Origin of the sequence: Bartonella harrusi, assembly GCF_024297065.1 — a bacterium.
Taxonomy (GTDB): Bacteria; Pseudomonadota; Alphaproteobacteria; order Rhizobiales; family Rhizobiaceae; genus Bartonella; species Bartonella harrusi.
Genome location: NZ_CP101114.1, coordinates 1,208,759 through 1,266,429 on the forward strand (window position 1 = coordinate 1,208,759; position 57,671 = coordinate 1,266,429).

The 57,671-nt window shown below is 37.1% G+C and carries 47 protein-coding genes and 5 pseudogenes (2 of these 52 running past the window's edge); 23 read left to right on the forward strand and 29 right to left on the reverse strand.

The window, feature by feature from the left end:
- Together NMK50_RS05690 and NMK50_RS05695 are read right to left on the reverse strand one after the other, a co-directional pair.
- Positions 1 to 160, reverse strand: the beginning of a protein-coding gene (locus NMK50_RS05690) for a DsbA family protein (RefSeq protein WP_254769659.1). Its footprint begins 497 nt before the window's first position; 160 of the gene's 657 nt are visible here — the first part of the coding sequence; the start codon lies at positions 158 to 160; its stop codon lies beyond the left edge, outside the window.
- 82 nt (positions 161 to 242) lie between these two features.
- Positions 243 to 743, reverse strand: coding sequence for a DUF721 domain-containing protein (locus tag NMK50_RS05695; RefSeq protein WP_254769660.1), 501 nt, complete (start codon positions 741 to 743; stop codon positions 243 to 245).
- 206 nt (positions 744 to 949) lie between these two features.
- On the opposite strand from NMK50_RS05695, the gene mutY reads away from it, so the two are divergent.
- Together mutY and NMK50_RS05705 are read left to right on the forward strand one after the other, a co-directional pair.
- Positions 950 to 2,008, forward strand: coding sequence for an A/G-specific adenine glycosylase (gene mutY / locus NMK50_RS05700; RefSeq protein WP_254769662.1), 1,059 nt, complete (start codon positions 950 to 952; stop codon positions 2,006 to 2,008).
- Between the two features lie 187 nt (positions 2,009 to 2,195).
- Positions 2,196 to 2,373 (forward strand): annotated as a pseudogene (locus tag NMK50_RS05705) (integrase); the annotation flags it as partial.
- A 323-nt stretch (positions 2,374 to 2,696) separates the two neighbouring features.
- Here NMK50_RS05705 and NMK50_RS05710 read toward each other — a convergent pair.
- Positions 2,697 to 3,833 carry a site-specific DNA-methyltransferase gene (locus NMK50_RS05710; protein ID WP_254769664.1) on the reverse strand — a complete coding sequence of 379 codons (1,137 nt, stop codon included), beginning with the start codon at positions 3,831 to 3,833 and terminating at the stop codon, positions 2,697 to 2,699.
- Between the two features lie 346 nt (positions 3,834 to 4,179).
- Here NMK50_RS05710 and NMK50_RS05715 point away from each other — a divergent pair, with 346 nt between their 5' ends.
- From NMK50_RS05715 to NMK50_RS05745, 7 genes are all read left to right on the forward strand, one after another.
- Positions 4,180 to 4,881: an HAD family hydrolase gene (locus tag NMK50_RS05715; RefSeq protein ID WP_254769666.1), complete on the forward strand. Its 702-nt coding sequence runs from the start codon at positions 4,180 to 4,182 to the stop codon at positions 4,879 to 4,881.
- Positions 4,882 to 5,781: 900 nt separating this feature from the next.
- Positions 5,782 to 6,135 (forward strand): hypothetical protein, encoded by a 354-nt coding sequence (locus tag NMK50_RS05720; protein WP_254769667.1) that lies wholly within the window; start codon positions 5,782 to 5,784, stop codon positions 6,133 to 6,135.
- Between the two features lie 177 nt (positions 6,136 to 6,312).
- Positions 6,313 to 6,666: a hypothetical protein gene (locus NMK50_RS05725; protein ID WP_254769668.1), complete on the forward strand. Its 354-nt coding sequence runs from the start codon at positions 6,313 to 6,315 to the stop codon at positions 6,664 to 6,666.
- 207 nt (positions 6,667 to 6,873) lie between these two features.
- Positions 6,874 to 7,230 carry a hypothetical protein gene (locus NMK50_RS05730; protein ID WP_254769669.1) on the forward strand — a complete coding sequence of 119 codons (357 nt, stop codon included), beginning with the start codon at positions 6,874 to 6,876 and terminating at the stop codon, positions 7,228 to 7,230.
- 969 nt (positions 7,231 to 8,199) lie between these two features.
- Positions 8,200 to 9,597, forward strand: a complete 1,398-nt coding sequence (gene thrC / locus NMK50_RS05735) for a threonine synthase (protein WP_254769670.1) — start codon at positions 8,200 to 8,202, stop codon at positions 9,595 to 9,597.
- A gap of 84 nt (positions 9,598 to 9,681) precedes the next feature.
- On the forward strand, positions 9,682 to 10,959 hold the full coding sequence (locus NMK50_RS05740; protein WP_254769671.1) for a M16 family metallopeptidase: 1,278 nt from the start codon (positions 9,682 to 9,684) through the stop codon (positions 10,957 to 10,959).
- A 440-nt stretch (positions 10,960 to 11,399) separates the two neighbouring features.
- Complete coding sequence (locus NMK50_RS05745; protein WP_254769672.1) at positions 11,400 to 14,288, forward strand: EAL domain-containing protein; 2,889 nt, start codon at positions 11,400 to 11,402, stop codon at positions 14,286 to 14,288.
- A 45-nt stretch (positions 14,289 to 14,333) separates the two neighbouring features.
- Here NMK50_RS05745 and NMK50_RS05750 read toward each other — a convergent pair whose 3' ends face one another.
- Positions 14,334 to 14,918, reverse strand: coding sequence for a YqgE/AlgH family protein (locus NMK50_RS05750; RefSeq protein WP_254769673.1), 585 nt, complete (start codon positions 14,916 to 14,918; stop codon positions 14,334 to 14,336).
- A gap of 71 nt (positions 14,919 to 14,989) precedes the next feature.
- Here NMK50_RS05750 and NMK50_RS05755 point away from each other — a divergent pair, with 71 nt between their 5' ends.
- On the forward strand, positions 14,990 to 15,844 hold the full coding sequence (locus NMK50_RS05755; protein ID WP_254769674.1) for a protein-disulfide reductase DsbD domain-containing protein: 855 nt from the start codon (positions 14,990 to 14,992) through the stop codon (positions 15,842 to 15,844).
- A 48-nt stretch (positions 15,845 to 15,892) separates the two neighbouring features.
- Here NMK50_RS05755 and rnhA read toward each other — a convergent pair whose 3' ends face one another.
- From rnhA to cyoE, 4 genes and pseudogenes are all read right to left on the reverse strand, one after another.
- Positions 15,893 to 16,360 carry a ribonuclease HI gene (gene rnhA / locus NMK50_RS05760; protein ID WP_254769675.1) on the reverse strand — a complete coding sequence of 156 codons (468 nt, stop codon included), beginning with the start codon at positions 16,358 to 16,360 and terminating at the stop codon, positions 15,893 to 15,895.
- Between the two features lie 4 nt (positions 16,361 to 16,364).
- Positions 16,365 to 17,323 (reverse strand): annotated as a pseudogene (locus NMK50_RS05765) (homoserine kinase).
- Positions 17,323 to 18,372, reverse strand: coding sequence for a 4-hydroxy-3-methylbut-2-enyl diphosphate reductase (ispH, locus tag NMK50_RS05770; protein ID WP_254769676.1), 1,050 nt, complete (start codon positions 18,370 to 18,372; stop codon positions 17,323 to 17,325). Before ispH ends, NMK50_RS05765 begins: the two are co-directional and overlap by 1 nt.
- 203 nt (positions 18,373 to 18,575) lie before the next feature.
- A complete protein-coding gene (cyoE, locus tag NMK50_RS05775; RefSeq protein ID WP_254771201.1) occupies positions 18,576 to 19,511 on the reverse strand; it encodes a heme o synthase in 936 nt (311 codons plus the stop codon).
- Between the two features lie 375 nt (positions 19,512 to 19,886).
- Here cyoE and NMK50_RS05780 point away from each other — a divergent pair, with 375 nt between their 5' ends.
- Positions 19,887 to 20,426, forward strand: a complete 540-nt coding sequence (locus NMK50_RS05780) for an invasion associated locus B family protein (protein ID WP_254769677.1) — start codon at positions 19,887 to 19,889, stop codon at positions 20,424 to 20,426.
- A 122-nt stretch (positions 20,427 to 20,548) separates the two neighbouring features.
- Positions 20,549 to 21,967 (forward strand): metalloprotease TldD, encoded by a 1,419-nt coding sequence (tldD, locus tag NMK50_RS05785; protein WP_254769678.1) that lies wholly within the window; start codon positions 20,549 to 20,551, stop codon positions 21,965 to 21,967.
- A 64-nt stretch (positions 21,968 to 22,031) separates the two neighbouring features.
- Here tldD and NMK50_RS05790 read toward each other — a convergent pair whose 3' ends face one another.
- The 8 genes from NMK50_RS05790 to NMK50_RS05825 all read right to left on the reverse strand — a co-directional run bounded on the left by NMK50_RS05790 (position 22,032) and on the right by NMK50_RS05825 (position 30,636).
- Positions 22,032 to 23,285 carry a class I SAM-dependent RNA methyltransferase gene (locus NMK50_RS05790; RefSeq protein ID WP_254769679.1) on the reverse strand — a complete coding sequence of 418 codons (1,254 nt, stop codon included), beginning with the start codon at positions 23,283 to 23,285 and terminating at the stop codon, positions 22,032 to 22,034.
- A complete protein-coding gene (locus tag NMK50_RS05795) occupies positions 23,282 to 24,028 on the reverse strand; it encodes a TlyA family RNA methyltransferase (RefSeq protein ID WP_254769681.1) in 747 nt (248 codons plus the stop codon). Before NMK50_RS05795 ends, NMK50_RS05790 begins: the two co-directional genes overlap by 4 nt.
- A gap of 7 nt (positions 24,029 to 24,035) precedes the next feature.
- The gene (dxs, locus tag NMK50_RS05800) at positions 24,036 to 25,952 is read right to left on the reverse strand and encodes a 1-deoxy-D-xylulose-5-phosphate synthase (protein ID WP_254769682.1); all 1,917 of its coding nucleotides are present in this window, start codon (positions 25,950 to 25,952) and stop codon (positions 24,036 to 24,038) included.
- Positions 25,953 to 26,176: 224 nt separating this feature from the next.
- Complete coding sequence (locus NMK50_RS05805) at positions 26,177 to 26,431, reverse strand: exodeoxyribonuclease VII small subunit (RefSeq protein WP_254769684.1); 255 nt, start codon at positions 26,429 to 26,431, stop codon at positions 26,177 to 26,179.
- A gap of 7 nt (positions 26,432 to 26,438) precedes the next feature.
- A complete protein-coding gene (gene ribB, locus NMK50_RS05810) occupies positions 26,439 to 27,545 on the reverse strand; it encodes a 3,4-dihydroxy-2-butanone-4-phosphate synthase (protein WP_254769685.1) in 1,107 nt (368 codons plus the stop codon).
- Between the two features lie 3 nt (positions 27,546 to 27,548).
- Complete coding sequence (gene aroC, locus NMK50_RS05815; RefSeq protein WP_254769686.1) at positions 27,549 to 28,649, reverse strand: chorismate synthase; 1,101 nt, start codon at positions 28,647 to 28,649, stop codon at positions 27,549 to 27,551.
- 143 nt (positions 28,650 to 28,792) lie between these two features.
- Positions 28,793 to 29,611 carry an enoyl-ACP reductase FabI gene (gene fabI / locus NMK50_RS05820; RefSeq protein ID WP_254769687.1) on the reverse strand — a complete coding sequence of 273 codons (819 nt, stop codon included), beginning with the start codon at positions 29,609 to 29,611 and terminating at the stop codon, positions 28,793 to 28,795.
- A gap of 122 nt (positions 29,612 to 29,733) precedes the next feature.
- Positions 29,734 to 30,636, reverse strand: coding sequence for a DnaJ C-terminal domain-containing protein (locus NMK50_RS05825; protein ID WP_254769688.1), 903 nt, complete (start codon positions 30,634 to 30,636; stop codon positions 29,734 to 29,736).
- A 317-nt stretch (positions 30,637 to 30,953) separates the two neighbouring features.
- Here NMK50_RS05825 and pdxH point away from each other — a divergent pair, with 317 nt between their 5' ends.
- Positions 30,954 to 31,577: a pyridoxamine 5'-phosphate oxidase gene (gene pdxH / locus NMK50_RS05830; RefSeq protein ID WP_254769689.1), complete on the forward strand. Its 624-nt coding sequence runs from the start codon at positions 30,954 to 30,956 to the stop codon at positions 31,575 to 31,577.
- A gap of 534 nt (positions 31,578 to 32,111) precedes the next feature.
- Here the strand turns inward: pdxH and ubiA are convergent.
- Entirely contained in the window at positions 32,112 to 33,116 is a 1,005-nt protein-coding gene (ubiA, locus tag NMK50_RS05835) for a 4-hydroxybenzoate octaprenyltransferase (RefSeq protein ID WP_254769690.1), read from the reverse strand.
- Between the two features lie 91 nt (positions 33,117 to 33,207).
- Between ubiA and purD the strand changes: the two genes are divergently transcribed.
- Complete coding sequence (gene purD, locus NMK50_RS05840) at positions 33,208 to 34,491, forward strand: phosphoribosylamine--glycine ligase (RefSeq protein WP_254769691.1); 1,284 nt, start codon at positions 33,208 to 33,210, stop codon at positions 34,489 to 34,491.
- A 526-nt stretch (positions 34,492 to 35,017) separates the two neighbouring features.
- Here the strand turns inward: purD and NMK50_RS05845 are convergent.
- The 7 genes from NMK50_RS05845 to NMK50_RS05875 all read right to left on the reverse strand — a co-directional run bounded on the left by NMK50_RS05845 (position 35,018) and on the right by NMK50_RS05875 (position 42,006).
- A complete protein-coding gene (locus tag NMK50_RS05845; protein ID WP_254769692.1) occupies positions 35,018 to 35,551 on the reverse strand; it encodes a DUF6101 family protein in 534 nt (177 codons plus the stop codon).
- A 149-nt stretch (positions 35,552 to 35,700) separates the two neighbouring features.
- Positions 35,701 to 37,110 carry an FAD-binding oxidoreductase gene (locus NMK50_RS05850; protein WP_254769693.1) on the reverse strand — a complete coding sequence of 470 codons (1,410 nt, stop codon included), beginning with the start codon at positions 37,108 to 37,110 and terminating at the stop codon, positions 35,701 to 35,703.
- Between the two features lie 2 nt (positions 37,111 to 37,112).
- A complete protein-coding gene (locus tag NMK50_RS05855; RefSeq protein ID WP_254769694.1) occupies positions 37,113 to 38,075 on the reverse strand; it encodes an L-threonylcarbamoyladenylate synthase in 963 nt (320 codons plus the stop codon).
- Positions 38,072 to 38,713 (reverse strand): ribonuclease HII, encoded by a 642-nt coding sequence (gene rnhB / locus NMK50_RS05860; RefSeq protein ID WP_254769695.1) that lies wholly within the window; start codon positions 38,711 to 38,713, stop codon positions 38,072 to 38,074. The genes NMK50_RS05855 and rnhB overlap by 4 nt, the downstream gene beginning before the upstream one ends.
- 303 nt (positions 38,714 to 39,016) lie before the next feature.
- Positions 39,017 to 39,925 (reverse strand): 4-(cytidine 5'-diphospho)-2-C-methyl-D-erythritol kinase, encoded by a 909-nt coding sequence (locus tag NMK50_RS05865; RefSeq protein WP_254769696.1) that lies wholly within the window; start codon positions 39,923 to 39,925, stop codon positions 39,017 to 39,019.
- Between the two features lie 250 nt (positions 39,926 to 40,175).
- Positions 40,176 to 41,024, reverse strand: a complete 849-nt coding sequence (locus tag NMK50_RS05870) for a S49 family peptidase (RefSeq protein WP_254769697.1) — start codon at positions 41,022 to 41,024, stop codon at positions 40,176 to 40,178.
- Between the two features lie 193 nt (positions 41,025 to 41,217).
- Positions 41,218 to 42,006, reverse strand: a complete 789-nt coding sequence (locus tag NMK50_RS05875; protein ID WP_254769698.1) for a tRNA1(Val) (adenine(37)-N6)-methyltransferase — start codon at positions 42,004 to 42,006, stop codon at positions 41,218 to 41,220.
- 196 nt (positions 42,007 to 42,202) lie between these two features.
- Between NMK50_RS05875 and NMK50_RS05880 the strand changes: the two genes are divergently transcribed.
- The 6 genes and pseudogenes from NMK50_RS05880 (at position 42,203) to NMK50_RS05900 (ending at position 50,124) form a co-directional block, all read left to right on the forward strand.
- On the forward strand, positions 42,203 to 43,279 hold the full coding sequence (locus NMK50_RS05880; RefSeq protein WP_254769699.1) for a polyprenyl synthetase family protein: 1,077 nt from the start codon (positions 42,203 to 42,205) through the stop codon (positions 43,277 to 43,279).
- Positions 43,280 to 43,373: 94 nt separating this feature from the next.
- Positions 43,374 to 45,068 (forward strand): tetratricopeptide repeat protein, encoded by a 1,695-nt coding sequence (locus tag NMK50_RS05885; protein ID WP_254769700.1) that lies wholly within the window; start codon positions 43,374 to 43,376, stop codon positions 45,066 to 45,068.
- Between the two features lie 102 nt (positions 45,069 to 45,170).
- Positions 45,171 to 46,115, forward strand: a complete 945-nt coding sequence (locus NMK50_RS05890) for a glycine--tRNA ligase subunit alpha (RefSeq protein ID WP_254769701.1) — start codon at positions 45,171 to 45,173, stop codon at positions 46,113 to 46,115.
- Positions 46,115 to 48,337: a glycine--tRNA ligase subunit beta gene (gene glyS / locus NMK50_RS05895; RefSeq protein ID WP_254769702.1), complete on the forward strand. Its 2,223-nt coding sequence runs from the start codon at positions 46,115 to 46,117 to the stop codon at positions 48,335 to 48,337. The genes NMK50_RS05890 and glyS overlap by 1 nt, the downstream gene beginning before the upstream one ends.
- A 486-nt stretch (positions 48,338 to 48,823) precedes the next feature.
- Positions 48,824 to 49,028: pseudogene (locus NMK50_RS10520) on the forward strand (hypothetical protein).
- 45 nt (positions 49,029 to 49,073) lie between these two features.
- Positions 49,074 to 50,124 (forward strand): annotated as a pseudogene (locus tag NMK50_RS05900) (tyrosine-type recombinase/integrase).
- 392 nt (positions 50,125 to 50,516) lie between these two features.
- On the opposite strand, the gene NMK50_RS05905 reads toward NMK50_RS05900, so the two are convergent.
- Both NMK50_RS05905 and xseA read right to left on the reverse strand, forming a co-directional pair.
- A complete protein-coding gene (locus NMK50_RS05905) occupies positions 50,517 to 51,143 on the reverse strand; it encodes a DNA-3-methyladenine glycosylase I (RefSeq protein WP_254769703.1) in 627 nt (208 codons plus the stop codon).
- Positions 51,121 to 52,551 (reverse strand): exodeoxyribonuclease VII large subunit, encoded by a 1,431-nt coding sequence (gene xseA / locus NMK50_RS05910; protein WP_254769704.1) that lies wholly within the window; start codon positions 52,549 to 52,551, stop codon positions 51,121 to 51,123. The genes NMK50_RS05905 and xseA overlap by 23 nt, the downstream gene beginning before the upstream one ends.
- 596 nt (positions 52,552 to 53,147) lie before the next feature.
- On the opposite strand from xseA, the pseudogene NMK50_RS05915 reads away from it, so the two are divergent.
- A pseudogene (locus NMK50_RS05915) lies at positions 53,148 to 53,494 on the forward strand (integrase arm-type DNA-binding domain-containing protein); the annotation flags it as partial.
- An 89-nt stretch (positions 53,495 to 53,583) separates the two neighbouring features.
- Here NMK50_RS05915 and NMK50_RS05920 read toward each other — a convergent pair.
- A complete protein-coding gene (locus NMK50_RS05920) occupies positions 53,584 to 55,215 on the reverse strand; it encodes an ABC transporter substrate-binding protein (protein WP_254769705.1) in 1,632 nt (543 codons plus the stop codon).
- A gap of 920 nt (positions 55,216 to 56,135) precedes the next feature.
- Here NMK50_RS05920 and NMK50_RS05925 point away from each other — a divergent pair.
- Together NMK50_RS05925 and NMK50_RS05930 are read left to right on the forward strand one after the other, a co-directional pair.
- The gene (locus NMK50_RS05925; protein WP_254769706.1) at positions 56,136 to 56,276 is read left to right on the forward strand and encodes a hypothetical protein; all 141 of its coding nucleotides are present in this window, start codon (positions 56,136 to 56,138) and stop codon (positions 56,274 to 56,276) included.
- A gap of 77 nt (positions 56,277 to 56,353) precedes the next feature.
- Positions 56,354 to 56,617, forward strand: coding sequence for a DUF6460 domain-containing protein (locus NMK50_RS05930; RefSeq protein ID WP_254769707.1), 264 nt, complete (start codon positions 56,354 to 56,356; stop codon positions 56,615 to 56,617).
- 22 nt (positions 56,618 to 56,639) lie between these two features.
- On the opposite strand, the gene NMK50_RS05935 is transcribed toward NMK50_RS05930, so the two are convergent.
- Both NMK50_RS05935 and NMK50_RS05940 read right to left on the reverse strand, forming a co-directional pair.
- Positions 56,640 to 57,449, reverse strand: a complete 810-nt coding sequence (locus NMK50_RS05935) for a TIGR02186 family protein (RefSeq protein ID WP_254769708.1) — start codon at positions 57,447 to 57,449, stop codon at positions 56,640 to 56,642.
- A 2-nt stretch (positions 57,450 to 57,451) separates the two neighbouring features.
- Positions 57,452 to 57,671 carry the 3' end of a sulfite exporter TauE/SafE family protein gene (locus NMK50_RS05940; protein ID WP_254769709.1) on the reverse strand. 701 nt of this gene lie beyond the right edge of the window, so the window shows 220 of its 921 coding nt (coding positions 702-921); the start codon falls outside the window, past its right edge — the gene reads right to left on this strand; it ends in the stop codon at positions 57,452 to 57,454.

A 57,671-nucleotide genomic window follows, 5' to 3' on the forward strand; every position in this document is an offset into this window, starting at 1 on the left:
CAAACCTATCCTTAACCTTACCCGATTGAAGAAGTTCAGCCATATCAACAGTCGCAACTGGCTTAATATCCCTAGCAGCTGTACTCGTTATACTGATTTGTATAACCGTCATTAAAAGAAAAATTATCCTGAAAGACAAAAAAGAACGAAATTTTATCATAAATAATACTTTTCTGCTGTTATTGAACAATAAAAAACTTAATATTTCCTACATACTAAAGGAAAAGATGTAAAATACCTTTCTATTTATTATTTTTTTCTGCAAAAATGCAACAGCCAAGTTCATAAAGCGATTGGCGTAAACCTTCATCTTCAATCTCTTTAAGCATCTTTTCTATACGCTTTTTGTCTTTTTCATTCGGATCAGACTTCATCGGTAAGTGATTCTTCAAAACAGATATACAACTTTGTTCAATCTTAATACGGTCAATAGCAATATATCCAAAAAAAACATTAATTCTACGAAGCAATTCATCTGTTTCATGCATTAATTTTAAGGCAGAAAATCCTTCACATGTGACAACAAGTGTTGCAGGTTGGAAAACTTCATCTTGATGAGCGCGACGTTTCCAAATAATTTTAAGCGGCATTGTATGCTGACCTATATCATAACCTACAATCTGTGGCCAATGCTCTATAAGTGCCATGTTAAACCCTGTCCGTTTGCATAAAATCGGATTAAGCATATAAGAGACCGTTTCAGAAAGAGAATAAAAATGGCGCTTTTTAAATGGTTTGCTCATTTATCAAATTTCTCAATCAACATCCCGTCATGAACTCAATTATTAAAATTTCTTTCCTCTAAAAAACTCTTCTTCCAAAGATCTCATTAAATATCAACAAAGTCCAATTTTTAGCTAAGAAAAATTTTTATCATAGATAAAAAACATGATTTGTAAAAAATGTTTTTTCTTTTGCATTTTATATCTCCCTATGCTTCAAAACTATCATGTATGAAATTTCTTCGCGCCTCCTTTCTTGGTACGATCAAAAGCACCGACATTTACCATGGCGGATTACCCCCGAAGAACAAAGACAGGGAATCCACCCTGATCCCTACCAAGTTTGGCTTTCTGAAATTATGCTTCAACAAACAACTGTCGAAGCCGTAAAACCTTATTTTCAAAAATTTTTAAAACTTTGGCCAGACCTTTCTTCTTTAGCAAAAGCCCCACAAGAGGATATTATGAAAGCATGGGCTGGACTTGGTTATTATTCACGCGCACGTAATCTGATAAATTGTGCTAAACAGCTTATTGAAAACTACGGAGGACAATTTCCACAATCCGTAAAAACATTGCAAACTCTTCCTGGTATTGGAGATTACACCGCTGCTGCTATTGCCGCAATTGTTTTTAACCACCCTGTAGCAGTGATTGATAGTAATGTTGAACGTGTTGTTACCCGCTTATTTGCTATTGCTTCAATCTTGCCAAAAGCAAAAGCGGAAATCAGAGAAAAAACACAAAAAATTACCTCTTTAAATCGCCCTGGAGACTTTGCTCAAGCAATGATGGATCTAGGAGCAACTCTTTGTACACCACGCAAACCATCTTGTTACCTCTGCCCTCTTCAAAAACTGTGTAAAGCAGAAAAGATGAAAAGACCAGAGTCTTTTCCAGTCAAAGCGCCTAAAAAAGAACGCCCTTCAAAAACTGGTGTTGCCTTTGTCGTTCTTAATGAAAAGGAACAAATTTATTTAGAAAAACGACAAGGTAAAAAACTTCTCGGTGGAATGACGCAAATTCCTAACAATATTGGAATAAACAACGAAAACAATCTTCAAAACGCACCCTTTATCGCCAATTGGCAATTCAAAGGGCAAGTTACACATGTTTTTACCCACTTCTCTCTCAAACTCGATGTTTATTGTACTAAAAGCGCTCACGAAATAAATCGTGAAAATGGTTGGTGGTGTGATATCCAAAATCTTGCTGAAGAAGCACTACCTACTGTTATGAAAAAAGCGATCTCTGTAGCTCTTCCCAATTCTTTTCGATTAAAATAACTCTTAATCTCAACAACATATTGATTTATAAATGTAATTTATCGTTTTGCCTATTGAATAAGACTCCCGAATATTGTATGATTCTCTTATTTTAAATCTTCTTATGTTGAATCAATAAATCCATGTGTCTGGACGTCATAAGCGAGACTGGCGTGTGGGTGAAAAAACTCTCAAGAAAGGAGTAAAAATGCCTGTTATGAATCGTGTAAATAACAAAGGTCGTCGCAACATTGGGAGCCGGTAAAGCGTATGATGGGGCAGGCTTGTATCTTCATAAGTGTAAAGATGGTGATGCTCAATGGCTTTATTGCCATACCATTCACGCACGCCGTCATGAAATGGGCTTGGGTGCTTTAAGAAATATCCTTTAAAAAACTCGTGAATGTGCAACACTGAGAAATATTTTTTAGTTTCATGAACAATATTTCATTCTTCATAAAAAATTTATTTATAATGATAATTCACATTGTACAGTTTGAATAGAAGCCAAGAATTACAGTGGATTTTCTCATTTTAAACCCTCTTAATTATACATTATAAATAAAACGTTTGCTTGCACATTACAAGCGGGGAATGCTATGTGAATAACAAACATTTAGGAAGGAAACAAATATATCAAATCGTCTCAATATTAAGAACGCAATATTGAAGCTTACCTAACAGATAATGATAGCGCCAGCTAAGTTTTTCATACAACACCGGTTTTTAACATTTGAGAACGTATTATCATTCTTAAGTCATCTATCGATTTCAATCGTCCATTTTCTTCATAATACCAGAAAGTCCAACCATTACAGCTTTGTGAATCTTGAGCCTTTCGCCCCATTGCATGAATAGAACCTGCTTCACCACCATGCATAACCGTACCATCAGCCCTTACAATAGCAGATACTTGCTTCTTGCTATCATAAAGAACTTCTCCAGGATGGAGTAAACCTGCTTCAAGTAAACTATTGAATGCTACACGCGGTTCTGCTTTTTTCTTATCCAAAATTGCCAATTCTGGTTTATCTAAAGCTTTAACCGCAGCAATCCTCTCACACGCTGCATCAATGTAGTCTTGCTCACGTTCAATACCTACAAAATCACGCCCTAGAAGTTTGGCAACAGCACCTGTCGTCCCCGAACCAAAAAATGGATCAAGAATAACATCACCAGGCTTACTAGAAGCCATAATAATACGAGCCAATAACGCTTGTGGCTTTTGTGTTGGATGTAATTTACGCCCTGCCTCATCTTTTAAACGCTCAGAACCTGTACACAGAGGGAAAAGCCAATCGGAACGCATTTGTAGATCTTCATTCGCAGCTTTTAAAGCATCATAATTAAATGTATATTTCTTATCCTTTCGATCTCGAACTGCCCAAATAAGCGTCTCATGAGCATTTTGAAAGCGACGCCCTCGAAAATTAGGCATAGGATTATTTTTACGCCAAACAATATCATTGAGCATCCAAAAACCTAAATCTTGCAGCGCCGTACCAATGCGAAAAATATTATGGTAAGATCCTATAACCCAAATTGTCCCGTTGGGTTTTAACACACGACGACAAGCAAGTAACCATGCACGTGTAAAAGCGTCATAAGCAGCAAAGCTCTCAAACTGATCCCATGCATCATCAACCGCATCAACAAGTGAATGATCTGGACGATATAAAGCTCCCTCCAATTGCAAATTATAAGGAGGATCAGCAAAAATCATATCAACTGAATGTTTTGGAAGTTTTTCCAGTACGGCAACACAATCCCCTTTGAAAATTTTATTGCGCCATGGTCCCCGTGAAAAAGTGTGAACAAAATCTTTTTGAAGCTGAATAACTGTCATGAAAAACCCAACAAAACGAACTGAATTTGCCCTATAATCAATCAAAATAGTTTATAGGCCCGCATTACCAATCCATATTTACAAAATAGAGTAAACGTATTGTTAAAATCCTGTAAAATTGATAGGTATTTTTGCTATTTCAAGAAAAATAAAGAATTTCATACGGATAAATCCTTACTTTCTTTCCTTCAACGCATGCTTCTCGTCTCTTCATTTCGTCAAATGAATAAGAATTCACTTTAAAAGCATATTTTACTTTAAAAGCATATTTTTATGAAATAAAATCGTCTCAATGACATTTCTATAAAATTTTTCAAGTTATAAATAATATGTAAAGGAATATTTCATGCCTCAAATAGATCTCATTATTTTTGATTGTGATGGAGTTTTAGTAGACTCTGAATATCTTGCAGCAAAAATTGGATCTCAATTACTTCAACAAACAGGATATGAAATATCACCTGAAGAATTGGCAGAACGTTATGCGGGACTGATTTTTCGAGATATTCTTAAACAAGTTGAACAAGAAACAGGAAAACCAGTCTCTGCTCATCTCATAAATCAAATGTCAAATCTCTTTCGTGCACAAATAACAACTGATTTACGTGCTCTTGATGGTATAAGAGAAGTCATAGAGGTTGTTCAAACACGCTATCCCTATTGTATCTGCTCTAATGCAAAAAGCGAAAATGTAAAAGAGATGCTCTCTGCTGTTAATCTTTATGATCTTTTTGGTGGTAAAAATAAAATATTTTCTGCACCTGAAGTTGGAACAAAAAAAACAAAACCAGCTCCTGATGTTTTTCTTTTTGCAACACAACAATTACACGCAGATCCCCAAAATACTATTGTTATAGAAGATTCAATTCACGGCGTACATGCAGCTACTGCTGCTGGTATGCGTGTTATCGGCTTTACGGGAGGATCACATAGCTACCCTGGTCACTCTAGTGCACTTGCAGAAGCTGGAGCTGAAACAGTTATCGCCAAACATGATTATTTACTAGAAGTTTTAGAGGCAATGGCAGTATGGCAAGAACTATCATAAAAAGCTGTCTTGGAGATCTATCAATCCATACCCTCCATTAAGAAAGACTCTTACCAAAAGACCTAAACCTTATTAAAGTATACCTACCAAGAGAAAAATATAACCGCATTGGCCAGATATTATAAACAACGCCTGTGGAGCAATTGTTATAATCCATGAAGCATCTATCTCTCTTCAACTTAGATTAAGTTATGATAAAACTCTACCTTCTCCTTCATATCATAATAAAATACAAAATTGATATAATTAGAAATGAAGCACGCTTTTCTCTTTAAGAGATAAAAATAATGTAAACATAAAAGTTGAATACAATGCTATGAGCTTTAGAGCATATAATTTCTAAAATTCATCACTATGAATAACAATCAAAAAATAATTATAATTTTATAAAAAACTTATAAAATACTTCTCTATAGATAATATTTTTTTTCATTATTCACTTCTGTATTGCTTGCACACAATAATTTATTCTTATACAACACGTTATGTATTTGAATTTATGAATTGAAAAAAATATTTTTTAATGTTGAGTATAAGAGAAACACAAAAAATTCTCTTTTTCTACTAACTTCTTCTCTCATAATAACACATCCAGATACCAATTTTAAAATAAGTATTTTTAGTAAATTATAATGTTTTTAATACATAAATATCTTTAGTAAAATTTCTAAAAAATATGTAGAAAATAAAATAAAATTTATAATCCCATTATATGTATTTAATTAAAATACATAATGTAAATATTCATTTATTGACTATAAATTCATATTGTAGTATATTTATACGTGTTATGTAATATGATATATAATTTGTATTTATTTTTGTTTGCTTACTAAGTATCTAAAAAGGTAATTATCTATTGCATATTAATAAAAGTTAATACTATTTGAGATAAAAATTATGGTTAAATTATTTAAAAAATATTCATTAAGTGTTTTTATAGCAACTGCTTTTTTTCTTTCACAAATTGCAAATGTTCATGCCAATCATTTAAAAAACAGTCCTCAAAAAAAGGATGTTAATTACGTGATAAAACAAGTAGCAAATGTAACATATACAACAGTTGGTACAACTTCTCTCTCTGTTCCCGTGGTAAATTATGGAACAATATATGAAGATGCCGAAGATGCCATTGAAGGAAAATTTGAAAAGGTAGTGGCCAATATGACGTTAGCATTGGGATTTTTTGCTTTTGGATCTGTAATAAGTTTTATCATAGGAATAATAAAGGATATCGTATTAATGTTTAAATAAACCGTTTATTAAAAAGTATATTATGTATTTTACTATTCTTATTTAAATAACATAATTAATCATTATCTATTCATAAAATAGCATTTATAGATAATACACCATATCCTCTATGTTCATTTATTATACGGATTCATCCATCTTCTTGTATTATGGATAGGAAGTCTTTGAGGTGAAATTATGACAAAATTATTTAAAATTTATGTATTAAATATTTTTATAGTGATTGTTTTTTTTCTTTCACAAATTGTAAATGTTTATGCAAATCATTTGAGCAATAACGCACAACGAGAAGAGATTTTTTTAATAGAGCAGATAAAAGAAAAGGTAACCCGCATTACGACTTTTGATATTCCAAGTTTAAATTATGAAGGAACAAATGTTACTACTTCTGAAGGAAGAGTTGAGAAAGTGGTTGGACCCATTATAGTTACAATAGGAACTTTTAGTGCTGCAGCGCTAGCTGGGTATGCAACAACTACAGTGAGCATGCTTTTAGGGTGGATAATAAAGAACTTAATACGATATTTCTAATTTCGCACTTAAATTTTTCAATGTTTATAATATAAAATTTTCAATATAGCATCTGAATATAACCGGATTATTTGTTCGTTACATTAACTAATAATACATAATGTGTTATTCAGACAATAAAAACTGATAAACCTCATATTTATCATGTTTATCGATAATATCAATATGTTGCTTTATTGAATTTAAAAAAATATTTGAGGTAAAATTATGATTAAAGTACTTAAAGGTCATATGTTAAATATTCTTATAGCAATTGCTTTCTCTCTTTCACAAGTTGCAAACACCCATGCAAATCATTTGAGCAACAACGCACAACAAAAAGATATTTTTGTAATGGAGTCGGTAAAAAAGAAAGCAATTAATATCGCTACTCTTTATGTTCCAATTTTAAAACATAGAGTTAGAAATGAAGATACAATTGAAGGAGAATTTCAGAAAGTATTTGAACCTATTACAATAGGAACTTTTACTACATTAGGAGCTATAATTTTTGGTTATTTCACTGGGTTTTTTATGTCTCTATTTAGTGGAATAGTGGGTATAGGAATAGGAAAAACAAAGTAATTTCAATTATCTGTTTTTTTTCTAAAAGCAATCTTTAAATTGCAACCTGCCTCAAATAATTGAGGCAGGCTCTTTATGTTTTCCATGGATGACTTTTTCATTACCTATCATACCGTGTAGTATCAGGCCGGCCCTATCATACTATTTACTGGCCCCCAATGTTGGAACAGCCCTTGCTATTTAGACAATTCATAAGAGGCATTTTTGCTCCTTTCTTTAGAGTTTTTTACCCACACATCAGCCCCGCTTATGACATGCAGAAACATAGTTTTGATGATTGATTGAGCATGAGATGAGATGAGATGAGATGAGATGAGATGAGATGAGATGAGATGAGATGAGATGAGATGAGATGAGATGAGATGAGATGAGATGAGATGAGATGAGAGAATATTACAATATTCGGGTGTCTCATTCAACATGCAAAACGATAAATTATCCGTTATAAATCAATGCGTTGTCGTATCAATATAGCAACTTATTAGCATAAAAACTGATCATTTAAACGTAATAAAGGTCTTTTCCAATGCACAGTTTTACGTATAAATGTTATAAATTATTTCGTAAACACCTCAGGGAAAATCATAATATACGATTTTATAAAGATTCATTATCGTACACGTTATTGATTATACGAGGTTAAGAAAAAATAGCACCAGTCATTAAGTTTCATGAAAAAATTATTCGATAAATGTTCTTTTGTATAACAATCGTGATAGGCAAAAAACAATTCAAATATAACATAATCAAGAAAAGAATTGTTTCTTGTAATATAAAAAATCTTTAATATTCAATATATTATATAAAATATCCTCAAGTGCTCATGTTTTTGTTTCTTTTGTCACTGATTTTTCATTATTTATAAGCATAAACAAACAAACTTTTATTCATTTAATAATTTGAATATTATTAAAAACATGAAATATATAATTGCATCATTTTACTGCAAATAAATGAAAGAAAAGATTCATGAAATATATTAGCACAAGAGGTGAAGCCCCTGTTCTAGGCTTTACTGAAACGATCATGACTGGTCTCGCACATGATGGAGGGCTTTATCTACCAGAAAAATTTCCTCAATTATCACCCAATGCATTACGAGCACTGCGCGGTCAATCCTATACAACAATTGCCAAAAAAGTTCTCTGGCCTTTTGTGAATGAGGAAATCGAATATACCTCTTTTGAAAAAATGATTGCTGAAACTTATGCCACTTTCCATCATCCAGCAATCTGCCCATTACTCCAAACTGGAACAAACGAGTTTATCCTTGAACTTTTTCATGGCCCCACTTTGGCGTTTAAAGATGTCGCAATGCAATTTCTTTCAAGGTTGATGGATCACGTTCTCACTAAAAAAAATAAACGGGCAACGATTATTGCTGCTACATCAGGTGATACTGGTGGTGCCGCAATACAAGCCTTTGCTGAAAGAAAACATTCAGATATTTTCATTTTGTTTCCTAAAGGACGCGTTTCACCTCTTCAACAACGACAAATAACGACTAACCAAAGCAGTAATGTTCATGCCATTGCTATTGATGGAAACTTTGATGATTGCCAAGCGCTTGTCAAAGGAATGTTTAACGATCATACCTTTCGACAAAAAACAGCTCTTTCTGGTGTTAACTCTATAAACTGGGCACGCATTATGGCGCAAATCGTTTACTATTTTTCATCTGCACTTTCCCTCGGTGCTCCTGATAGAGCTGTTTCATTTACTGTTCCTACTGGAAATTTCGGTGATATTTTTGCAGGTTATGTTGCTGCCCGTATGGGGTTACCGATCGCACAGCTCATCATTGCAACAAATGATAATGACATCCTCGTACGTACATTAACCAGCGGTACTTATGAAACACAACCGATAACCCATACAACATCACCGTCCATGGACATTCAAGTCTCTTCTAATTTTGAACGCTTACTCTTTGAAAGTAATGATCGTGATTCAGTATGGATTCGCAATGCAATGGAAAACTTGAGAAAATCAGGATCCTTTCATCTTAATGAAAAACAACTTAAGAATATTCGTTCTTTATTTTCTGCTGGGAAAAGCAACATAGCTGAAACAGCACAAACGATTGACCATGTTTATAAAGAAAGCGGTTATCTTGCTGATCCACACACAGCTGTTGCTCTTAAAGTAGCGCGTGAAAACAAACAGCCATATATTCCAATGATAGTCCTTGCCACCGCTCATCCTGCAAAATTTCCTGATGCTATCAAAAATGCCTGTGGAATTCATGCGCCCTGTCCATCTAGTTTGAACAATTTAATGGAATCCGAAGAACGTTTTATAAGTCTTGCTAATAATGAAAAAATAGTAAAAGATTATATTTCTTTAAAATCATGCGCATCTTATTGAAGTTAGCTGCATTGAGTCAAATCAACAATCTTCCAATTGCCCTTAATAATAAGGTATTTGGCTTATTAATGGAGTCATAAAGACATGCGTGTAGATATTAGTCGCCTTAGTAATGGTATGACGATCGCCACACATACAATGCAACAGATTGAAAGTGTAGCGCTTGGAATATGGGTTAAAGTTGGTTCACGCAATGAGACCTGTGCACAACACGGTATCGCCCATCTTCTCGAACATATGGCTTTCAAAGGAACGCAAAACCGTACAGCCTTTCAGATTGCAACCGATATTGAAGATGTTGGCGGTGAAATTAATGCTACGACCAGTACTGAAACAACTGCATATTTTGCACGCGTACTTAAAAAAGATGTACCGCTTGCCATTGATATTCTCGCTGATATTTTGATGTGTTCAAAATTTGATGAAAATGAATTGGAACGAGAAAAACAAGTGGTATTTCAAGAAATTGGTGCCACTCATGATGTCCCTGATGATATTGTTTTTGATCACTTTACTGAAACAGCGTTTCGTCACCAAGCTCTTGGTCGCTCTATTTTAGGGACTCCCAAAACAATTCAATCCTTTACATCTGCTGATCTCCATAATTTTATGAATCAGCAATATAGTGCAGACCGTATGATCATCGTTGCAGCAGGAGCGGTACAACATAAAAATTTTTTGCAAGAGGTTGAAAGCCGCCTTAGCACTTTTCGTTCCCATGCAACAGCACCACTCACCAATCTTGCTAATTATGTTGGTGGAGATTTTCGTGAATATCGTGATTTAATGGACACACAAGTTGTTCTAGGATTTGAAGGACGTGCTTATCATGCACGTGACTTTTATACTGCGCAAATTCTTTCAATTATACTTGGTGGTGGTATGTCATCACGCCTCTTCCAAGAAGTAAGGGAAAAGCGTGGATTATGCTATTCTATTTATGCTTTTCATTGGGGTTTCTCAGATACTGGACTTTTTGGAATTCATGCTGCCACCGGACAAGAAGGGTTAAAGGAACTTCTTCCAGTGATTCTTAATGAGCTCTCTAAAGCTAGCAAAAATATTCATGCCAATGAACTTCAACGAGCACAAGCACAATATCGTGCGAACCTTATAATGTCACAGGAAAATCCATCTAGTCAAGCACATCTCATTGCCCGTCAAATGCTTCTTTACGGTCGCCCCATTCCCATATCCGAAACAATGAAACGCTTAGATCTCATTACTCCTGCAAGATTAACTGATTTAGCACATCGCCTTTGTATCAATTCTACTCCAACATTAGCCGCTATCGGACCTGTTGGTCCTCTCATGAATTTTGATGATTTAACATCAATCCTTTCATACAAAAAGTCAGATTAAATGAAAATCTTCTCAAAATGCTTTCGTGCGTATAGAGACATATTTTTATAAAGTAGCTCCATCATAATATGCACAGATTTTATAATAAAATTTACCACAAAAGTTCTTTTTACTAAATAAGTTTGGGAAATATTTATCAAAGAGCTGTACAAAACTACCAAATGCCTCCTTCATGTGATAAAGTCATTGCCAAGCGAAGTTGTCTCTATGAAATGTGAAAGCTCATGGTTTGATTTTGCCCTACAAAAATATAAAACTCTATCAGCTTCAAACTTCACTAAAGTAAATGAGGGGTTGATCTGTTTTTGTATAAAATCTTATGACTTTTCAAAAGAAAACAATAACCGCTTGTTATGTAGATCAAATGATAAAAGGTGGACGTTTTTTCTCGAAAATCTAAATTAAAATTAAATATCCTATAATATTGAGAGTGGGACATTGTGAAGAGTTTGCGTAAAGTCATTGACATCATTTTTATTATTATTGTCAGTTCTTTTATCCATCTTACGCCAGTACAGGCAATTGAACCAGTTAAAATTTCTTCTCAAGATGCTGCTCTTGATCTTTCAAAAGCAATAGAAATTCATCATACAAATAACTCTATCTTTCAAACAAGTACAGCTCCAGGACCAGATGGTATTGTATGGCGCATTGAGGTCCAAGCAAAAAGTGAAAACTTTTCTGGAAATTGGGCCGTGTTTTCTCTTGCAAATCCTACAGACGAACAAATCGATCGTCTTATCGTTGCTCCACATTATCGTATGGCTCATTCAGGATTTCTTTGGCCAGATCTCGGATCAGCAAGGATTCAATCCATTACTCCAAGTGAAGGCTTTTCTCTCGATCGTCAAGCGAGTGCGAACTCTGATATCTTTCGTATTACACTGAACCCTGGCGCTGTCGTTACATTTGTTGCTGAACTCAATTCTGCAAACCTACCGCAAATCTATTTATGGCAACCTGAAGCCTATAAGGATGCCATCAATTCTTATACACTTTATCATGGTATTCTTCTTGGTATATCAGGTCTTTTAGCACTCTTGCTAACCGTTCTTTTTGTCGTTCGTGGAACAGGACTCTTTCCTGCAACAGCTGCTATCGCTTGGGCAGTACTCTTCTATATCGGTATTGACTTTAACTTTTTAAATAAATTTTTTGCAATTACTTTAACAACACAACCAATCTGGCGTGCTGGGACAGAAGTAGCACTTGCTGCTACACTCTTCATTTTCCTTTTTACTTATCTACGCCTTAATCGTTGGCATTATCACTTCAGTTATGGTGCAATCATATGGACCATCGCTCTTTGTGGTCTTGGAACATTTGCTGTTTATGATCCAACCAGAGCAGCTGGAATTGCTCGTCTGTCTTTTGGACTTACTGCCATACTTGGTATAATTCTCATCAGCTATTTTTCCATTCGCAACTATGACCGAGCCATCATGATTATCCCAACATGGCTGCTCATTAGCTTCTGGTGCGTTGGAGCCTATGCATGCATAGCAGGGTCTTTAAATAATGACATTATTCAGCCCGCATTAGCAGGGGGATTAGTCCTTATCATTCTTCTTGTTAGCTTTACTGTTATGCAGCAAACTTTTTCCAATGATGCTTTCCATGAAGGAATTTTTTCCGACCTTGAACAACAAGTGCTTGCTGCAAAGGGCGCCGGAAATATTATTTGGGACTGGGATATTGAACGTGACCGCATCGTTGTGCACCCAAACATGGCAACCCTTTTTGGTACTGAACCCCACAAACTCAATGGTTCTATGCGTAACTGGATTTCAGCCTTGCACTACGATGATCGTGAGCGCTTTCAAGCCATATTAGATATTATTCTTAAAAACAAAAAAGGGCGTATTGATCAAGTTTTTCGGTTGTCTTCTGGTGGTGGTTATTATCATTGGTTCTCTCTTCGTGCACGACCAGCTATGCAAAAAGATGGCAAAATTACGCGTGTTATTGGAACCATTGTCAATATTACCAACCATAAAAAAGCTGAAGAACGTTTATTGCACGATGCTATTCACGATAGCTTAACAGGACTTCCTAACCAACAAATTTTCTTCGACAGACTACAGAATTATACTTCTTTGGCTAAAGCGAATATCAAAATTAAACCCACTGTCTTTATGATTGACTTTGATAATTTCCGTCAAATTAATCGCAAATTAGGAATAGCTGTTGGTGATACTGTATTGCTCATCATAGCACGTCGATTAAGCCGCCTTATTAACTTTCAAGATACCTTATCACGTCTTTCCGCAGACCGTTTTGCAATTATTTTACTCAGTGAAACTGAACCACAGAAAATTGCAGCATTTGCTGATCATCTGCACAAAACAATTTCAGCGCCTATTTCACTTACAGAAAAAAAAATAACACTCTCAACATCAATTGGACTCGTCACATGGAGTGAAAGTAGATCCACCGCTAAAGATATTTTAAATGATAGTGAACTAGCAATGATCCGCGCCAAACAAATGGGAGGTAACCATATTGAACCTTTTCGCCCCAATTTTCGTACCTTAGGCATTGAACATAACACTATGGGAAAAGATATTCATTACGCTATAAAACGTAATGAAATAAAAATCCTCTACCATCCTATCCTTAATTTATCAGATGGACACATTATTGGTTTTGAAACAATTGTAGAATGGCATCATCCAAATTATGGAAATTTAAATGTCTCTGATTTTATCAAGATCGTAGAAAATGAACAAATGGTTATGAATTTATCCCAATTCATCATCGATAATGCCGTCCTTGATCTTACAAATGTACAAGAAAAATTCTCCCAACAATCTTTCTTTATTTCCATTAATTTACCAAGCACAGAAATGGTTCATCCGCGCTTCATCAGTCAATTGCGCTCTACTTTACTGCGACACCCGCTCAATAAAGGGGGGTTGATGATAGAAATATCTGAGTTTGTCTTAAGAAAAAATCCTGAACAATCAGCTCATTTTCTTGAACAAATTAAAGCCCTTGGCATGAATCTTGCTCTTGATAACTTCGGAACAGGTTATTCGTCACTGGCTTATCTTGTGCGTTATCCATTCGACATGGTTAAATTGGATCGTTCACTTATTTCAATAGACTCTCTCAAAAAAAGAATTGTTCTCAAGTCCATTATTAATATGGCAACCGATCTTAATTTGCAAATTATCGCAGAGGGCGTTGAAAATGAAAAAGAAGCAATTTTTCTCCGTCAAGAAGGTTGTAAATATGTTCAAAGTATACTTGTTACGAAGCCAATTGCTATCGAAGAATTAATCACTCTTGTTCAAAATCATTTTCCTTATATAAGAAAAACATCATGAATAAAATATTGTATGAAATCAAAAAACTTGAAAAAGAATGAAAATCTAAGCGTGTCCCATTTCAGAAGCGAGATAGGTTGGGTTGATTCCCATGCGAATTAAACTTTCATCATATTTGCGACTTAAATCACTTTCAAAAATAAAACTAGGTGATGTGGAGCTAATTAACCAACCATTCGTAGAAATTTCTGCCTCAAGCTGCCCCGCTTTCCATCCAGCATAACCTAATGCAATCAACGCATATTGTGGACCTTGTTCACAACTCATCGCTTTCAAGATATCAATCGTTGCAGTAAAACAGATTTTATCCGCAATAAAAACAGTTTCTTTACAAGCATAATCATCTGAATGCAGTACAAAACCCCTTGAAGGATCTACAGGTCCACCATAGCGTACTGGAAACTTTTTTATCGGTTCAGAAAGGCATTTTTTTTGGCCACTGTCTATGACACCAAGGTGAAGCAAAAGCTCTGGAAAATCAATATGGTGCAATTGATTAAGAATAATCCCCATAGCACCAGCATCAGAATGCGCACAAATATAAATAACAGAACGCATAAAGCGTTTGTCATCCATTCCTGGCATTGCTATGAGTAACTGTCCCCCCAAAAAACCATTACACTGCTTCATCAATCTGTTATTCTCCATAATTTACATGATAAAATTCACTTTAGTTAGTACAACAGGAAAATAAAGTTCCAATGAAAAAAATCCAAACATTTACAAATTTACAAAATAGCGTAATTGCTCTTTATAAAAGATTTTTAGTTACTTTAAGTTTAACATTCATCATTTTAGAATTACTTAATTTCTCTGTCAGCGCTCAAACAAAACCAAACACAGATCTTTTTGCAACATCTTGGTATGAAGCAGATGGTGGACGTATCAGATTGGCTCTTACTGAACCATCTCCCTCTGGAATAAGAGATGGTATTATTGAAATTGTTCTTAAACCAAACTGGAAAACCTACTGGCGCAATCCAGGCAATTCAGGCATAGCAGCATTTTTTCACTTCAATCAACAGGTTTCTTATGAAATCTTTTATCCTACACCACAACTCTATGAGACAGAAAATGATTGGTCTTTTGGCTACAAAGATAAAGTCGTATTACCTTTTACTCTTTCCGGTTTGAGTAACAATTTAAGTGGCACTTTAACTGTTGGATTGTGTTACAAAATCTGTCTTCCACTTACTGTTAATTTTGATTTTTCTCCATCTCTTCAAAAGAATAAACGTCTTCCTTTGTCCTTGTTAAAGGAAGCTCAAGATGCCTTACCCCGTCCGACGCAGCATGAAATGAAAATAAGCGCTGAAAAAAAGATAAATACCCTCTTCATCAAAATACAAAAGAATGATGACATTCCCCCTCACTCCCTCTTTTTAGATGGAGGAGACATGCAAATTGGACCAGCAAAAAAAGTACGTGAGAACGCCAACAACACACTCTTTAGTGCTCCAATTTATTTCATAGCAGATAAAGAAAACCACACTGTTTTTTATACAGTTTCTTTTAAAAGCCATGCTTTAAGTGGTACATTTACACTTTATGAATAACCATCTCTTCTGCCCCCCGTAGCAAAAGAGAAAGACTTATAAAAAGGATTATTTTTCAAAACATCCGTTTTGGCGATATTGAGTAATTGCTTTCCGAGCAAGAGCATCTGCCCGTTCATTATCGGGGTGTCCGGCGTGCCCTTTTACCCAATGCCATCTGACAGTATGACGAGAACAAGCCTCTTCAAGAGCTTGCCATAACTCTCTATTTTTTACAGGGCTTTTTGACGCAGTACACCAATTATTCTTCTTCCATCTTGCAAGCCACACAGAGATCCCGTTGCGTACATAACTTGAGTCCGTATAAAGATCGACAAAACACGATTCTTTTAGTGCCTGCAATGCCTGAATGGCTGCCATCAGTTCCATTTGATTGTTGGTTGTTTGCACTTCTCCACCATAAAGTTCACGTTCATGACCATTCCAGCGTAAAATTGCTCCCCATCCTCCAACTCCAGGATTACCGGAACAAGCGCCATCTGTATAAATTTCAACGATTTTTTGTTGATTTAGCATACACTCACAAACCTAGTTCACTCAGAGAACCCACATTACTGAAAAAACAAAGCTTATGCCAATACTCCCATGGATTTTTTTTACGACAAAGCTCTCTAACGGTGTATTAAACCAATCATAAAGGCGTGTAAGTAAAAAACGTAAGGAAGCACCACGTGCAAACAAAATCATAGCCTTCATTTCTAAAGGAACTAATGGTCTTATTTTTTGATAATTTTCCAACAAGCTCCGTGCTTTGAGAATATTATAGGAATGGTCCTGTTCAAAGCACCAAGCATTCAAACAGATAGCTAAGTCATAAGCCAAAAAATCATTACACGCAAAATAAAAATCTATAATACCAGAAAGACGATGATTCAAAAAAAATACATTATCATTAAATAAATCAGCGTGAATAATCCCTGTTGGTAAATTTGATGGCCAATTTTCTTGTAAAAAAGACAATTCCTTATTAATTTTTTGCTCAAATTTTTCTAACAACTTGTCTTTACTCTTTTTGCACTGCTCCCATAATAATTTCCAATCCATGATAGAAAGAGTATTTTTACGGCTCCGTGTGAAACTCTGTCCTGCTAAATGCATTTGTGCTAAACTCGTTCCTACCTCACCACAATGACATATATCGGGCTGACGAATCCATTTTCCTTCCAAAAAGGTAATAATGGCAGCAGGACGCCCTGCTAATTCATCAATCATTGTTCCATCATTTTGCACCACGGGTTGAGGGCACGCAATTCCACACTTCCTTAAATGCTGCATCAGACTGCAAAAAAAAGGCAAATCATCTTTTGAAATGCGTTTTTCATAAAGTGTTAGAACAAATTTCCCTTTTGTCGTATACAGCATGAAATTAGAATTTTCGATCCCTTCGGCTATACCTTGATAAGATAAAAGCGAACCTATCGGATAGCGTGATAAAAATACCTTCAAATCATTCGGACGAATATTTGTATAAACTGCCATTATTTTACTTTCGTTACAGGCGTATTTTGATTTCCATTTTTCAGTATCTCAGCTCGACCATTAACAAAAGCCAGATCTTGAGGTGTTAAAGTGATATCACGTAATTCGCGACTCACCAAAAACGTTTCTGTTTCTACCACTGTTTCAGCCAATTCTATTGTAACATCATAGTGCGCACGAAAAGCTGAAATGATTTCATCAATAATAATTTCAGGAGCAGAAGCTCCCGCTGAAAGACTTACCACAGAAAGGGGGCTCAAATGATCAAAATCAATTTCATCAACCCGCTGAACTAAAACAGCCTTCTGCGCACCAAACCTTTCAGCAACCTCCACCAAACGTCGTGAATTAGAGGAATTTGGCGCTCCAACAATCAAAAATAAATCACTTCCCATTGCTGCTGCCTTAACAGCGTCTTGCCGATTCGTTGTCGCATAACAAATTGATTCAGCCGCTGGAGATTCTAATGCCGGAAAACGCCGTTGTAAGACATCAAGAATCTCTGCTGTATCTCCAACAGAAAGTGTTGTTTGTGTCACAAATCCTAATTTATCCGGATCATTTGGTTGATAATATAAAGCATCTTCAATCGTTTCGATTAATGTTACAGCCCCTTTTTCAAGCTGTCCCATTGTTCCTATCACCTCAGGATGACCCGAATGACCAATTAATATAACATGACGCCCCTGCCGTTGATGCCGTATCGCCTGTTTATGAACCTTAGAAACCAACGGACATGTTGCATCGAGATAAAACAAATTATAGCGTCGCGCCTCTTCTGATACAGATTTTGGTACACCATGAGCAGAAAATACAACGGGTTGATGCCGATGTTTTTCTGGAATCTCATCAAGCTCTTCAACGAAAACAGCCCCACGTTGCTGCAATCCTTCAACGACATAGCGGTTGTGGACAATTTCATGACGAACATACACTGGAGCGCCATATTTTTTTAATGCAAGAAGAACAATTTGAATAGCACGATCAACCCCTGCGCAAAATCCACGTGGACCACAAAGACGTATTGTTAAAGGAGGAAGTAAAGACATAAACCACCCTTAATATCTATAATTTTTACCTCAGTTTCAAACAGGCTACTGTATAGACTATTGTTATACACGATATAAACGGTATAAAGAAAAAAAAGGAGAAAGGCTACCTTCCTTCAGGAGAGCATCCATATCTGGCTCTCTTTTATCATATATTTTTCAAGCAAAGTTGTCTTTTCACTCGCTTTTTTCATTTTGCTCTTCTAGAAGGCAATAAAATGCCAAACTAAGGTTTCAATTAAAAGAATTCCGAATATAGCGGCCAAATAAAATAACGAAAAGAAAAATGTCTTTTTTGCCATCAAAATCGTTGCATCATGTGTCTCGGCTTTCCACAAATGATAAGAAAAATAAATAAAAATAATGCTCAAAATTGTTGAAATAATACCATAGAAAATCCCTGCAAAACCAATAATAAAAGGTCCCGCTGTACATATCGCCATAAGAATAGTATAAAACAAGATCTGTTTTTTTGTTGCATACGCACCCCGTACATTAGGCATCATAGGAATGCCCGCTGCGTCATAATCAAGAGATGAAAATAAAGAAAGAGACCAAAAATGTGGTGGGGTCCACATAAAAATGATTAAAAATAAGATAAAACTCTCAATACTCACGGTACCCGTTGTTACAGCCCATCCAATCATTGGTGGAAAAGCGCCAGATGCTCCACCAATCACAATATTTTGTGGTGTTATCCGCTTTAGCCAAATTGTATAGATAACAACATAAAAGAAAATTGTGAACGCAAGAAAAAGTGCTGAAAACCAATTAATGAAAATTCCCATAATCACTACAGAAAGCACTGAAAGGGTCATACCAAAAATAAATGCCTTCTTAGCGCTGATTTTACCGGTAGGAATAGGACGATTTTTGGTACGTTCCATCACTGCATCAATATCAGCATCATACCACATATTAAGTGCTCCCGCACCTCCTCCCCCGACAGCAATACACAAAATTGCTAAAAAACCATAAAATGGACTAATCGAAACTGGCGATACAACGAGTCCAACGAGAGCAGTGAATACGACAAGTAACATAACCCGTGGTTTTAATAACGTAATATAATCACCAATACTGGGTTTGGGCGGGATTGCTTTACCACTTGCCGCCGATAATTCTCCTGAAACAGACATTCCAATCAAAGACCTTTTCCATTTTTGTCATCCACAAACGAATATTGTCTTGTATAAGGGAAAAGCCAACAAATAGCACAACATTTTTGAAAACATATAAAATACCTCTCCTCTTCCCCAAAAATAGCGTGCAATATTTGCAATATTTTTTTAAAACACATTATTTCTCACACGATTAATACACTATATACATATACAAAATATCATAAAGCAACGCTAAAAGCATTGTCCTCTAGGATACACTCTTTTTTCTAATTTTATTTTGTTTCTGTGAATTAATCTGTTTAGGAAAATAATGGTTTGTGTTATAATTTTGGCTTGAGAATTCTTTTTTATACAGGTCTACACATATTAATGAGATAGTTAGGGTTTTCTGTGATACTTTATAAATTGATAAAAAAAACTCTCTTTGTTCGTATTATTCTCTATACACTCTGCAATATTTCTGCCCATTACGCACTTGCACAAACGCCTCATGTGCAAAATGTCCCTGCTCCACAAACTTATGGTGCATGGACAAAAGTTTGCTCTTTACCGCTAGGCACACCTAATATACAGTGTGAAGTTGTACAAAATGTACATACACAAAGTCGCCATGATATTACTCTGCGTGTTACGTTTTATAAACTCCCTAAAAATCAAGGCGCTTTAATGCGCGTTTTTGTTCCAATCCGCGTTGAGTTACCCCCAGGTGTTGGGCTTAAAATTGATGATAAAAATATGGGAAGAGTAGAATATCGCCGTTGTCTTGGTGATAGTTGTGTTGCTGAAGCGGTTCTTAAAGAAGACACATTACAGCTCTTTTTAAAAGGTAAAATGGCGACCTACTTTATTTTTACAACTCCTGAACAAGCTGTTGGAGGTACCTTTGATCTCCAAGGTCTTCACGAAGCCTACGTGGCTTTACCAACATAATAGAATTGACGTATATTGCATAATCGGAACCTCGTAATTGAAACCTCGTAGCGGACTTTATAGATTCTAAGAAAAGGCCAAACAGAAATCTTCCAAGTATTCGTGAAAATAGGATAATCACTATGAAATCGCTGATTGACAATTTTGATATCTCTGCCTCTAAAGTGCAAACACTCGTACAAGAAACGCTTCATCATGCTGATGATGGTGAACTTTACCTTGAATATACAGAAAGTGAAAGTCTTTTGTTTGATAATGGGCAGCTTAAAAATGGTTCATTTCATCAGGATATGGGATTTGGTCTGCGTGTTGTTGCTGGGGAAGCTACTGGATATGCACACTCTAGTGAATTATCAGCTGTTGCGCTCAAGCGTGCCAGTGAAGCAGCAAAAGCCGTTATCTATCATAACCAGGCAGGACCTTATAGTGCTGCGCCTCAACAAACAAATAAAAAACTTTATCAACCACATAATCCTCTTGATACGCCATCATTTGAAGAAAAAAGCGTGCTTTTACAGAAAATTGATACCTATTTACGTGCAAAAAATGATAAATTGCATCAAGTCACAGTTTCTCTTTCTGGATCACTCCAGCATGTTGAAATTTTACGCGCAGATGGTCATCTGATTCGTGATACACGTCCTCTTGTCCGGCTTTCTATATCTGTGGTTGCTGCTGAAGGTAATCGGCGTGAAAATGGCTTCTATGGATGTGGTGGACGACAAGCATTTAGCCAATTCATTCATGAAAAAAACTGGAAAAAAGCCGCTGATGAAGCTTTGCGTATGGCTCTTATAAATTTAGAAGCAGACGCAGCACCAGCAGGAACATTTGATGTTGTCTTAGCCAATGGATGGCCAGGTGTTATGCTTCATGAAGCTATAGGCCATGGTTTGGAAGGTGACTTTAACCGTAAAAAAACCTCTGCTTTTGCCGGACTTTTGGGTCAACAAGTTGCTGCGAAAGGTATTACAGTTGTTGATGATGGTACAATTCCCCAATGCCGTGGTTCACTTACTGTCGATGATGAAGGAACCCCATCAGGATATAACGTACTTATTGAAGATGGAAAACTTATTGGTTTTATGCAAGATAGGCTAAACGCCAGACTTATGGGGGTTCATCCAACTGGAAATGGACGGCGTGAATCCTATGCACATGCACCAATGCCGCGGATGACCAATACGATCATGCTAGGAGGTGATAAAACACCTGAAGAAATTCTATCCTCATTAAAAAACGGTATTTACGCTGTTTCATTTGGTGGAGGACAAGTTGATATCACTTCTGGAAAGTTCGTCTTTGAATGCACAGAAGCGTACAGAGTAGAAAATGGTAAAATTGTAGCACCTATTAAAGGAGCAACCCTTATCGGAAATGGACCAGATGCCATGAAACGTATCACAATGATTGGCAATGATAGCAAGCTTGATAATGGTATTGGTATGTGCGGAAAAGCTGGGCAAAATGTTCCTGTTGGTGTTGGACAGCCTCATCTGCGTATTAACAATATGACAATTGGTGGAACAGCACTTTCATAAAATATGCCAAATCAGCTTAATTGAAAAAATCTCGAAAAAATAGAGAAGAGCTTTTCGATTTCGTTTAAAGTTTCCAATTTGCTTTTGCTTTACGTTTACTCAAAACAGCAATAATTTCAACATGTGGTGACCATAAAAATTGATCAATCGGTACAATTCGTTCAACTGTATAACCACCTGCAATAAGGAGAGATAAATCGCGAGCAAATGTGATAGGATTGCATGAAATAGCCACTACGCGAGGGACTGTTGCCCTCGCCAATTCACGTACTTGTTGCTCGGCACCAGCACGTGGAGGATCGAAAACAACATAGTCAAAACACTCAAGTTCCCTCACTGAAAGTGGACAGCGGAAAAGATCGCGCTTTTCACAAGTTACGGGTTTTAAACCAATTGCAAAACGTACTGCCCGCTCTAAATTCGCTAATGCTTGCTCATCATTTTCTACCGCATGAACATTTGTCTTTTTGGCCATGCGGAATGTAAATGTTCCTATCCCAGAAAACAAATCAAGAGCATTCTTAGCTTTTTTTACATCAGGCAAAATAATATTGCCCATTATATTTTCTGCTTCAAAAGTTGCTTGAAGAAATCCACCAGGAGGGAACTCAACACAAATATCATCAAAGCAAATTAATGGTTTTTCTCGTTCAACCAACACTTCACCTTCAACAGATAACCGTGTAATCCCGCATGAAAGAGCTACATATACCATTTTCTGACGAAGAGACTCTTGGCGCATAAAAAAACCGTTTAAAGCAACATCTAAACCATTTTCAACGTGTGTTATCGTGATCTGAAACCGCTTTACATGGTGACTTAAAAGAGCACAAAGTCTTCTAATATCATCTAGTTTAGACATAATCTCTGGACGGCTTACGGGACATTCCTCAATAGCCACAATCTCATGAGAGAGATGACGATTAAAACCGACTCTGTAACCTTGTGGCGTCATAGATGCTGTGAGAGTCATGCGCCGGCGACTATAAGGCTGACATTCTATTAAAGGTGAAACAACAACATCAAGCCCATATTTTTGAATTGCGTCAACAACCAATTGTCGTTTCCATACACGATAAACATCAGACTGCCAATGCTGAAGCGCACATCCACCACATTCTCCAAAATGCTGGCAAAGAGCATCAATGCGCTCTGGCGATTTTTCCTTTAATGTTAAAAGTTTAGCATATTTTCCATGAACTTCGATCTCAACACGCTCTCTTGGTAAAGTAAAAGGAACATAAAGCACGCCATGTAATGATTTTATCACACCGTTACCATTCGCCCCAATATGGTCGATTATGGCATTATCATTCATGCATGTTTTTCTCCAAATAACAAATATTCTAAATTACCATCACTCCCTGTAATGGGTGAGAGAAGCAAACCTTTTGCATTCCATCCTCTTTGCTTGTTTAACCAATCAAAGAGCTCTTCAGCAATTTTTTTAGCCATTGATGAATCTTTCAATACCCCACCCTTACTAAGATTGTTACGACCAACCTCAAACTGAGGTTTTACCAATAAAACGGCTTGAGCCCCCTTCTTGGCTAAAGACAAAACAGGGGGTAATGCCAATTTAAGAGAAATAAAGCTAACATCTGAAACGATCAGATCAATTTCCAATCCGCCTAAATGTTCTCGTTGCAAATCTCTCACATTTAAACCTTCTAATAAAGTTATCGCATGATTGCCCAATAAACGGGCATCCAATTGATGATGACCAACATCAATAGCAATGACATGAGCCACCCCACGTTCTAAAAGAACTTGTGTAAAACCACCTGTCGATGCACCAATATCAATGGCAATCACCTTATTTGTTACAATCGGAAATGCATCGAGTGCACTCGTCAATTTTAATGCAGCACGTGAAACATAATTCTGTGCTGGATCACAAACGATAATCTCTGCGTTATCAGAAACGATTTGCCCAACCTTTAAAACGACTTTACCATTCACTTTAACAGTTTTGCGCACAATAGCATCCCGTGCTCGTGAGCGCGTCGTAAAAAATTTTTTTTCAACTAAAAGAACATCAAGCCTTTTCTTAACATTCATTTCATACTCAAAATTTCTGCACTGTCTGAATTTTGCGTCCTAAAGCATTAAAAACCGTATTAACAATACCAACAGTATCAAGCCCTATACGCGACAGAACTTTCTCTGGTGAACCATGGTTTAAATATTCATCAGGAAATTTTAATGTGCGTACTTTCAAACCATGTTCTAACAACCCCTCTTGGGCTAAAAACTGTAATAAGTGTGCTCCAAATCCACCTATTGCACCTTCTTCAATTGTTATTAATACTTCATGCTCACGCGCCAAACGACGCATCAAATCCTTATCTAAAGGCTTTGCAAACCGTGCATCTGCAACCGTCGTAGATAACCCCTCTGCAACCAACGCATCAGCAGCAACCAACACTTCTGACATTCGCGTTCCAAAACAAACCAAAGCTATTCTGCTTCCTTCACGCAAAATACGTCCTTTTCCAATTTCTAGTAATTCACCGCGCCGTGGTAAATCTATTCCAATCCCCTCACCGCGCGGATAACGAAAAGAAATGGGCCCCTGATCATAAGCTGCGGCGGTACGAACCATATGCATCAGTTCGACTTCATCAGAAGGTGCCATAACCACAAATTCAGGAAGCGTAGCCAAAAAAACAATATCAAAACTGCCAGCATGCGTTGCACCATCTGCTCCCACGAAACCGGCTCGATCAATCGCAAAGCGCACGGGTAACTTTTGAATGGATACATCATGGATAATCTGATCATAGGCGCGCTGTAAAAAAGTAGAATAAATAGCAACAAAAGGCTTATATCCCTCACAAGCAATGCCAGCAGCAAAGGTTACCGCATGCTGCTCAGCAATACCAACATCAAACATTCTTTCAGGAAAATTTTCAGCAAAAGCATCGAGACCTGTCCCCGTTGGCATAGCCGCTGTTATACTAACAATCTTATCATCATGATGAGCTTCTTCTATTAAAGCATTAGAAAAGACCTTCGTATAAGGAAGAATATTGCTTGGTGCTTTAACCTGTTTTCCTGTTGTAATATCAAAACGATTCACACCATGATATTTATCCGATGACGCTTCCGCAGGTGCATACCCTTTGCCCTTATGTGTGACGACATGTACTAAAACAGGACCATTGGGATATTCACAAACATTTTTTAAAACAGGCAATAAATACTTTAAATTGTGGCCATCTATTGGTCCGACATAGTAGAAACCAAGCTCTTCAAACAAAGTTCCCCCAACCAAAAAACCACGAGCAAATTCTTCTGAGAGACGTGCTTTATCTAAAAAGAATTTGGGTAATTTTTCCCCTAGCACTTTTATCCGTTCACGCAAACTACGATAAGCAGGACGGGAAACCAATCGTGCAAGATGCGCGCTCATAGCACCTGTCGGTGGTGCAATAGACATATCGTTATCATTTAGAATAACAATCAAACGTGCATCTAAAGCACCAGCATTATTCATTGCTTCATAAGCCATACCAGCAGACATAGCACCATCACCAATTACAGCTATGATATTGCGCCTTTCCTCTGCTTTTAAAGCACTCGCTACTGCCATACCAAGACCAGCAGAAATGGAAGTAGAAGAATGACCGGCACCAAATGGATCATACACACTTTCTGAGCGTTTGGTAAAACCTGATAATCCTCCCTCCTGACGCAATGTACGAATTCTATCTCTACGACCCGTTAAAATTTTATGCGGATAGGCTTGGTGGCCAACATCCCAAATAATTCTATCCTCTGGAGTATTAAAAACATAATGCAACGCAACGGTGAGCTCAACAACACCAAGACCTGCACCAAGATGCCCCCCTGTTACAGAAACCGCATCAATTGTTTCTGTGCGCAACTCATCAGCTAACCTTACCAAATCAGATTCTGGCAGTGCCCGCAAATCATGTGGTAGATGAATACGATCAAGTAATGGTGTCAATGCCCGTGACAAAAAAAACTCCTTATTATCACATCATCAAGAAAGAAAAATGTTAAAAACAGATCTTATCCCCTCTTTCATTTATCGTTTTGATATTTTTACTGAAAAATATTCTCTCCTGGTGACAATTTATGATTTTATCCATTTACTCCACTTATTTCATAAAAAACGATAAAACACGCTAAGCTTAATTACGACATCTCACCTTACAGTAAATATCCCAAGACTTTTCCAGATTATTCAGAATCAAGGGGTTGCACACCTTTTGGAGAACCTTCCTCTGAAAGCTGAATTTTTTCAACTTTAGCTTCAGCTGCTTTCAAGAGTTTTTCACAATGTTTTTTAAGCGCTTCACCACGCTCATAAATATCAATTGATTGTTCTAAAGGGATATTCCCACGTTCTAGATTTTCAACAATAACTTCAAGTTGCTTCAGCGCTTCCTCAAAACTTAAAGCTGTAATATCCTCTTTGTTTACCTCTTGTTTCATACATTCCTCACAAGATATCTGTTCTAGATATACGAATTCCAAAACCTTCTAAACCTATATAATGGCGCTCTTTAGAAGCATAAACAATAACAGAACGAATCCCCAAATGTTTTAAAATTTGTGATCCTAAACCAATTTGTCGCCATTCTTCTTCGCGTTTAATTGCCTGCATGTGATTTTCTGCACCTTTTTTCACTCTCGCTTCAATACCCGCAGCTGACGGTATCCCAACAGATTCTTCACGCAAATAAACAAAAACACCACACTTTTCTTTTTCCATCATGCGTCGCATGATAGCTGGTATATCTGAAGATTGACAAAAAATATCGTTTATAACATTTTCACGATGCAAACACACGGGAATATCTTCACCCTCACAGATATCACCATAAACGAGTGCAATATGTTGAACTGTTTCCCAAGGAAGTTGGTAACTTTGAACAACAGCTGGACCTCCTGATATTTCGATATGCCTTTCTCCAACATGCCTAATCAACATTTCCTTACGTTGACGATACGCAATGAGATCTGCAACAGTTATTATATGCAATCGATTTTCTTGTGCAAATTTTGTAATCTCATCTCCGTGTTTAACGCTTCCATCATCATTGACCAGCTCACCAATGACACCAACAGGTGGTAAACCAACTAATTTACATAAATCAACGGCTGCCTCCGTGTGTCCTGAACGCATCAGCACACCTCCCTCATGCGCGATCAGGGGAAAAACATGGCCTGGACGGACGAAATCATCTGGACCAGCATTTGAATTAGCAAGGTTACGCACCGCTAATGTACGGTCATGCGCTGAAATTCCCGTCGTTATTCCATGTTTAAAATCAACAGTAACAGTAAACTGAGTACGATGTGCAGAATCATTATCTGAAACCATAGGGACAAGATTAAACCGCTGCGCTTCTTGTTTTGGCAGAGGAGCACAAATAATACCTGTTGTATGACGAATGATAAATGCCATTTTTTCTTCTGTGCAATGGGCTGCAGCAAGTGTTAAATCACCTTCATTTTCACGGTCACTATCATCGGTAACCACAACAATTTCACCGCGTTCAAAAGCACGAAGTGCATCTCCAATTTTTTTTTCGTCATACGCCATTCTTCACCTTTCAAATGATCCAACTTGACCGCGATGCCTTAAATAATGGTCAGCAAGAACACAAGCAACCATAGCTTCACCAACAGGAACAGCGCGAATCCCAACACAGGGATCATGACGTCCTTTCGTTACAACATTTACCTCATTACCACGAACATCAATAGAACGACGGGGTGTTAAAATCGATGACGTAGGTTTTACAGCAAAACGTGCAACTATCGGCTGTCCACTCGATATTCCACCTAAAATACCGCCAGCGTGATTAGATAAAAAAAGTGGTTTTCCGTCACTTCCCATCCGCATTTCATCTGCATTTTCTTCCCCCGTTAAATGAGCTGCTGCAAAACCATCACCTATTTCTACCCCCTTTACCGCATTAATCGACATGAGTAATGAAGCAATGTCCTGATCAAGTTTTGCATAAATAGGCGCTCCTAAACCGGCAGGAACATTTTCTGCAACAATCTCAATAACAGCACCAATAGATGAACCATTTTTACGTATTTTATCTATATAATCACTAAAAACCTGTACCATCTCTGCATCAGGCGTAAAAAAAGGATTGTTATCAACCTCTAACCAATTCCAACGATCACGATTAATTGTATGGGGACCAATTGCTATCACTGCTCCTCGTATAATCAAACGAGGAATAATTTTACGAGCAATAGCACCCGCTGCAACACGTGCTGCCGTTTCACGCGCTGAAGCACGTCCGCCGCCGCGAAAATCACGAATACCATATTTAACATCATAAGTATAATCCGCATGACCAGGACGATATTGATGCGCAATCGCGCCATAATCCTTAGATCGATGATCCATATTGTGAATCAACAGAGAAATTGGTGTCCCCGTTGTTACCAATGTTGTGCCATCATCCTGAATAACAATCCCTGAAAGAACCTCTATTTGATCTAATTCTCTCCGCTGAGTTGTATATTTGGATTGTCCTGGCCTGCGTTTATCAAGATAGGATTGAATTTCTCCAACAGTAAAAGTAACCCCTGGGGGACATCCATCAATGACACAACCAAGAGCAGCACCATGGCTTTCACCCCATGTCGTGACACGAAATAAATGACCAAACGTATTATGTGACATGAAAGATGACCCGTTTCTTCATCAAATATATGTAACTAAAGCCCATGCAGAGTTGTGCAAAAACAACGTCTCTTCAAAAATACCATTGGCCATTTAAACCCAGTCAAATCGTTGCTGTCAAATGAAGCCTTGTAAACCGAATCCTATTCTTTAACGACAGAAATGTCTGGTGCATCAACAGCTTTCATACCTATGATATTATAACCTGAATCCACATGATGCACTTCACCCGTAACAGAACGAGACAAATCGGAAAGAAAATAAAGAGCAGAATCACCCACTTCTTCAATTGTCACCGTACGGCGTAAAGGAGCATTATATTCGTTCCACTTTAAAATATAACGGAAATCACCAATGCCTGAAGCCGCTAATGTTTTGATCGGCCCAGCGGATATAGTATTAACGCGAATATGCTTAGGGCCTAAATCCACTGCTAGATATTTCACGCTCGTCTCAAGCGCTGCTTTTGCAACCCCCATCACGTTATAATTGGGAACAACCTTTTCTGCACCATAATAACTCAATGTTAAAATCGAACCACCATCTAACATCAACTTCTCGGCACGTTTAGCGAGAGCCGTTAAAGAATAAACGGAAATATTCATGGTCATCATAAAGTTTGATTCGCTAACATCAATATAACGACCGCTTAATTCATCTTTATCAGAAAAACCAATAGCGTGGACTAAAAAATCGAGTTTACCCCATTTCTTCTCTATGACTTCAAAGATCGCATCAATAGACGCACTATCAGAAACATCACAATGACCGCAAACAAACCCTTTTACTTCCTCAGCCAAAGGCTCTACACGCTTTTTCATAGCTTCACCCTGATAGGTAAAAGCAAGCTCTGCGCCTGCGCTGCTCGCCGCTTTAGCTATTCCCCAAGCGATAGAACGATTATTGGCCAATCCCAAAATTAAACCACGCTTGCCGTACAACAAACCATTACCTTTAGCCATTAGCACTGCCCCATTGTTACTTAAAATTAAATATTCTTTACCTGCCTATGACATAGGTTAACTTTTTCTTCAAGCAATTGGTTTAAAATCAAACGAAAACTATACTTTTATAGATTCAAAAATTAATCTTTTTGCATTTGCAAAAATTGCTCTAACGCCACATCTCTACCTTCCGGTAGCATGATGCGAATATGTACATAAAGATCGTCTCTTGTGCCATTTTTTAAATGAAGCCCTTTTCCTTTCAATCGTAAAACACGATCAGAACTTGACCAAACGGGAATCGTTAAAACCACACGGCCTTCCAAAGTCTCAACTTCTTGTTTTGCTCCCAAAACAGCATGTTTAAGGGGAACAGGTAAATCAAGATGAAGCGCCCTTCCTTCAACCCGAAAACGAGGATGCTTCTGTATCTGGACAGTTATCAAAGCATCCCCTGCTTGCCCAAAAGAAACCTCTTCTCCTTGACCTTTTAATCGAATAGTTTGACCATCTTCAACATAATCTGGAAGTTTAATTTTTAATTTTTTTCCATTAGGAAAAACAGCTTCTACCTTTTCTGCCCCTACCATCTGCTCTAATGTTATTGTAAGATTGGCACGAATATGAGCTCCTTGCTGAGGATGCGTATATTGTGCAGAATTTGAAAAGTTCTCTCCTCTACCAAATAAATCGCGGAAAATATTACTCGCATCAAAACCTGCTCCACCGGAAGAACCAAAATCAAAACCTCTTGCTCCTCCTGAAAAAGGATTGTGACTCTTGCTAAAATTTTCACCAGCACCAAAGGCTTGATAAAGGGGTTTTCCTTCCATATCAATTTCACCGCGGTCAAATTGTGCTTTTTTGTCTTTATCACCTATAATTTCATAAGCTTGATTAATCTCAGCAAACTTCTCTTTGGCTTTTACATCATCCTTATTGTGATCTGGATGATACTTCTTTGCTAACTTTCTAAAGGCTGATTTAATCTCTTGCGGTTTTGCGGTACGTGCCACACCCAAAATCGCGTACGGATCACGCATATTGTCCTCTTTTCAATTTTTCTGTTTTTAAAATATCAACGGATATGTTGTTTAACATCCCTTACAATTTCATCAAACTCCTCTTAAGAATGACTTTTCCTCTCTTTATATGTCTATAAAGAACCCAAAATACCAGATAAAAGAGATATTTTATTTTAATATAGCTCATTCTTCATGCTAAAAATAAAAATGGTTAAATACTCTAACAGTACGTGACGGTATTGGCTTTTTAAAAATAAAAAAACAGCACTTTACTTCTTAATAAAAAAATAAACTACAAAGATTCTCACTCATATTCGTTGATATTCGGAGTTACTATGAACAATAAAGGACAAACAGATGATAGTTTCATGCACATGCAAAAACCTTTTGCACTTTTTGCAAAGTGGCTTGAAGAAGCAACCGTAACCGAAGTCAATGATCCTAATGCTATGGCCTTAGCAACAGTTGATGAAACGGGTTTGCCTAATGTTCGTATGGTTCTTCTCAAAGATTACAGTCCTCAAGGCTTTGTCTTCTATACCAACTATGAAAGCCAAAAAGGACAAGAAATTTTAAAATCTATGAAAGCATCCTTAGGTTTTCATTGGAAATCATTGCGCCGTCAAGTTAGAATTCGAGGAATTGTTGAAAAAGTCAGTGCTCAAGAAGCAGATGCATATTTCCAATCGCGACCGCGTGGTAGTAGAATTGGTGCATGGGCGTCTCAACAATCCAGTCCATTAGAAAGCCGTTTTGTCCTCGAAAAAGCAATTGCTCAATATACTACACGCTATGCTATAGGGAAGATTCCTCGCCCACCTTATTGGTCTGGATTTCGTGTTAAACCACTTTCCATCGAATTCTGGTGTGATCGCCCATTTCGTTTACATGATCGCTTGCTCTTTACACGGGATTCTGTTGAAAATGACGATTGGCAAAGGCTAAAACTTTATCCCTAATTCTTCAAAATTTAAAATATGAAGAATTTGCATTCATAATGAATAAACACACTTTGCGAAATAACGAGGAAATGATCAAGTTTAGTTTAAAATAAAAAACTAACCTTCTTCACTATGAAACTTTATTGATAACAATCCTTTGCCTCGGCATTATTTAAAAACAAATTATAGTTACGCGTCCTTTGGAAGAAAACATATTGATTTATAAAGATAAATCATGCTTTTGCAACTTGTATCATAACCCCAAATATTGTAAGATTTTCTCATCTCAAATCATTTCATTTTGAATCAATTAAAATCACTTGCTTGCATGTCATAAACGGAGCTGGCAAATATAATGATGAGGCCGGTTTGCACCTTCGTAAGCGTAATACAAAGCTTCTCAGTAGTTCTTTAATAAAGTGATCATTGATGTAAAAAAGAGCACAAAAAAGGTGAGCTGATCTTGCATATTTCAATCTTGACAACACAAATAGAAATGCAGAACTGGAATTCAAGCAAGAGTCATTGATGAGGGTATCCTTACTCCCATTGTTAAACGACAGGATAAACTATTGTCCATATACCACTGCATACTAAACCAGCAAAAATCACAAACCCAATAAATGAATTGGACTTGAAAAGCTTTAAGCATTGTGAATTGTTATCGATATCAAGGATCTTAATTTGAACGAACATATGGATACTTGCAACAAAAACACCCAAAAAACTAAGAACAGGAACCTGTGCTAAATAAAATGCTAAGCTAATGAAAACCACAAAACCACTATACAAAAGGACCAAAGCACGCTTAGTTGCTTTACCAAAAAGAAGTGCCGTAGAACCTACACCAACAGTAGCATCATCCTCTTTATCTTGATGCGCGTAAATTGTATCATACCCTATCGTCCATAAGATAGATCCTACATAAAGTGAAACTGGTGCCCAATTCAAGCTTCCATAAACAACCGCCCACCCCATTAATGCACCCCAATTAAATGCAATACCTAAAAAAAATTGCGGCCAATATGTTACGCGTTTCATAAAAGGATACACCGCAACTGCTATCAATGATGAAATACCGAGAAAAAAACTGTATCTATTAAATTGTGATAAGACACCCAAACCAACCAAACATTGCACCAATATAAAAATTTTTGCCTGAAAACGACTTACATGGCCTGTGGGTAATGGACGAGAACGCGTTCTCTCTACTTGAGAATCAATTTTATGATCGATAAGATCATTCCAAGTACACCCTGCCCCTCTCATCGCTATAGATCCTAGGAAAAAAAGAAAAAGATACCACAACCAATGAAAGAGCATTGATAAAAGAGGCAGTTGGTGCCTTTCATAAGAGAGAAAAGCCATTGTTGTTGACCAAAAACAAGGCCACATCAATAATTGCCATCCAATAGGTCGATCCCAACGTGCCAATTGCGCATAAAACCACAAAGAAGATGGTAAAAAATGGTAAACCCATTGTTTGGAAGATGCATCCATCACCCGCCCCTGACTCTCATAAGATTGAATATGTGCAATATTTTTACTTTTTTTCATCAAATAACTCTATCTTTCGTCTTGCGATATAGATATTTCATTCTTATGACAAGAAAACCTCTTTAATCATCTTCTATGATAGGAACAAGCAATGAACATCCTTCTTATCGGCTCTGGTGGACGAGAACACGCTTTAGCATGGAAATTAGCAGCATCACCACTGCTAACGAAATTATATTGTGCTCCTGGAAATCCTGCAACAATGAAACTGGGTGAAAATATTGATTTGAACATTGATGATCATCTTCTCGTCATTGATTTTTGTAAAATGCATTCTATTGACTTTGTGATTGTTGGACCAGAAGTTCCTCTCGTTGCTGGTATAACAGACTCTCTTAATAATGCTAATATATGTGTCTTTGGGCCTACTCAAAAAGCTGCTCAACTAGAGGGCTCAAAAGCTTTTACAAAGGATCTATGCCATCAAAATAACATTCCTACAGCATCATACCAATGTTTTAATGATGCTGTAAAAGCCAAAGCCTATATCCGTCAACAAGGCGTCCCCATTGTTATTAAAGCCGATAACTTAGCTGCTGGTAAAGGTGTTGTTGTTGCAACAACTATGGAAGAAGCGTTTAACGCTGTTGATCGCTGCTTCAAAAGTGCTTTTGGTAATGTAGAAAAAAAAATTGTTATAGAATCTTTTCTTGAAGGTGAAGAAGCAAGCTTCTTTTGTCTTTGTGATGGTAAAATTGCTCTTCCCTTTGGATCTGCACAAGATCATAAACGCGTGGGAGATGGTGATACTGGCCCAAATACCGGTGGAATGGGAGCCTATTCACCAGCGCCCATTATGACTCAAGAAATGGTGGACCGTACCCTCAAAGAAATTGTCGAACCAACTCTCCATAGTATGAACGCTATGGGAGCACCCTTTAAAGGTATTCTCTTTGTCGGATTAATGATAACGCAAAAAGGACCTCAATTAATTGAATTTAACGTACGATTTGGTGATCCTGAATGTCAAGTTTTAATGATACGCCTTGAAGAGGATCTTCTTCCGCTTCTTCTTGCCGCAGCGCAAGGAAAGCTTGAAAAGAAGCCTCTTCAATGGTCTGAAAAAGCTGCTTTAACTGTTGTCATGGCTGCTAAAGGTTATCCAGATTCCCCTCAAAAAGGCACTGTTATCCGCAACCTTGATAAGGTAAACGCTCTGCCTGATGTAAAAGTTTTTCAAGCTGGCACTCTATTGTACAATGGAGAACTCATTGCGAATGCGGGACGCGTTTTAAACATAACGGCAACAGGAGAAACCGTTACACAAGCCCAAAAACGTGCTTATGAAGCTGTTGATTCTATTGATTGGCCAGAAGGTTTTGTTCGTCGCGATATTGGATGGCGAGCCATTGCGCGAGAAAGCGAAATCCTTTGAGAAGTCTTTTTTGTCATTTGACACGATAATACAATACATAAATTTGCTCATTGTTTTATGTTTCTTGTTATCTTGGATAACAAGAGCGGATTTTCTTTTGAAAATACAATTTATCAAATGAGCTCTTCACGCCTAGCAGGTAAAACAAGATTGAACAGACCTTGTAGTGGGAATATAGCGTTTGTGATATATCCCTTTATAAATAATTTTTTCTTACTCAGGATTTAAAATAAGCATCCTGTTCTATTATTCCTTTTGCGTAAAAAAACACAAATTTTTTCTCTCATAGAGGTCAATGCTTTGATGATGTAGCAAAATCAAAATTTACATTTGTTAAAAGTATTCCCATTATTATTGGAGCCAATAACTTAACTGCCTTGGGAAAAAGATATTGTTGTGAAAATCACAAAGAAAGAAATATCCAACGCAGGTGCTTACTGCAAACTTATCTTGTCAAACAAAGTCCTCACTAAGGCCAATAGAATACAATAATGGATATAGCAGATAATAAAAAAATGAATGCGTATCAATATGGCTGTAGGACAACCCGATTACCGATTACCAACCGTAAACCAAATGGGCTTTTGTAACGGAGTAAAAAGCGCTTTTGTTTAGAATGCAATGACGTACAAAGAAAACGGCGTAAATCAAAACGATCTTTGACAACCATAATGTGATTGCCTTCATTAATCATAAGCATCGGAAGATCATAAGTATCTGCCCATAACCGCCAATCTAAAAGAACATTATTTAAATCTCTAGAAACTAAAAGTGGTATGCAAATTTTCTTATCTGTATGAAGCAGCTCTAATGCAACAGCTCTCTCACCTGAATGCGTTTTTACAGTGCGTGCTGCAATGCCTTTGAAATGATAAGATGGTACTAAATGTGATAAGCTTGCAGGAGTATCGGTTTTAAAAAAAACACCGCGTTCACTTAATGAACAAATGATTTTATGACCCGTTTTTGATGAAAAATAGGTTGTTGTTTGTGGCAAATGGCACGGATCTAACCGAAATTCAAGCACCGCTTTTGCCTGATTAAAGCATTGATTAGCCATATATAGTGTCCCAATTTATCTTAACAATATACACTCTTTACCAGCTTTTTCTCATTGGATTATTAAAAGATTGAATAAAAAACAACAGGTTTCTTTTTTGGTTATTAAAATCTAAACAAAAAACATGATAAAATTCAACTCTCTTTAAATTACAATATTTTTCCGGGATTCATAATTCCTAAAGGATCAAGCATTTTTTTAATCCCCTGCATAACATCTATTGCAACAGGTGATTTGAAAGAACGCAGTTCCTCACGCTTCAGTTGACCAATTCCATGTTCAGCAGAAAAAGCGCCCCGATAACGCATCACTAAGTTATGAATATGATGATTCATTTTTGACCATAATTTTAAAAACACGGTAGGATCAGCTCCCTCAGGTTGGATTACATTATAATGCAAATTTCCATCACCCATGTGGCCAAAACAAACCACCCGCGCACCTGGCGAAATCTCTTCAACAATATGTGCTGCCTCAGTGATAAAATCAGAAATAGAAGCAAGAGGCACCGCAATATCATGCTTAATAGATCCTCCTGCTAACTTCTGTGCAGATGATATACTTTCACGCAATTGCCAAAAAAAATCTTGCTGCTTTAATGATTGTGCAACCACCGCATCCTCTATTACAGCATCCTTTAAAGATTCTTCTAAAATAACACTGAGCACTGATAATGCCTCCCCATCACTCTGCAATGATGAAATATTGATTAACACATACCATTCATGCTCATGCTCAAGAGGGGACCTCTCACACATCTTATAATCCAAGGCCATTTTTAAACTGAGTTTGCCCATAAGTTCAAAACCCGTCAACATTCCTCCTCCATGACGTTGAGCTAGGGAAAAAAACTTGAGAGCTCTTGCTGGATTATGCAAACCAACCAAAGCAACTGCGTTTCCTTTAGGTCTTGGAAAAAGCTTTAAAACAGCTGCTGTTATAATACCTAAAGTGCCTTCAGCACCAATAAAAAGGTTTTTCAAATCATAACCGCTGTTGTCTTTCTTTACAAAACGCAAATCATCCAAAACACGGCCATCAGGTAAAACAACTTCTAAACCAAGACAAAGCGCACGCATATTTCCATAAGCTAAAACAGCTGTTCCTCCAGCATTAGAGGAAAGATTTCCCCCTATCTGGCAAGAACCTTCTGAAGCTAACGAGAGAGGAAAAAAACAATCTGTTTCATCGAGTTTTTTATGTAAATCTTGTAAAACAACACCCGCCTCCACCACAGCAAAATTACCCTCAAGATTGATACATCTCACCTTGTTTAATCTTTCCATGGATAAAAGAACGCTCTTTCCACTCTCATCTGGTTGTTGACCACCCACAAGACCTGTATTTCCTCCCTGAGGCACAATCGGTGTGCGTGTCTGGCTCGCTAGCCGCATAATGGATGATATTTCTGTGCTAGAAGAAGGACGTAAAAGTAGTGGTGCTTTTCCATGAAAGAGTCCGCGTTCTTCACGCAAATAGGGGGCAATCAACGTCTGATCTGTTATAGCGTGCGCCACACCAACAATGCTTCTAAATCTTTCAATTAATTCCTGCTCCATCTTCATTTCTCCCTTGGAGCCGCAGCACGCATGAGACGATCGTTAATAGCCTCCCCTAATCCATATGATGGAATAGATTCTACAGCAATTGATCTCACTTTCAATGAATCCAATTCCCTTAAATATTGAAATAAATGAGAGGCTGCTTCTTCTAATTGTCCACTCTCGCTAAGATTTAAAATAGAAACTGCATTTTCAAAACCCATCATACGTTTGGGACCAAATGCTAAAAGCGCTTCACCACTTTCTACCTTTTGCACATTCAAACGAATCATAGCATCAGGTGCATAATGCGAATTTAACATCCCTGGAGCCTCAATCGCAGCCCGTTGATCCATACGTTTCAAAGGTTTTTCCAAAATTTTTTCAATTTCTTCAGCGGCAAGCCCCCCTGGACGCAAAAGATAAATACTTTCACCACAAACCTTAATAATTGTTGATTCGAGTCCTATTTTAGAAGGTCCTCCATCAAGTATCAAAGGAACAGTCTCCCCTAAAGATGCCAAAACAGCTTCAACTGAAGTGGGACTAAGACGCCCGAATTCATTCGCACTAGGGGCAGCAAGAGGACGACCAAAATGGTGTACAACTTCTGCAAAACGACTATCTGGGCAACGAATAGCCAATGTCTGCAAACCAGAAGTGGTTAAAGGGTGGATATTATGCTGACTCTTTAAAGGTAGGACGAATGTCAATGGTCCTGGCCAAAATGCCTCCATCAATCGTCGTGAAAGAAAATCAATTTCAACGTAGCGCTCCGCCATGTCTATACTGCTTACATGAGCAATAAGAGGATTAAATTGTGGTCGCTTCTTTGTGGCAAAGATAGAAGAAACTGCTCTTCCATTGGTTGCATCACCGGCCAAACCATAAACAGTTTCTGTCGGCAAAGCAACCAACCTCCCCTGTTCAAGAAAGGCAACGGCATCCTTTATCGAAACACTGTTAAGAGGCAGAATTGTCATGATTTATCATCCCGATAGCGTCCTTTAAGGGGTGCAAAACTATAACGATGTAATCCCATAACAGGCCCATATTTATCAAGAGCTTCACGATGTGTTAGCGTTGCATAGCCTACATGCTTCTCTAAACCATAATCTTTATACACTTGCCCTGCACATTCCATCATCTGATCTCGCGTTACTTTAGCAAGAATAGATGCCGCTGCAATTGAAGCCGAACGTTGATCGCCTTTAACCAAGGCAGTTGCTGGACATGTTAGCTCAGAGGGAACATCACGGCCATCGACCAGCGCATAGTGGACTGGAATTGCTAATCCAGCAATACAACGACGCATCGCTTCTAAAGTTGCTTTTCTAATATTAGATTGATCGATCGTACGGGCACAAAGACTAGCGAGCGAAATCGCTAATGCATTTCGCAAAATGTCATTATACAATTTCTTTCGTTGTAGAGTGGAAAGTTTTTTTGAATCATTCAACCCTTCAGGAATACGGTCTTTATCCAAAATGACTGCTGCTGTTACCACAGGTCCAGCAAGCGGTCCACGTCCTACTTCATCAACACCGGCTATATGGAAAAAACCCTGTTTCTGCAAATCCAATTCATATGAAAAATTTGGCTGAAGTGGTAAATTAAACATCTTTGATAAATTACAAATATAATGAAAAACATATCCGTTTTTGCAGACGTCTTTTTTCCGCAAACTCTATAGTAGAGATTGCTCTCCAAACATCCTCATGAACCCTTGCATAAACAAAAAAATAAAAAAACGCAATCATGAAGCTTTCTGCACAGCTCTTTATTTTCTTTCGTAAAATATTACCCTAGCAAGTCCCTACCTTTAATCTAGAGAATAGAAAAACACTCATTCTCTTGCTTAATTGCTCCATTACACATAATAGAATCGTTACCAAGTAAAATTTTTTACCTGCATCTTTATTTCTCAAATCTTTCCCAAAGTTATGATTGGTTTCACAAACCAACTTGGATGTAACGATTTAATAAAAAGAGCTGCCTTTTGAGCGGCTTGCTGGTCTTTAAAAATACCAAAGCAAGTTGCCCCTGTTCCAGACATACGAGAAAAAAGAGAACCACACTCATTTAATAGAGATAACACTTGCGTTAATTGTGGTGCAATTTTTAATGCAGGAAGAAAAAGATCGTTACGCGTTTCCTGTAAAGCTTCAACTAATGAATAAACCGACTTTAGAGCTGCTGGATCAATCGTTAAGGAAGGATGATCATGCTTTTCCAAAGCCTTAAAAACAGCTTTCGTTGAAATTTGTTGTCCATGATTCACTAATACCATTGCAAGAGAACAAACTTCTGGAAGTGGTATAATATCTTGACCAATTCCCTGCACAAAAAGCGGCTGTTGATATTCTAATGCAAAAAGACACATCGGCACATCTGCACCAAGAACTAAGCTCATTTGTGCTAATTTTTCACAAGAACAATCAAGATTCCATTGTTGATGCAACATGCTTATAACACCGGCCGCATCACCTGAACCACCACCAATGCCTGAAGCAATAGGTAACGTTTTAATCAACCGAAAAAAAGAAGGCTTCGCATTTCTAGGAAATGTATTACGCATAAAATCGCGTGCACGAACAACTAAATTATTCGCATCAGAAACAAGCTTATTTGCAAACGGCCCCTCTAAAAAAAAGCGATCACTTTCACACGGAGCATAACCTAGACAATCACCGCTCAGACTAAAACAGACCAAACTTTCTATTAAATGATAACCATCAGCACGCTGCCCAACAACATGCAAAGTTAAATTCAACTTAATGGGTGTAAATATATAAGAAGACCTCTTAAATGAAGTTTGCGTACCCGACATCATCTGATGTAATATTCACCTGTACAGGAACTCTTTACCAATAGACCCATTTTCATCATGCTTGGTTTAGACTTTTTAGTCCTTTTCTCCCTGTAATGCCTTCTGTAATCCTTTTCTAAACAAACAATAGACACAGGAAACGCTATAAAAAATCAACTAAACGCCTCTCTTCATATCGTTTTAACGCTTTTTCACAACCGTTTCTCGATAAAATCACTCTCTTCCTTGATTCTCTATCGAATTGTACGTCCAGTTACAAACCATAACGTTGCCAAAGCGCACGTTCTTGTACTGCTACAAATGCACTATCAACTGCTGTATAAACTGTGTGCGCAGTTACCCCCGAAGGAACTTTAGGTCCTAAAAGACTCTTTGGAGGCGTAATTAATCGCAACCTAGTATTATAGCCAAACCGCTCTTTAATAACAGAACGTATATCATTCAATCCATCAATCAATCCAAGCTCAACGCTTTTCTTTCCACTCCAAAACATCCCTGTAAAAATATCTGAATTATCTGATAACTTCTCTCCACGTCGCTCTTTAACCAAATCAATAAAAGTTTGGTGAACTTCGAGTTGCAAAGATTTCAAATGCTCAACATCTGCTTTCTTTTCAGGCTGAAATGGATCTAACGTAACCTTGTTCTTCCCTGCTGTGTAAACACGCCGCTCAACACCAATCTTCTTCAAAAGCTCAGGAAAACCAAAGGATTGAGAAACAACCCCTATAGAACCAACAATTGAAGAAGGATCAGCAAAAATCTCATCCCCCGCACAAGCAATCATGTAACCACCGGATGCCGCTACATCTTCAACAAAGACAAGAACCTGCTTCTTTTTTTCCTCTGCTAAATCACGAATACGCTTGAAAATAAAACGTGATTGCACAGGTGACCCGCCAGGAGAGTTGATAAGAAGTGCAATAGCCGGAGCTCTTTTGTACGCAAAAGCCTTGTCTAAAAGACTAGCACATCTGACTAATGAAAGCGAACGTGCCATTGGACTTGTTGAATCCATAATTACCCCATGAAGACGCACTACAGGAATTTCAAGTTCATTAGAATAAAAATGACGTGGAATAAGATTCTTGATACAGCTCATCAAAATAAAACTTTCTTTATAAGTTAGAAGCAACCAAAGAAACAAAGGCAAACAAAAGGAAAACTATAACTGAACTAAAAAATGAGTAAAAAAGCCCAAATTACAAATCCAAGAGAAAATTCACCCAAAACTAAATCTCCTTTTAAAGATTAAAATTGATTCTAAATAATAAATTGAAAAATACAAGATATTATTAAAACATTTCCCACAAGCTTATACGCCCATTATTAATCGCATCAATCCGTGATGAAAAAGCATGATCATTCCCCTCATGCATAACCAGCGCTGGTAATATGGATAAAGCCGCTTTACTTCCTCGTTTTGCATAAAGTAAAATACGCATTGCCGCCGTTGTTGCACGTGCATGAACAGGAATTATACAAGTACCACCAAAGCGTCCTTCCAAAGCATGCAAAATATCATTCAGCGATTGTGGACGCGCAATTAACCCTAGATATCCACCTGGTTTAACAATTGCTGCGGCACTCCGCAACCAATGATCAAACATTGACTCAGACATAACATGTGCTTCCACTTTTTGTTTATCAGGTGTTTTGCGATCTATCGGATTGTTAAAAGGGGGATTCATAATCGCAAAATCAAAAAAATTATCTATCAAGCCTGCTTTTAAGCGATTCTTACCTTTTAAAGTAATATCTGCTTCTAACAAACAAATTCTCCCAGCAAGTTTTTCATTTTGTTTTAACATAAGCGTTTTTTGTGCATAGGATGCCATAAAAGCCGATCTTTCAACCAATGTAACATGAACTTTCAGACAACGCGCAGCAACCGCCAATCCCGCAGCACCAGCACCAGCACCTAAATCAACAACCTTCCCTTTTAAATTATTGGGAACCAAACTGGCTAATAACATAGCGTCCATACCAGAACGATGACCATATTTACGTGGCTGAACCAAATAAAATTTTCCGCGATGAAAGCTATCCATTGTTTCATCACTCTGATTCGTTATTTCATCCATCTGAAAATCTAATGTTCCTGTTAAATAACTACACTTTTTCCTATCAAATGCTGTTTAAACAAAAATGCTGTAAATTTTTCTTACAACTTTATAACAAAAAATTACACAAGCTTTTAAAAATATCCCTTATAAATACCATCAAAAGCTTCCACTCCAAAGTAACATCAAAAGCTTGTGTCAAAGTAAAAGCCTCTTTATGCTAATAGGCAAAATAAAATTCATCTCTTTCCATTGCAATACTCTAGGAGTAAACACATTGAGCGTAGCTGCAAAAATAAATCAGACAAAAAACAATCAAAGCTCTCTCCAACCCCTCATCAATCTTACCCAACATGATATGGAACAGGTCAATCAACTCATTCTTTCTATGGCAAAATCAGAAGTTGAAATGATCCCTGAAATTTCCAATCATCTCATTACATCGGGTGGAAAACGATTACGCCCTATGATTACGTTAGCTTCCGCTCATATGTTTGATTATCAGGGTGATGGGCATATAAAACTTGCAACAGCCGTTGAATTTATGCATACAGCAACCTTATTACATGACGACGTGATTGATGAAAGCAATTTACGACGCGGAAAATCTACTGCGAGAATGATTTGGGGAAATCAAGCAAGCGTACTCGTTGGCGATTTTCTTTTAGGACAAGCTTTTAAAATGATGGTTGAGGTTGGTTCTATAAAAGCACTTTCTGTTCTAGCAAACGCTGCGGCAATTATTGCTGAGGGAGAAGTTATGCAACTTTCTGCTGCAAAAAATATAGAAACCTGCGTTTCTAACTATCTCAAAATCATCAATGCAAAAACAGCAGCACTTTTTTCAGCTGCTGCTGAAGTGGGACCCATTATTGCTGGCTATAAAGAAAAAGAGCGCTCTGTCTTGCGCGAATATGGAACATTGTTAGGCCTCGCATTCCAATTAATTGATGATGCACTTGATTATAGTGGCACTGCTCAACATTTGGGAAAAAATATAGGAGATGATTTTAGAGAAGGGAAAATTACTATGCCTGTTATCCTCGCATATGCACGTAGTAACACGGTAGAAAAAGCATTTTGGAAACACGCTCTTGAAGACGGCAATAGCAACGATGAAGCCTTTGCTCACGCACAACACTTAGTCGAAAAATATGGTAGCATCACGGATACAATAGAGCAAGCGCGCATTTATGGTAAGCGCGCAATCGATGCTCTTACTTCGATAAAAAAAAGCCCTGCTCGCAATGCTCTCATTGAAACTGTTGATTTTTGTATTGCGCGTGTAAACTGATTCTTTGCCAGAATCTTAATATTTTTCAACAAAGTGATCGGATATGACCTATAAACCATACAATCGATTGATTATCTTGAAAAGGATTAGCTCTATGTGCGGTGCAACAGTATCCCGCTTTTTTACTCTCTTTATTGCAGGTATCATACTGATGCCAGCAATTACCTACAGTAAAATAAATGCCACGACAAAGACAACATCATTTGCAGGCGCCTATCTCGCTGGAAAGATCGCAAATCGTGAAAATAAAACAAATCTTGCCATCAATTATTTTAAACAAGCGCTCGTTTATAAACCTGATAGCATTGAAACACAAAAAGAGCTCCTTGAATCCTTTCTCTCCGTTGGAGCCTTTAAAGAAGCTGTTCAACAAGCCAAAAGACTTAAAGAGCAAGATGTCATAACACCCTTTGTTTCCTTAACGCTATCTATAGAAAATCTCATTAAAAAAGACTACGAAAATGCCAAGCTTCTTCTAAAATTAAAAACACCTGCTGCTAGTAATAATCCCATACCTGAACTTATCGGAGCGTGGGCTGCATTCGGGGCTGGACAACGTGCTCAAGCAATTGCTGATCTTGAAAAAATTCAAGGGCCTGCTTGGTATGAGCTTTTTATACGCTATCATCTTGCACTTATGAGTGATTTAGCAAAACACACACAGGACGCAAAAAAATATTTTACTCAAGCTCTCAATAACCGACAAGGTATTGCTATAGCTCCTAACACTTATGAACGTGTTATCATAGCATACGCCTCATTCCAATTGCGTTACAAAATGCGCAATCAAGCTCTTCAAACTCTTAAACTCGGCGAACAAATGTTGCAAGGTCGAGAAATACTCAAAAACATCCGAGAAAAAGTTGAAAAAGGTGCTTCCCTAGAAAGATTAATTCAAACACCCCAACAAGGAGCAGGGGAAGTATTGTATAACTTTGGTGCAGCTTTAAATCATAAAAACTCCGGACAAATTGCACGTATTTTTAAACAGTTATCTTTAACCCTCTATCCTCAAAATGATGCAATATTGTTTCAACTAGCAAATATTTCTACCAAGCTGGATGATACCAATCAAGCAATTAAGCTTTATCAGGCTTTATCACCTAGCTCCCCTTATTATAGAATTGGGCAGCTACGGCTTGCATTTATTCTTGCAAATAACAATAAGCACAATGAAGCCATCAAATTACTTGGCGCATTAAAGAGAAAATTCCCCAATGATCGCCATATTTTGATAACATTAGCTGCCGTTTATATGCAAGAAAACAAATTTGCTGAAGCTGCTAGAAGTATGGATTATGCTATTGCACAAATAAAAAATTTTCAACGTGATGATTGGAAACTCTTTTATCAACGTGGTATCGCTTTTGAACGTCTACAGCAATGGAAAAAAGCCGAAGTTGATTTACGAAAAGCGCTTGAATTTGTTCCCGATCAACCTGAAATTCTTAATTATTTGGGCTATTCACTTGTTGAACGTAATCAAAAACTTGAAGAAGCGCTCCATATGCTGCAAAAGGCTTCCGCATTACAATCTCAAAATAGTCATATTCTCGATTCTCTAGGATGGGCTTATTACAAACTTAAGCAATATAACCAAGCTGCTCAAATATTGGAAACTGCCGTCAAATTGCAACCTGAAGATCCAACATTAAATGATCATTTAGGCGATGCTTATTGGAAAATTGGACGCAAGCGTGAAGCCATGTTTCAATGGAATCATGCAATTGATGGAGAAGCAAAGGATTCTAAACAAATCCGAAAGAAATTGAAATTTGGTTTACAATAAATGACAACACTTGACCATAACCCTATGAAACAATAGAAAAGTGTAAAATATTAGGTGCTTTTGGTTGCTGTCTATTGGTTAAATATTAAAAGAGTATAAAGCGTGAAACTGCCTGAACATCTCAATCCCAAATATTCTTTTCAGGGACTTATTTTAACTTTGCAAAATTATTGGGCGCATTATGGATGCGCAATTTTGCAACCTTACGATATGGAAGTCGGAGCTGGAACTTTTCATCCCTCTACAACACTGCGCTCACTGGGACCTCGTCCTTGGAAAGTTGCTTACGTCCAACCCTCTAGACGCCCAACAGATGGCCGATATGGTAAAAATCCAAATCGTTTACAGCATTATTATCAATTTCAAGTGCTTATCAAGCCTTCTCCTCCCAATTTACAAGAGCTTTATATCAATTCGCTACAAGCTATCGGTCTTGATACAAAGCTTCACGATATTCGCTTTGTTGAAGATGATTGGGAAAGTCCTACCCTTGGTGCTTGGGGGCTTGGGTGGGAGTGTTGGTGTGATGGAATGGAAATTTCTCAATTTACTTATTTTCAGCAGGTTTGTGGTATTGAATGTGCTCCAGTTTCAGGGGAGCTCACTTATGGGCTTGAACGTCTCGCAATGTATATACAGGGTGTTGATAACGTCTACGATCTTAACTTTAATGGCTTAGATGGCGAAAATAAAATAAGTTATAGAGATATTTTTTTACAAGCAGAGCAAGAATATTCATACTATAATTTTGAATTTGCTGATACGAAACTGCTACACCAACATTTTATCGATGCAGAACGTGAATGTATTGCCCTTCTTGAAGCTGGAAAACCAGATAAAGAAAATATTTTTCATCGGTGCGTTTTTCCAGCTTATGACCAATGTATAAAAGCGAGTCATATTTTTAATCTTTTACAAGCACGTGGCGTTATCTCTGTAACCGAGAGACAAAGTTATATTCTTCGCGTTCGCGATCTTGCACGCCGTTGTGGAGAGGCTTTCTTACATACAGAAGCTGGGTCAAATCACACTAAAGGAAAAATCTAATGTCTGATCTTCTTCTGGAACTTTTCAGTGAAGAAATTCCTGCACGCATGCAACGAAAAGCGGCTGCTGATCTCAAAAAATGTCTTACGGATCAACTCGTAAAAACAGGCTTAACTTACAGAGTTGCTAAGGAATATTGGACACCTCGTCGACTAACATTAGACATACGCGGTCTTTCTCTATGTTCAAAAGATATCCATGAAGAACGTAGAGGTCCCAGTACAAAATCACCACAGCATGTCATTGATGGATTTCTACGCTCAACAGGACTAAGTGATATTTCTGAAGCAGATATTGTGCATGATAGTAAAAAAGGCGATTTTTATGTCGCTAAAATCATTAAAAAAGGCAGAAAAGCAGAAGAAATTATTGCTGATATTTTACCAGATATTATTCGTAACTTTCCCTGGCCAAAGTCTATGCGTTGGGGCGAAGATTCAGCCAAAAGCGGAGCTTTGAAGTGGATTCGATCTTTACAAAATATTCTTTGCGTCTTTGGACCAGAAATTGGTGAAACACATGTCATTCCGTTTACTATCGGTTCTCTCAAAAGCAATCATCTAACCTATGGTCATCGTTTCTTAAGCGACGGAAATCCCCTTCAAATCCGCCGCTTCGAGGATTATATCACCAAGCTTGAAGCCCATAAAGTTATTCTTGACGCAGAAAGGCGAAAGAATATCATTTTGGCTGATGCTCAAAATCTTTGCTTTGCAAATGGTTTAGAACTGGTTCAAGATGACGCACTTTTAGAAGAAGTTGCAGGACTTGTCGAATGGCCTGCTGTCCTTATGAGCGATTTTGATAAATCTTTTCTTGATATTCCTCCAGAAATTATTCGTTTGACCATTCGTACACATCAGAAATGCTTTGTAACGCGCAAACAAGGCGATAAGATCAAACTGTCTCATCATTTTATTCTTGTTTCTAATATCCTTGCAAGTGATGAAGGCAAAGAAATTATTAAAGGAAATAGTAAAGTTGTCTGTGCTCGCCTTTCCGATGCACTTTATTTTTGGCAAACAGACCAACATGATTTACCCGATATTAAGCATTTAGAATCTTCTGCAAGAAAATTTGATCTTGATTTAAAAAAAACTCTCGATCAGAGAATGGCACGATTGGATCATTTAAATGTGACCTTCCATGCACAATTAGGTACACAAGGTGCAAGAGTAGAACGCATCGCTGCTTTGGCACAAAAAATTGCCCCTTTGGTGCAAGCGAACTCGCTTTTAGCTAAACGTGCCGCAGTGCTCGCAAAAGCTGATTTGCAAACAGAAATTGTCGGAGAATTTCCTGAACTACAAGGACTGATGGGACGAAAATATGCCCTTCTTCAAGGAGAAAATCCTCGCGTAGCTGAAGCAATTGAAGACCATTATAAACCTCTAGGACCAAAAGATCGTATTCCACAAGAGCCTCTTACAATAACAATTGCACTGGCTGATAAAATTGATATGCTTGTTGGTTTTTGGCTCATTAATGAAAAACCTACAAGTTCCAAAGACCCTTATGCATTAAGACGAGCAGCATTGGGAATTATTAGACTTGTTCTTTTGCGTGACTGGAAAATTAATCTCATACCCCTGTTTCATTTGGCAGCGAATCTTTTCTTACAACAAAAAAATAAATATGAAGAATCGCAAAGAGAAAATACGCAATCACAGAATCTACTTCTAGAAAAAACAGAATATATTTTATCAGATCTGTTGGTTTTTTTTCATGAACGTTTAAAAATCTATTTAAAAGAGGAAGGTGCCCGTTATGATGCTATTGAAGCAATCTTAAATAAAGATTCTGATGACTTTTTATCAGTCGCGCGTCGCGTCGAATCGCTGATTTCTTTTATCAATACAAATGAAGGAAACAACTTTTTATCCGCTGTAAAACGTACTGTAAATATTCTTGAAAATGAATCACAAAAAGAGACAATAAGAGCAAATGAAATTAACCCTGAACTTTTTATTGAAACAGAAGAAAAACAACTTTATCAAGAAATCATTGAAAGAGAAAATAAGATACCTCAACATATCACTGCTACAGATTTATCAAATATACTCAGTATGCTCTCTCCACTCGGAAAATTTATCGATATATTTTTCGAAAAAGTGTTGGTGAATGATAAAAATCCCAATATTCGTATGAATCGTCTTGCTCTTCTCAAATATATCCACACCATTACAACAAAAGTAGCAGATTTCTCTAAACTTGTAATCTAAATCCTATACATAAAAAAATGATATTAAATTTTTGTGAAATCTTCGTAAAATTTCAATAAGTAGAAAATATGAAGAAAAAAATAAAGGGCTTTCCTCTTGAATATCTGCGCATTCCTAAACTTGGTATTGTCTGTGAAAAACAATAAAATTTAAGATTATAAACTTCTCTTTGAGAGCTATCAAAATACAGCTCTTAAAAAGAATTTGAATACGACAAAAAAATCTTATAAAATGTTTTAGACAAAAAATGTATTGTGATCGCCTAGTTTAAAGCTAATTTATGTGTATTTCATAGAGAAAAGTAGCCTTAACTCTTATAAAATTACAAGATTGGAAATATAAAATTAAGTTCATCTAAAATGACTTACAAACTTTTTAACTATGGTAATATTCCACCGTCCTCTTGCCAATCATCCGCTCATAGTATTATCAATAAATGCCTGATTCACACCACAGGTCAATTGCATCTAAGAAAGGAAAATAAACATGGCACCTCGCCCCACTGCTATAACACAACCTGCTATTGCTCGCGCCTTAAGAGAAGCAAAAAACAAGGATGCGAATGAATAAAGCCTACAGATGAAATCCTCATCTATCTGAAATCCAATATCCCAATACCAAATTCAGCAGCGCAACCTGATAACATTTGGAATTCATTCAACATAAATACGACCTTGATATCGTCTTATAGGCCCACCATAATCAAACCACATCCCCCCCTCATCTTGTTAAAAAAATTACCAAATATCAAAAAATCGTGTGGTATGTGCGTATTGGTCATGGAGAACCTATGAGAGTACGAGGAACCTATGAAACACAAGAATTTGTTGACAATTACAAAAGTGCACTTTTCCAATTACAAGGACTTATACTTTCTAAATCCAAACTAGGGAAACTAGTTGAAGGTTCTTTTGCATGGTTGATTAAATAATATTTTAACAGCTCCCATTGACATAACTTTGCTAAAGCTACAAAAAACAAAGAGAATTCATCCTTATGAAGGTATGCGATGCAATAGAGCATATTCCATATAAAGCCATCGAAAGAAACATATCATAACTGGTGTTGAACGGCGTAAAGAAATACCAGCGATGGCTCAAAATTTCCTAAAAGCACTTAATGACCTTTTTAATTGGGCAATTGATCAAAGTCTTTTAAAAACAATCCAACTGTAGAAGTAAAAAGACCAGCTTTCAATAACAAAGAGAGATTTGCTGTTTGGACAGAAGAAGGTGTTGAGAAATATTATCACTCTTGATCCCATAGTACCCATGAACGTGTTTGGATTGATATTCTTCTTTACACGGGTTTGCGTCGTAGTGATGCTGTTCACATTGGTTGAAAAGATGTCAAAGAGAATATCATTCATTTCAAAATAGAGAAAAGTAATTTCCAAACAAATGTTTTTCTTCCTATTTTTCTGAATTAGTAGAAATCTTTAAGATTGGGCCTATTGCAAAAGAAATATTTACTCGTGAGGAAAATGGAAATAAGTTCATTAAGAAAGTTTTGGAAACCTCTTTCGTGAGGCTTGTAAAATAGCTGGAATTTAAAAATCAGCGCATGACTTAAGAAAATGAGCAGCAACACGTGCCGCTCATTCGAGTACAACGGTCTTACAATTGAAAGCACTTTTTGAATGGATAGATGACGATATAGCATCTCTCTATACCAAAAGCGTAAAGCGTAGATCAAAAAAACTTGCCCTTGAAACTATAAAAATGAGGGATAGAGGCAAAAAGCGTAATAGAATTAATACCCTCTCAAAGCCCTTACATTATAGATAAAGCTTTGATTTTATTTACTTTCCTTTTGCAAAGTCATTCTGTAAATTTATGTATTGGATACAAAAACAAACCAATACGATAACAATTCTATGTTGAAAAATACTTTATTTATAATAATTATAAAAAAACGTTATCATGTGCCTTATTATAACTGCCCTATAAATATTAAACAAAACCAATGCTGTAAATTATGTCAATAATGGTTTCAGAAAAAATTATTTTTTTCTTTTTCTTCACATTTCTGGGATTACTGTAGCTATTAAAATATATTCTATACTATCACGTTCAGGAATGATGATCCAATAAAAACAAGAAAACAATAAAAGACCATTCCACGACCTTTTATTTATGCTACTGAGCAACGTTTATTAAGCAAAGAAAGATTTGCAAATTTACCGAAAAAAACACCCTTCAATATGATCATTAACAATCCCTACAGCTTGCATAAAAGCATAACAAATGGTGGGACCAATAAATGTCCAACCACGTCGCTTTAAATCTTTAGAAAGCCGAAGAGAAGCAGGTGTTATCGGATGAGCCAATAGCGTTTGAAAATCTATCTTTTCATAACGCTCCGATTGTGGTGGTTGAAAAGACCAAAAATAGTAAGACAAACTTCCCCACTCCGTTACAATTTCTTGTGCTCTCAACGCATTATTAAGCACCGACCGAATTTTTCCTTGATGACGAATAATGCTTTTATTCTGTAATAATATTTGCACTTTCCCTTCATCATAATGAATGATTTTTTCAAAATCAAAGTGATCAAATGCATCTCGAAAAGAAGAAAGTTTTTTTAAAATTGTTAGCCAAGAAAGTCCTGCCTGAAAACCTTCAAGACAAATTTTTTCAAATAAATGACGATCTTCAAAAACAGGCTTTCCCCATTCATTATCATGATAAGCACAATAAAGCGGGTCAGTTCCAGCCCATGAACAACGAACTTTCCCATCCGCTCCCATGAGAAGCCCTTCATCAAGCATAACTTTTGGCATACTAAAAAAGGGTTCCTTGATCATCTTGATTCGACTTTAACCGTTTAGACTTTGAAGATCGGTTGAAAGCATGGTCATGTGTTAAAACATTAATTTCACCATCAAAAAAGCGTAAATTGATTTGTCCTGTTTCAGGAAGCTGAACCAATCGTTTAATAGGCTTATTCTCTTGTCCCAAAGCCAAAACAAAACCACGCTCTAAAATATTTTGATACGAAGTGCTTTTTAAAAGCCTAAATGCTACCTCTAGCTCAGCACGTTGCTTTTCCACATTGCGCATAAAAGCACGATGAAGACGCATAGTATATTCCTTTGTATTGCGTTGTGCTTTTTCGGTATTCAGCAAACGCGGTGCAAAACGGATAGCAAGTGCATGAAAATAAAAATATTTTTTATCATAGCTCACACAAAGAGCACGCTGTAATCGACTTGAAACTTCATCAAAACCACGCCGTGGTAAAGCAAACAGTTGGTCAGAAGTTGGAAGAGCACGTATAATCGCACGCAATTTTTGTTGATGAAAATCAAAATAACGCGCAAATCCCTTGCGTAAACGTGCACCAAGAGACGATACATACAATTCGAGATCAAGCTTGACGGGAACAGCTTTTTCCGCTGCTCCTGTAGGCGTTGGAGCACGCCAATCAGCAACGTAATCAATGAGAGTCCAATCCGTTTCATGCCCAACAGCAGAGATAACCGGAAGAGTAGATCCGTAAACAGCACGAACAACAGCTTCATCATTAAACCCCCATAAGTCTTCTAAACTTCCTCCACCCCGTGCAACAATAATAAGATCAGGTCTTGGGACAAGTTCTCCTAAAGGAAGTGCATTAAAACCTTCAACAGCAGCAGCCACTTCACGCCCACTTGTTTCACCCTGAACACGAACAGGCCAAACCAAAATGTGCAATGGAAAACGATCTGATATACGATGAATAATATCACGAATAACAGCCCCTGTTGGCGATGTCACAACACCTATAATTCGCGGCATATAAGGCAAAGGTTTCTTTTTAGATTCGTCAAATAAACCTTCATCCGCAAGCTTCTTCTTGCGATTTTCTAGGAGAGTCATCAAAGCACCAACTCCCGTTGGTTCAAGTGCTTCAATGACAATTTGATATTTAGATGATCCTGGATAAGTGGTTAGTTTGCCAACGGCGATGACTTCCATCCCTTCTTCAGGAGGAAATTTGAGCATTTCCATGAATCCACGCCAAACAACAGCCTCTAATCGCGCCTTATCATCTTTTAAAGCAAAGTAAGCATGCCCCGAAGCATGAGGACCACGGTAACCTGATATCTCCCCACGAACCCGTACATAACCAAACTTCTCTTCAACAACACGCTTTAAAGCCCCTGCTATTTCTGAAACAGTAAATTCTGCTACATTCGTTGCACCTGTTTTTTCATCAAACAAACTTACCATTTTTTAATTCTTTACGCTCTTTTCTGTGAATCTTTTCGAAATATAACATCTTTAGCTTATTAGTTTATATTTTTATTCAAAACCTATGGCGTCAACTAAGATACCTGTACTTTTAACCTTAAACCACTATCAGAATTGAAATAAAACATGAAGATATTGGATGAAAATTCATAAAGCATTAGCTCATCCTATAAAAGAGTATCAACAAAAATTGAAATATCCAATTCTAACACCCACACAAAAAATCTTTAATAAACATAAAATCTTTTTCTAAAAGAGATTGATCATCATGTAAAAATTTATGGCAATGCCGTGGTTAATAGCCATATAAAAATTCGTCGTGATATTTATGATAACGATCAGTCTATTAATGCTTAGAACAATATTCTTTACACAACATATCAGTCTATCATCTATTAAAGACAACGTATTGATTTATAACAATCATTCATCATTTTGTATATTGAATGAGAGATTCAAATATCCTAAGATTCTGTCATTCCAAACCTGCTTATGTTGAATCAATCACAATCATTCCCTTGCCCGTCACAAGTGGGATTAGCGTGTAGATAAAAAAAGAGAAGAAAGGCGTAAAAATGCCTCTTATGAATCGTCTAAATACCAGGGGCTGTCATAACATTGGGGCCGGTAAAGAGTATGATGGCGCCAGCTTGTCCCTTGATAAGCGTAAAGATGGTGGCGCTCAATGGATTTACCAGTATATCATCCACAGGCGACATCGTGAAATGGGCTTGGGTGCCTTAAGAGATATCTCTTTAAAGCAAATTTGTGAATGTGCAATTCAATGGCGTTTTGTTCTTCGTGAGAACCGTGCCCCATTAAAGAACGTAACAAACAAAAACGTAAAGCAATGCGTAATCTCCATTATTTAAAAGATATTGCTCTCGATGCTTTTGAAAGTCGTAAAGCAAAATTAAAAAATTCAACGTACTGCAAAGTTCTTAAACCCTTTGCAATACGTCAAATAGATCATGATCATACTGTTTTGTATTTTATAAACTTGATACCTTCTTATTTTTCAATTGAGCTATAAAAAATACGTGGTGCACTATTCCAAACCCATTTTTTGACATCAGGAGTCATTGCTACAGTGTGATACGTCTGATAAATAAAAGCATAAGGACCTTTCTGCATAAATTCACGCTGCAAATCAGCATACATTTTTGCCCGTTTTCGCGGATCTTTTTCAAACAATGCATCCTTAACCTTTTGATTCATACTTTCATCAAAATATCCATGGCACCAACTAGCATAACCTGTATTTTTCGCTTCAAACCGATTATCAGGATTGTAAATAAGACGTGAAGCCATTGTATGAGGATCAGCAGAATCATTATTCCATCCGAAAAAAATCGTATCAAAAGAACGTGCGTAAAGTTTCGAAAATAACTGCGTACCTACAAAACGTTCAATTTTAAAACGTACGCCTACCTTTTTTGCATTTTCTTGGAGAGATTGGGCAATTGGCAACGCGAAAGGATAAGGAGAAGCTCCGGCAAAAATATTGGCCTCAAAACCATCTGGGTAACCTGCCTCTGTTAAAAGCTGCTTGGCTTTTTGAAGATCAAGTTTAAAGGGTTGTCCTTCTTTTTCATCCAAAGCGCCAAGATTACCAAGAGGGATAAAACTTGCACGGGGAATACCAACATCTTTGAGAAGGGTTTTTCCAAGTCCTTCATAATCAATAAGATAGCGCATCGCTAAACGCACTTTTTCATTGGAAAAAATTGGACTTGTCACATTGAACCCCCATATAATGACAGATGGTTCTAACACTTTTTTAACTTTGATATCTGTTGTTGCTTGAAGATCTGCCAAATCCTCTGGCATCAAATTACGTGCAACATCAATATCGTGTTTTTGCAACAACAAACGTTGCGTTCCAGGCTCCGCAACATGGCGAATGAGAATCTTCTTCAATTTAGGCGCTTCACCCCAATAATTGGAGCTTGCACGCAACAAAATCGCTTCTCCAGGATGCCAACTGCTTATCTGATAAGGACCAACACAAGCAGAATGACTAGCCAAATACCGATTGCCCATGTCTCCATCTTGCTCGTGTTTCATGAGTGTCTCACGATCAAGTAAAGCAAGTGTACGACTACTCGCAAAATGGCTAAGAATGAGCTCTGCTGGATAAGGCTTATCAAATTTCATCACCACTGTTTTGTCATCCGGAGCTTGAAAAGCTTCATCCATGTTTTGTTCTGTGATACCATATTCATTAAAAGTTGCCGCAGTGGACAATTTCAATTTTACAACCCGCTTCATACCCCAAATAAGATCATTGGCATGAGTAAGCCTACCATCGTTAAACTTTAAATTATCGCGCAAATGAAAAGTAATAACGGTACCCTGATCATCGCTTGAAACATCCCAACTCTTTGCCAAAGAGGGAACAAGTTTAGTCGCATCATCTTTAGCTGAAACAACTAAATTATCACAAACATTGACAAGAACTTCATTACCATAACGGTCATTGATTTGCGCAGGATCAAAGTTACTTATTGGATCAAGATTCCAAGCCATCACGAGCGTATCAGCAGGTGTTTTGCCTGAAACATGTTGCACAAACATACCCATTGCCATAACAGCAGAAACAAAAGAACTGCTCCCCTTCAATATTCTTCTTTTCAAGTTCATAGACTTTTCCTTTTAAAGTTTGTTGTATAAAGTTCTCATGCAACAATGACGTGCAAAAAAAATATTATCACGCTTAGAAAGCACACCTCCTAGAGGAAAAATAAAAAAATCTTCAGTATCAGAAACTGTTTACCAAAATCTCAATCCCTTTAAGCAGGTATCCGCTAAACCCAAATATGCAACAAAAAACGATCTAATTAAAATGAGGCTATCATAGATGACAACATCTATGAACGATATCACCGCACTTACTATCCAAAGTATATCAGAAAAAAATCCTTCTTTGCTTCATCAGACAGATTTCTCCGCAAAATTTCTTTTTGTCATTTTCTAAAAACTATCATCAAAACGTCATTCCAATTACTTCAAGAACCTCAATAGAATCTGATATTTTGATGATCGTAGATAAGTAGATAAATTGTAAGTTGTCTATCGTGATCATTTTCATTTCTCCTTTAGAAGGAAATGAGAATTTCCCACATCCGGATCAAGTAACAATCTAAAATCTGCGCCTTACCATAATTTTAAGGCAACTGTAGCATCACTTGAAATATAAGAAGAATAACCTGATATTTAACCACATATCGGCATATAATCATTTTTTCATCAAAGCATTTTAAAGCCCCCCATTTTTCTAGAAATACTAAACGCTGTTTAATTTGTTATGCCTGTTTTTTGCAAAGAACAAATTTATTACTTTTTTATACAAGTTGAAATATCCAATCTTAATACCTATATAAGCACATCTTTATTAAGATAGATAGTCTCTTTACAAGATAGGTTGTTTTAAAATTACATTTTAAACGTAACATATTTATTTTCATACTGAAAAATTTTTAATGTCATACAAAACATTACAAAATTCCCCTGCAAATCTATAGAAAATAAAGAATACCCACCAAATTAATGAAAGGAATAATATGAAAATATTTCGAAAAATGCCAACAGAACATGAGCGCGTTTCAGAAACCAGCGCAAAAATTACACCAGTATTACAAGGTGGTAAACTCGAAAGAGAAGTAAGAAAAAATAATAAAAAAAGCAATTTCTCTTCTTTCTGATAAGAATATCGTTGTATTATTGCAACAAAAGCACAATATTATGTGGAGATGTGTCAAAAAATATATAAAGGAGCAATATGTCTCATTCTTTTCATGCATTTCTTGGAGGAACATTAGGGCGTGTTGCCATAAAATTGCTTATCCTTTCATTTCTCGCTGGTATCGTAATGAATTTTCTTGGATGGACACCTCGAAGTCTCGTGCGAACAATAACAGAATTTTTAAAATCCCTGTGGGAAACAGGATTTATAACACTTACAAACTTCTTCCATATGACCATAATGGGAGCCATCATTGTTGTGCCTATTTTTCTTTTTTTACGTATTTTCCATAAAAAATAAATACTTCAGACTTCCCCTTGTGTTAATCCTTTCGAAACATCAGACGACATAAAAAACCTGTACTAATAGCTACAATCACCGCAACAATACCGTATAAAAAACTGTGCTTATGTGCTACATGAAAGATTGTATAAGCAATATGTGCTTTAACGATTTCAAGAGTCGTAGTCGCGCTATCAATAAACTGCCCATCGCGAAAAAGATAAGCACGGGCTTGATAATGTCCAACAGGTGTATTTGCCGGTAAACGAAAATGTGCTGTAAAAAGAGTACCAGAACCAAAACGAACGCCGCCTACTTCCTCATGATAAAGATTTTTAGCTTTTTGCAATTTTATAAGTTCATCACGAAAGATTTGTACTTTCTCCTGATCTTTTTCATCCGTTTTCAGTAACAAATAGGATAGTCCTAACCCCAAGCGTTTATACTCTTCAACACTAGAAATCTCATCAATGTCACGCGTTGTAACCATAGAATAAAAGAGAGGAACATTTTTAAAAACAAGGGAATCTGCGTTAACCCAAACACCAGCATTCCGTTTTTTTTCCCGCATAACCATAGGTCGCGCTTGCCCTTCTAGGATGACAACAATATCATAATGGTTTTGTCGAGAATATAATGAACCGATATTTTCCAAAACGCCTGCGATATAAAGATCACGACCATCGAATTGTGTGTCAACCATAATCCTGTTGGTTGTCACAATAATTTGGATAGTTTCGTGATCAATTTGATCAACAAATGTAGCGTTTTTTCCAACATCTGCATAGGTAGAAAAAGAGACTACATAAAAGCAGCTTACAACGATGCATAAAGAAAATAATCGACCCATTTTTATCTCATTAGAACATCTAGAGAGAACAGATTATCAGGGCGTACAAACAACTGAAAAGCAAGACGCATACATACAATCAACACCAGAAAAGCAAGTGCCATACGTAATTGTTCAGCTTTTAACTTTCGTCCAACCCGTGTTCCATATTGTGCCCCAATACTTCCCCCAAGCATCAACAAAAAAGCTAAAACAATGTCAACTGACTGATTGCTCACACTT

What these genes read in the sequence shown, in the direction of transcription:
- aroC (WP_254769686.1), bottom strand. Translation starts at nt 28,649, where the DNA reads ATGTCACATAATACGTTTGGTCATTTATTTCGTGTCACGACATGGGGT.
- NMK50_RS05880 (WP_254769699.1), top strand. Translation starts at nt 42,203, where the DNA reads ATGCTAATAGGCAAAATAAAATTCATCTCTTTCCATTGCAATACTCTA.
- NMK50_RS05790 (WP_254769679.1), bottom strand. Translation starts at nt 23,285, where the DNA reads ATGAATGATAATGCCATAATCGACCATATTGGGGCGAATGGTAACGGT.
- xseA (WP_254769704.1), bottom strand. Translation starts at nt 52,551, where the DNA reads ATGGTAAGTTTGTTTGATGAAAAAACAGGTGCAACGAATGTAGCAGAA.
- NMK50_RS05885 (WP_254769700.1), top strand. Translation starts at nt 43,374, where the DNA reads ATGTGCGGTGCAACAGTATCCCGCTTTTTTACTCTCTTTATTGCAGGT.
- cyoE (WP_254771201.1), bottom strand. Translation starts at nt 19,511, where the DNA reads ATGTCTGTTTCAGGAGAATTATCGGCGGCAAGTGGTAAAGCAATCCCG.
- purD (WP_254769691.1), top strand. Translation starts at nt 33,208, where the DNA reads ATGAACATCCTTCTTATCGGCTCTGGTGGACGAGAACACGCTTTAGCA.
- NMK50_RS05925 (WP_254769706.1), top strand. Translation starts at nt 56,136, where the DNA reads ATGAAAATATTTCGAAAAATGCCAACAGAACATGAGCGCGTTTCAGAA.
- pdxH (WP_254769689.1), top strand. Translation starts at nt 30,954, where the DNA reads ATGAACAATAAAGGACAAACAGATGATAGTTTCATGCACATGCAAAAA.
- NMK50_RS05750 (WP_254769673.1), bottom strand. Translation starts at nt 14,918, where the DNA reads ATGAAGCAGTGTAATGGTTTTTTGGGGGGACAGTTACTCATAGCAATG.
- NMK50_RS05865 (WP_254769696.1), bottom strand. Translation starts at nt 39,925, where the DNA reads ATGATGTCGGGTACGCAAACTTCATTTAAGAGGTCTTCTTATATATTT.
- ribB (WP_254769685.1), bottom strand. Translation starts at nt 27,545, where the DNA reads ATGGCGTATGACGAAAAAAAAATTGGAGATGCACTTCGTGCTTTTGAA.
- NMK50_RS05720 (WP_254769667.1), top strand. Translation starts at nt 5,782, where the DNA reads ATGGTTAAATTATTTAAAAAATATTCATTAAGTGTTTTTATAGCAACT.
- NMK50_RS05710 (WP_254769664.1), bottom strand. Translation starts at nt 3,833, where the DNA reads ATGACAGTTATTCAGCTTCAAAAAGATTTTGTTCACACTTTTTCACGG.
- tldD (WP_254769678.1), top strand. Translation starts at nt 20,549, where the DNA reads ATGAAATCGCTGATTGACAATTTTGATATCTCTGCCTCTAAAGTGCAA.
- NMK50_RS05725 (WP_254769668.1), top strand. Translation starts at nt 6,313, where the DNA reads ATGACAAAATTATTTAAAATTTATGTATTAAATATTTTTATAGTGATT.
- rnhA (WP_254769675.1), bottom strand. Translation starts at nt 16,360, where the DNA reads ATGCTAAATCAACAAAAAATCGTTGAAATTTATACAGATGGCGCTTGT.
- NMK50_RS05935 (WP_254769708.1), bottom strand. Translation starts at nt 57,449, where the DNA reads ATGGGTCGATTATTTTCTTTATGCATCGTTGTAAGCTGCTTTTATGTA.
- NMK50_RS05795 (WP_254769681.1), bottom strand. Translation starts at nt 24,028, where the DNA reads ATGAATGTTAAGAAAAGGCTTGATGTTCTTTTAGTTGAAAAAAAATTT.
- NMK50_RS05920 (WP_254769705.1), bottom strand. Translation starts at nt 55,215, where the DNA reads ATGAACTTGAAAAGAAGAATATTGAAGGGGAGCAGTTCTTTTGTTTCT.
- NMK50_RS05740 (WP_254769671.1), top strand. Translation starts at nt 9,682, where the DNA reads ATGCGTGTAGATATTAGTCGCCTTAGTAATGGTATGACGATCGCCACA.
- NMK50_RS05875 (WP_254769698.1), bottom strand. Translation starts at nt 42,006, where the DNA reads ATGGATGAAATAACGAATCAGAGTGATGAAACAATGGATAGCTTTCAT.
- NMK50_RS05905 (WP_254769703.1), bottom strand. Translation starts at nt 51,143, where the DNA reads ATGATCAAGGAACCCTTTTTTAGTATGCCAAAAGTTATGCTTGATGAA.
- mutY (WP_254769662.1), top strand. Translation starts at nt 950, where the DNA reads ATGTATGAAATTTCTTCGCGCCTCCTTTCTTGGTACGATCAAAAGCAC.
- NMK50_RS05850 (WP_254769693.1), bottom strand. Translation starts at nt 37,110, where the DNA reads ATGGAGCAGGAATTAATTGAAAGATTTAGAAGCATTGTTGGTGTGGCG.
- NMK50_RS05805 (WP_254769684.1), bottom strand. Translation starts at nt 26,431, where the DNA reads ATGAAACAAGAGGTAAACAAAGAGGATATTACAGCTTTAAGTTTTGAG.
- ispH (WP_254769676.1), bottom strand. Translation starts at nt 18,372, where the DNA reads ATGTCTTTACTTCCTCCTTTAACAATACGTCTTTGTGGTCCACGTGGA.
- NMK50_RS05715 (WP_254769666.1), top strand. Translation starts at nt 4,180, where the DNA reads ATGCCTCAAATAGATCTCATTATTTTTGATTGTGATGGAGTTTTAGTA.
- NMK50_RS05755 (WP_254769674.1), top strand. Translation starts at nt 14,990, where the DNA reads ATGAAAAAAATCCAAACATTTACAAATTTACAAAATAGCGTAATTGCT.
- NMK50_RS05730 (WP_254769669.1), top strand. Translation starts at nt 6,874, where the DNA reads ATGATTAAAGTACTTAAAGGTCATATGTTAAATATTCTTATAGCAATT.
- thrC (WP_254769670.1), top strand. Translation starts at nt 8,200, where the DNA reads ATGAAATATATTAGCACAAGAGGTGAAGCCCCTGTTCTAGGCTTTACT.
- NMK50_RS05930 (WP_254769707.1), top strand. Translation starts at nt 56,354, where the DNA reads ATGTCTCATTCTTTTCATGCATTTCTTGGAGGAACATTAGGGCGTGTT.
- fabI (WP_254769687.1), bottom strand. Translation starts at nt 29,611, where the DNA reads ATGGCTAAAGGTAATGGTTTGTTGTACGGCAAGCGTGGTTTAATTTTG.
- NMK50_RS05855 (WP_254769694.1), bottom strand. Translation starts at nt 38,075, where the DNA reads ATGACAATTCTGCCTCTTAACAGTGTTTCGATAAAGGATGCCGTTGCC.
- ubiA (WP_254769690.1), bottom strand. Translation starts at nt 33,116, where the DNA reads ATGAAAAAAAGTAAAAATATTGCACATATTCAATCTTATGAGAGTCAG.
- NMK50_RS05870 (WP_254769697.1), bottom strand. Translation starts at nt 41,024, where the DNA reads ATGAGCTGTATCAAGAATCTTATTCCACGTCATTTTTATTCTAATGAA.
- NMK50_RS05695 (WP_254769660.1), bottom strand. Translation starts at nt 743, where the DNA reads ATGAGCAAACCATTTAAAAAGCGCCATTTTTATTCTCTTTCTGAAACG.
- NMK50_RS05845 (WP_254769692.1), bottom strand. Translation starts at nt 35,551, where the DNA reads ATGGCTAATCAATGCTTTAATCAGGCAAAAGCGGTGCTTGAATTTCGG.
- glyS (WP_254769702.1), top strand. Translation starts at nt 46,115, where the DNA reads ATGTCTGATCTTCTTCTGGAACTTTTCAGTGAAGAAATTCCTGCACGC.
- NMK50_RS05825 (WP_254769688.1), bottom strand. Translation starts at nt 30,636, where the DNA reads ATGCGTGATCCGTACGCGATTTTGGGTGTGGCACGTACCGCAAAACCG.
- rnhB (WP_254769695.1), bottom strand. Translation starts at nt 38,713, where the DNA reads ATGTTTAATTTACCACTTCAGCCAAATTTTTCATATGAATTGGATTTG.